Here is a 56,467-nt window from a genome sequence, read left to right on the forward strand (position 1 = left end):
CGCGGCTGTCGGGTTGGATATTTGGGATGTCAGTCATGTTATTCTCGTCAAATGAAAGCGGGCGAAGTTTTAAGGTGCGTATAGGCAGCAATCACGTCTTGCAAAGCCTTTTCATAAGAGCGGTTGCCGCCATTTTTGTCCGGATGATAAGCGCGCACCTTCGCCGAATAGGCGCTGCGCAAGGCGCGGCGGTCGGCATCCTCTCCAAGCCCTAGCGTCCGCAAGGCTTTACGGTCCTCTGGCGACAGAAAATGGCCATCGGCCCGCTCTTTGGGTAGGCGCGACCGGAACCGTGTGGAGATAGCATCCAGCGGGTCTGTAAAATCCGCCCATTTCGGTGGCGAATCGACATTGCCATTGGCGCGAAAAGCGCGCGCTTCGCTGGGCCAGAATTGTGTCGGACTTTGCGCCATGGAAATTTCATCTGCAGTCATGCCCGCAAACCAGTTATAGCCCGCGTTAAACTGCCGCACATGGTCAAGGCAGAGATATTGATAGTCACCCGGGCCGTTGGCCGATGCGGCCTGTCCCCGCGGATCAGGCGCGCGAAATTCCCCCGCTTCGCCGCAGCGCGGATAGACGCATTGCCGCCCCGCGCCGTGAATGCGGCCGTGAAATCGGTCAGTGGAACGCTCGGAGGCCATGATTTTCCTTGGCGAAAAACCTGCCATATGGGAAGAGCAGGTGATGAAAAAAGGTCGTGCACAACTTGAAATGGAAATGCTGCTTGAAACAGCATTTGCGCCAACCCGCCTTGCCGTCATTAACGACAGCGCCAAACATCACGGCCATAGCGGCGATGATGGGTCGGGCGAATCCCACTTCACCATCGAAATTGAAAGCGCGGCCTTTACCGGCGTTGCCCGCCTGATGCGGCAGCGGATGGTGAACAAGGCGCTGGGCGATATTCCCGGAACGCGCGTCCATGCGCTGGCGATCAAGGCTAGTGCACCCGGCGAGATTTAGCTATTCTACGACAGCAAAACATCGGCCCAGATAGGAGACGAATATATGCCTAAATTGACTCAAGCTGTTCTTTTGGTTGCTTTATGCGCTTCGCCTGCTTTTGCCGCCGACACAAAGACAAACCGACCGAAGGTGTACACCGACATCGTTGCGTGTCGCGCCGTGGCAGATGCCACCGCGCGTCTTGCGTGCTTCGATGCGGCGACTAAGGCATTGGAAGATGCCACCGACAACCGGCAGATTGTCATGCTGGACCAAGATGATGTCCGCAAAACCAAAAAGTCTTTATTCGGTTTTTCCTTACCCAAAATTCCGTTTTTTGGGGAAAGCGATGCAGAGCAGGAAGCCGAATTTAAACAGATAGAAGGCGATCTGGCGGGCGTACAATCCATTGGTGCCGGCAAATACCAATTCACCGTCAAAGATGCAGGGGTCTGGCAGACAATGGAAGCGACACCCTTGCTTTTGAAAGATGGCAAAGCCTTTATCATTAAACGCGGCGCGCTTGGCAGCTTCTTACTGGTGATGAACGGGCGGGGCATCCGCGTGAAGCGGGTTAGCTAAGCAACAGGGCCAAAAGACATGATCGCACTTTCCCCGCATCGCCTGTCGCTGTCGACGGGCATAGACATGGATGTATTTACGGCCGGTGATCCCAAGAATCCGACGATTATTTTCCTGCACGGGTTTCCCGAATCGTATCGCACATGGCGGCACCAGATCGCGCATTTTGCCGACCGTTTTTACTGCATCGCGCCCGATCAGCGCGGTTATCGCGGGACGTCAAAGCCCAAAGAGGTGGATGCCTACACCGCGGACAAGCTGACCGCTGATATCTTTGCACTGGCCGATGCCTTGCATGTGCAGGAATTCATCATCGCTGGCCATGATTGGGGCGGGGCGATTGCGTGGAGTGTTGCGTTAAATGGGCAAGCTGGCGCGTTCAATCCCGCGTGGGCAGGGCGGGTGCCGCGCGCGATTATCGCCAATGCCCCGCATCCCTATATTTTCCAGCGGCTGTTGATCACCGACATGAATCAGCGCGAATCCAGCCAATATATTCGCGCCTTTCGCGATCCGGCCAATGATGCGTTGGTGCAGGAACAGGGCCTGACCGGCTTGATGTTGAAAACGATTAAATGGGACAAGCCCAACGCGATGGAGCCCGAGGAGCGCGCCGCTTTATTGGCCGATTGGACCGACCGTGACACCTGTTTCGGGATGCTCAATTGGTATCGTGCGTCTGCATTATATGTGCCAGCGATGGACGAGGATGTCCAAATCCCCGCCTTTGCTGCGGGCGCGTTTCCGCAGTTGATGATTCCGACCTTATTAATTTGGGCGATGGATGACCTGGCTTTGCCGTCCAGCAACATTGATGGCATACAAGAGCTTGTGCCCGACGTAACGATCGTACCGGTCGAAAATTGCGGGCATTTCGTGATTTGGGAACAGCCCGATGCGGTCAACGCGGCGATGGACGCATTTTTGGGTTAAACGTTCCCCGCGCAGAATAAACCCGACCCTAAATCATAGGCGCCTATATTTTCTGCCATATTGCCCTTTCCGCTCGCGACCCGTAAAGCGCGGTCATTGTGACTGAACCAATCATCTTTGCAATCCCCAAGGGACGGATTCTCGACGAGGCTTTGCCGTTGATGCACGCGGCGGGTATAGAGCCTGAAGCGGCCTTCTTTGACGACGCCAGCCGCGCGCTTTTGTTCGCGACCAATGATCCGGCGATCAGCATCATTCGCGTCCGCGCGTTCGATGTGGCGACCTTTGTGGCCCACGGCGCGGCGCAAATTGGCATTGTCGGTTCGGACGTCATCGATGAATTTGATTATTCGGAGCTGTATGCGCCGGTGGACTTGGGCATTGGCCGTTGCCGCATATCGGTGGCGATGCCGCAGGGCGTGCCTGACGATGTCAATGGCGGGCATATCCGCGTGGCCACCAAATATCCCGGCACGACCAGCCGTTATTATCACGCGCGCGGTATTCAGGCCGAATGTGTGAAGTTGAATGGTGCGATGGAACTTGCCCCTTCGCTTGGGCTTTCGGGGCGGATTGTGGATCTGGTGTCGTCGGGCAAGACGCTCGCCGAAAATGGCCTCGTCGAAACGGCGGTTATTAGCCAAGTATCGGCGCGGCTGATTGTCAACCGCGCGGCGTATAAGATGATGAGCGGGACTATTCCGGCTATGGTGCAACGTTTCCGGGAATTGACGGGCGCACGTGCAGCGGCTTGATTCCTCTGACATTGGTTTTGCGGATGCATTTGACGCGTTGGTAAATGGCCGGCGTGAGGCGGACGCCGATGTGTCGAGCGCCGTGACGCAAACGATCCGCGATGTGCGCGCACATGGTGATGTGACGCTGGCGGAAATGACGCAGCGTTTTGACGGTTTTGACCTGAACAAAGCAGGGTGGCAGATTGACGCGGCGCAGTGCAAGGCGGCCTATGACGCGCTCGAGCCTGCATTGCGCGACGCGCTGACGCTCGCGGCAAAGCGGATTGAGGCCTATCATGCCGCGCAATTGCCAGAGGGCCGCGATTATCGTGACAGTGACAATGTGCGTTTAGGCGCGCGCTGGTCAGCGGTTGATGCGGCGGGGGTCTATGTCCCCGGTGGCCGTGCGTCTTATCCATCCTCCGTTTTGATGAATATCATTCCGGCCAAGGTGGCTGGCGTTGAACGCATCGTCATGGTCACGCCAACACCCGGCGGTGAAAGCAACCAGACCGTTATGGCAGCGGCTTATGTGGCGGGTGTCGACGAAATCTGGCGCGTCGGCGGGGCGCAGGCAATCGCGGCTTTGGCTTATGGAACCGAACGTATCCGTCCCGTCGATGTCATCACTGGCCCCGGTAATGCTTGGGTGGCTGAGGCCAAGCGGCAGCTTTATGGTGTGGTTGGCATCGACATGGTGGCTGGGCCGTCGGAAATTGTCGTGGTGGCCGATGCGCAAAATGACCCCGAATGGATTGCAGCGGACCTATTAAGTCAGGCCGAACATGACCCGACGAGCCAGTCGATATTGTTCACCGACAATGCCGAATTTGCCACCCAAGTCGCGGCGGCAGTCGATGCGCAAATCGCGACGCTGTCCACGGGGGCGGTTGCGCGGGCCAGTTGGACGGACTTTGGCGCGATTATCGTGGTCGCTGATCTGGAAGGCGCAATGCCTTTGGTCAACCGGCTGGCGGCGGAGCATTTGGAGCTTGCGGTCGATGATGACCGCGCAGAACGGCTGTTTGACCTTGTTCGCCACGCTGGATCGGTCTTTTTGGGCCGTATGACGCCCGAGGCGATTGGCGATTATGTCGCTGGACCAAATCATGTATTGCCCACCGGACGGCGCGCGCGCTTTGCGTCTGGCCTGTCTGTGCTCGATTTCATGAAGCGGACCAGCTTCATTGCGCTCGATCAACGCGCTATCCATAAAATTGGTCCGGCGGCAGCAACGCTTGCCGATGCCGAAGGTTTACCCGCCCATGCGGCGAGTGTCAGGAAAAGATTATGAGTGCGCATAACGCCAGTGCCAAATCCAAATCCCGTTCGGCGGCGCGTCTGGCGTCGGTGCAGGCGCTATATCAAATGGATATGGAAGACATCGGTATCGCCCGCCTGTTAAATGAATTTCATTCGCACCGGCTGGGGCAGGAAATTGAAGACGCGCAATATGCCGATGCCGACCCCGATTTTTTCGATGATGTTGTCTCGGGCGTTGATGCGCGGCGTGTGGAAATTGACGGACTGGTCGATGGCAAGCTGGGTGAGAAATGGAAGATGGACCGTCTGGACAAGACGATGCTCCAAATCTTGCGGTGCGGTACCTATGAGTTAATCGCGCGGCCAGATGTGCCAACCGCGACGGTCATCGACGAATATCTCGACGTCGCCCATGCGTTTTTTGACAAGAAGGACGCGAAGTTCGTCAATGGCTTGTTGGACGCCGTTGCAAAGGACGTGCGCGTTCGCTGAACGGCGCTGACTTGAATATGGTTCTGCATGTCCTCGCAATGCGGTAACGATTCCCCATGACCACCGAATCCAGCTTCATCAACCTTTTGCGTGGCTTTGCCACTGACCCTGCGGCGCGTGGGTTAATGGATGACGCTGCGGTGATCGACATCGGCGACGCGTCGTTGATTATTACGCATGACATGATGGCGGAGGGCGTGCATTTCCGGTCGAACGCCAATCCAGCCGATGTGGCGTGGAAGTTATTGGCATCCAACCTGTCCGATTTGGCCGCAAAGGGGGCAGCGCCCATCGGCGTGCTGCTTGGCTTCATGCTGGGCGATGATGCGTGGGACAGGGCATTTGCCGCTGGCTTGGAAAAGGCACTTAAGCATTATAACGTCGCCTTGCTTGGCGGAGATACCGTTGCCAATCGCGGGGATAAACGTGCGCTTGGGCTGACCGCTTTGGGCAGGGCAACGCATCGTCCGGTCCCTTCACGGTCGGGTGCGCAAATTGGCGACATAATATATGTAACGGGGACGCTCGGCGATGCTTTGGCGGGATTTGAGCTGATTGACGCTGGTTTTGACGAAGTTGGACCGCTGGCGGATGCGTTCAACCGGCCAGTCGCCCTGGTGGCCGACGGCCAAAAGCTTGCGCCGATTGTCACCGCGATGATGGATGTGTCAGATGGTTTGCTGCTCGATGCCGAACGATTGGCGACCGCCAGCCAGATTGGCATAGAAATTGACCTTGCGTGCGTGCCCTTGTCGCCGCTCTATATCAGCTATCGTAGCGACAGCCTTGAAAGCCGGATGCAGGCGGCAAGCTGGGGCGATGATTATCAATTGCTGTTCACCGCATCGCCCGAAGTCGCGATACCATTGCGCGCAACGGCCGTTGGCCATGTGGTTGCCGGCGGCGGCCTGATTTTAAACCAAGGCGGGAATCCGGTAAAACTGCCGTCCACCCTTGGTTATCAACATCAATAAGCCAAACCGGCTCACAAGGCCGTTTTATGGGTTGCGTCAGACTGCAAAGCCACCCTATACCGCAGCCGCTTGGGTGCCTTTTCGGGTACGCTGGGGAAAGTTTCTAGTTAAGAAAAACGGGGAAGGGACAGTTTATGTCTTTGTCAATTATGGCTATACTGTGCGGGCTTGTTGCCGTGCTCTATGGAATTATAACAAGCCGCTCGGTGCTTGCTGCATCGGCCGGTACACCGCGGATGCAAGAAATTGCAGCTGCTATCCAAGAAGGCGCCGGCGCATATCTGGCGCGCCAATATCGCACTATTGCTATTGTTGGCGTGATCGTTGCGGTTCTGGTCGGTGTTTTCCTTGGCCCGCTGTCTGCGGTCGGCTTCGTGCTTGGCGCTGTGTTGTCTGGCGCGACAGGCTTTATCGGGATGAACATCTCGGTTCGCGCCAACGTCCGTACGGCGCAGGCTGCTAGCGAGAGCCTTCAAAAAGGCCTGACGATGGCGTTCAATGCTGGTGCGATCACGGGTATGCTCGTGGCTGGCCTTGCTTTGCTGGCGATTGCTGGTTTCTTCTATTATCTCACTGAAGTCACGATGAACCTTCCGAACAGCCGCCCCGTTATCGACGGTTTGCTGGCATTGGCGTTCGGTGCATCGCTGATTTCGATTTTCGCGCGTCTGGGTGGCGGTATCTTTACCAAGGCTGCGGATGTCGGCGCTGACCTCGTCGGTAAGGTCGAAGCAAATATTCCGGAAGATGACCCTCGCAACCCTGCGACGATTGCCGATAATGTCGGCGATAACGTTGGCGATTGTGCCGGTATGGCGGCTGACTTGTTCGAAACCTATGTTGTGACCATTGGCGCAACTATGGTTTTGCTTGCCTTGTTGATGCCAGCCACGATGCCAGCGGCCGAACTGTTGAACCTGATGTCTTTGCCATTGGTTGTTGGCGGTATCTGCATTCTGACGTCGATTTTGGGAACCTTTTTCGTTCGTTTGGGCGGCGGTACCAACATCATGGGCGCCATGTATAAGGGCTTTTTGGTCACCGCAGTCACTTCGATTCCGGCGATTGGCTATGTCACATACCAGACGCTCGGCGGCGATATGAATGCCGTAGTGACTTACAGCACCGGCGGTTTCACGGGTTGGGCATTATTCTATTCGATGATGGTTGGCTTGGCCGTCACCGGGCTTTTGGTCTGGATCACCGAATATTATACCAGCACCAACTATCGTCCGGTCCGTTCGATTGCCAAGGCATCGGAAACCGGTCACGGCACCAACGTCATTCAGGGTCTCGCGATCAGTCTTGAATCAACCGCACTGCCAACTTTGGTCATCTGTGTCGGTATCATCGTTTCGTTCCAGTTGGCGGGCATTATCGGTATTGCGTTCGCTGCAACCTCGATGCTGGCTTTGGCCGGTATGGTCGTGGCGCTTGATGCTTATGGTCCAGTTACCGACAACGCAGGCGGTATCGCTGAAATGTCTGAAATGGACAAATCGGTTCGTGAAAAGACCGATGCGCTCGACGCTGTGGGTAACACTACCAAGGCTGTGACCAAGGGCTATGCCATCGGTTCAGCGGCTCTGGCGGCGCTCGTTTTGTTTGGTGCTTATACCGCTGACTTGGCGTTCTACTCCGAGAAACTCGGCCTTGCAGAAGGTGGCGTCGATTTCACGCTGATGAACCCTTATGTCATCGTCGGTCTGTTGCTGGGTGCGTTGTTGCCATATCTCTTCGGAGCAATGGGTATGACTGCAGTTGGCAAGGCTGCTGGTGAAGTGGTGAAGGACGTTCGTGACCAATTCGCCAACAATCCCGGGATCATGGATGGCACTTCAAAGCCCGATTATGCCCGCACCGTTGATTTGGTGACTAAGGCAGCGATCCGCGAAATGATCATTCCTTCGTTGCTGCCGGTACTGGCACCAATCATTGTGTATTTCGTGATCAGCTGGGTGGCTGGTCCGGCACAGGGCTTCGCTGCTCTCGGCGCGCTTTTGCTCGGTGTGATTGTCGGCGGTCTGTTCGTTGCGATCTCGATGACTTCGGGTGGCGGCGCATGGGATAATGCCAAGAAATATATCGAAGATGGCCACCATGGCGGTAAAGGTTCGGAGGCCCATAAGGCAGCTGTAACCGGCGACACTGTGGGTGACCCATATAAGGACACTGCTGGCCCAGCCGTGAACCCAATGATCAAGATCACGAACATCGTGGCCTTGCTCCTCTTGGCGGCACTGGCCCATGGCGGCATGTAACGCCTAAAGAAAATTAAGCTTTAAGGCCCCGCTGGAAGCAATTCCGGCGGGGTTTTTTATACGCTGGCCCGATAGTCTAGAACCGCTTTCTGAAACTCAATTCAAATACCCGGCCGCGCGGGTCTGTGTAGCCCGGCTGATACCCCAAAGGTACGTTGCCATTCTGGTCGCGGACATCGACAATGTCGTTCAGAATATTTTCGACCCGGAACGAAATGCGGCTACCTTTCAGCATCGGCAAGGCCTTTATGACGCGCGCTTGCTGATCCATGTTGATGAACAGAAATCCGCTAATGGCGGCAATGTCGCTAAACCGCAGGTCATTGCTGCCGACAAGGCCGGTGCCGTTGGCAGTTGTGGCGCTTTTGTAGGTCCCTTGCAGTCGGAAACCAAAGCCCTTGTGGAACAGGCCGCCTGAAAGCTCGACCTCATGCCGTGACGCGCCGCCATTGCTGCTGGTGGCTGAACCATTGAGCAGGTCGAGCACAGGCACGCCCGGACGGATACGGATTTCGTCTTCTATGCGGTAGCTGTGGTATAAGGCGATGTTCCAGCGGCTGGGTTGGCCGCCGCTGGGTGCGCCAAAACGGCTACCGCCGCTGGACGCGCCAAAACGTCCACCGCCACCAAAGCCGCCGCCTGCAGCACGAGGCGCGCCGGGCGCACCTGACGCGGCAGCAGGAGGAGGGCCACTTGCTGGTCCACGTGGGGGCGTGACCGCGCCGATATTGCCTGACACGTTAAAGCCCCAGCGGATCCGCTGTGACGTTTCACGGTCGAAATTCACCGGACGTTGGTCGATGCTGACTAAGCGGCCATTGATATCACGCACGACGCGGCTGGCAAAGGCGGCTTCAATCTCTGGCGTCAGCAAGGGGAATGCGGCCGTTGTGTTGCGGCTGTTGTTCTTGAAATAGCTGAATTGCAGTGCGAAATCCTTGATGAATTCGGGATTCCAATTCGCGTTCAATATGACATCGCGGCGTTTTTCGCCGACCAAGGTTGAGTTTCCGCCCGTAATGACGTTGATGAACAGGCTTTCGCCGCGCGTAAAATCATAGGTTGCTACATTGGGCGTCACCAAAGTCGGGTTGCCCAACTGACCAATGGCTGGCGCATTTTCGTCACCTGTGATTGATGCCTGAAATGTCAGGTTGCGCGCAGGGGCCCAGCGCAGACCAGCGCCATATTCCAACAGCTTTCCGAAATCGGATAGGTCGCTATAGCCGATATTGCCATTGACCGACCATTCGCCAATCGCGGAGCCAAGGCCGAAATCGCGGCTCGTCAGCGGAAGTTCGGCGTTGACCGAATGGTTCATGATGTTCCGGCGCAAGGAGATGTCAGTCGTGACCCCCGAACGCCATGTTTCGCTGTCCAGAGTTTGCCGGGTAAGCCCCGACGCCAATGTGATTTGCACATCGCCTGCGGGCAATTTGAGCACTGTTCCAGCAAAGGTGCTGCGCAGGTCCATATTCTGGTTCAGGCTGTTGGCGAGATCAGGCGCCAAGAATAGCAAATTCGCACCGAAATCCCCAGCAAACGGGTTGATGGTTCCTGCAAGCACAGCAGCGCGCAATGCGGTAAAATCCGCGTTGCGCGTGGTGCGTGTGTCATTTGCGGTGCGGGCATAATTGCCCGTCAATGTCCAGCGCCACCCGCCGAACGCGTGGTTGAACGTGCTGCCCGTCTGGAACACATGTGTTTCGCTTTCGCGTTCAAGGGGGCGTGGCGTGTCGAAATAGCGGCTGAGTGTGACATCCTGGCCAAAGGGTGAAAACGGGCTGCTGCCGGGCAGGATGAAGCTTGCGCCGGGCAAACCCAACAAAGATTCGCTACCCCTGAGCGCATAATTGGCGTTCAACGACAATATTGTTTGCGGACCAAGTGACCGGCTCCATGTGCCGTTCATTTCAAGCCGTTCGGTGCGGGGCAGCAATGTCCGGACATCGCCGATATTCCCGTCATTCAGGCGATTTGCCGTGCCGACAAATTGTGCCAAATTTGGGTTGGATAGGCCCAATGGGACGCCAGCCTTGGTCACATTGCCTCCGGCAAGCCTGCTTAAGGCGGGCGATATCTCTCCATTGAGTCCAAGGCCGCTGATATTGCCGCCACGCGCCAATACCGAACTATCCGAAGAAATCAGGTCGCGTTCGCTCTCGGTCAATGCCGTCGAGCGTTCCAGCTCAACATCCAAGTTAAACCTTGTGGTTTTGCCAATACGCGTCAGCGTCGTTTCAAATTCATTATTGGCAAAGCCACCATCTTGCGGCTGGGCATGTTCAAATTCCGTGGCGAAGGAGGCAAAATTGTCCTTCAAGATGAAGTTGATCACCCGTTGATCGGGACGGAAACCATATTTTAGCGCGACTTCTTCTGGGAAAATCTGAACCTGACGAATGGCTTCGGGCGGCAAGTCACGTAGCTCACGGAAACCGGATACGCGCTGGCCATTCAGCAAGATGATCGGCATGCCACCTCCGCGTCCACGCCCCGAATTGGCCTGCGGTGCAACCGCGGCGACAAGGTCCGTCAGCGATGACGCGCCCAAGGCCGTGATGTCTGCTTCGTTCAACTCCTCGACGGGCGGGACGTCGGTGTCCACAGACCCCCTAATGCGTTCCGCCGTAACGACGATTTCGCGCGAAGGCGGGGCTTTTAAAGCTTCTTCGACATCATCATCGGCAATGGCGACGGTGCTGCCCGTGTTTTGGACGTCATCCAACGCCACAACGGGAACAGCGGTTGACGCGAGCAAGATTGCACTCAAACGGGAAATTGGCATGGGGAGAAGCTCAGTTTATATCGATGCTAAGTTGTAAGCATAACGCGAAATTCAAGGCCGGGCGTCTAAACTGCTTCGCTTTTTCTCGCAATGAAGCGATTATACTGTAGCGCTTCCCTTTTTCCAACATTAGGTTTACAGGCGCTGCAACGTTGAATTTTTAAAGATTTAAGGGGCCGAATGGCAAAAGAAGAATTACTCGAAATGCGTGGGACAGTGCGTGAATTGCTGCCCAATGCTATGTTCCGTGTCGAACTTGAAAATGGCCATGAAGTTTTGGGCCATACCGCCGGAAAGATGCGCAAGAATCGTATCCGCGTTCTCGTGGGTGACGAAGTGCTGTGCGAACTGACCCCTTATGATCTGACCAAAGGCCGGATCACGTACCGCTTTAAATAAGGGCGGCAGACCTTGGGTCTGAACCCCATGCTCATATTGGCCTCATCAAGCCCGCGTCGCCGAGATCTTCTCGGGCGGTTGGGTATCACGCCTGCGCGCATCGCGTCCCCCGATATCGACGAGACACCCCGCAAGGGCGAGGTCCCGCGTGTCTATGCGCTGCGCATGGCACAGGAGAAGGCGGTTGCCGTGCTCCGCGACGCTGGCGAGATTGTGGTCGCAGGCGACACTACGGTCGCCGTTGGCCGCCGGATATTGCCGCAAGCTGCCGATGCCGACATGCAACGCGGTTTTCTGAACCTGCTCAGCGGCCGCCGCCATCATGTTCTCAGCGCCGTCGCCGTCATTGACGGAAATGGTCGGATGCGTAGCCGGATTTGCGACAGCATCGTGCGTTTCAAACGCCTGTCGGCAGACGAAATCGAAAGCTATATCGATAGCGGCGAAGGGTTGGGCAAGGCTGGCGGCTATGCCATTCAGGGCAGGGCGGAGGCGTTAATCGATTGGATGGCGGGCAGCCATTCCGGCGTGATTGGTCTGCCCTTATATGAGACACGCGCGTTATTGCGCGCTTCGGGCTATCCGCTTGACTGATATATATCGCGATGATGCGCCGGGCGAGCGCCGCGCGGCGGTTGTCGAAAACGGAAATATCGTTGAAATCCATATTCAGCGCGACGCTTTATGGGCTTTGGGTGAATGTGGCATTGGCCGTATTGACCGCAAAACGCCGTCGGGCGCTTATGTGGTTGCCGACGATGGAAGCACGCTTTTGTTACGCAGCAAGATCAACCAGCCGGACGGCGCGCGCATATCTTTTGAAGTGACGCGCGAAGCCATAGCGGAGCCGGGGCGTATTAAGCCACCAGAGATATTATTGCGGGATAGCGCGCATGATGAACCCCTGATCGGCAAAGAGGCCCTGTGGGACGCGCGTGTGGCGTCTCTTGGTCAATCTGCAATCAACGCGTCAATCGCCGATGGCTTTGACGTCGCCATTGCTGGCCAATCACAACTCGGCGACGTTAGCACAAGCTTTCAGCGCACTAAGGCTGGGTTGGTGTTCGACATTGACGGTATCGGTGATGCGTTCGCCATCAATCTGGTCGCTGCGACCGAAGTTGCGCGCCTGCTGCGTCTTTTCCAAGTGGGCGCGATGGTCCTGATCGATTTTGTGTCGATGGAGTCCAAGGCCCAACGCACGCAAATTGCCGAAGCCTTTGATGCCGCGTCCTTGGCGGACCCGCGTCCGTTCGAGCGCACGGCCATTAATGGCTATGGCATGATGCAAGTCGTGCGGGCGCGGCCAAGGCCATCGATACTCGACCAACTGTTTGGCACGCGTATCGCTGCGCTGTCGGACGAGACACAAGCCTATTGGCTGTTGCGCGCAGTGGCCCAGTCAAAGGGCTTTGGCACGCGGACGGTGACAGCGCAGCCTGAGGTTGCGACGTTACTGCAGTCCAAACAATGGGCGGGATGGCGCGCGGCAGCTGTCCGTCTTGCGGGCGCGGATATGGTCGTGGTTGCAGATGAAAAGGCCGCAGGCTATGGCCATGTCCATGTCGCGCAAAGCTAATGTATGTCCACTCTGTGGAAAGCCCGTAGTGGCGGTATCCAAGCCTTTTTGTAGTCAGGGATGCAAGGACCGCGACCTGTTGAAATGGTTGGACGAAGGCTATCGCGTGCCGGGGCCGCTGGCCGATTATGAAGATAGTATCGGTTCCGACGGCGGCGACTGATTTTGCGCTTGCCAAGAGGCGCATCGCCTCTCTATAGGCTGCGCTCCCACGCGGTTTTCGCCGCGTAGCCCGAGTAGCTCAGGGGTAGAGCAGCGGATTGAAAATCCGCGTGTCGGTGGTTCAAATCCGCCCTCGGGCACCATTTTTCCGGTAAAGATATCAGGCGACAGTATTGCGTTATCCCGAAACGAGTTCGGGATGACGAGGGGATAGTTTAATAGCGGTCATTCTTATGATCACCGCAATCGTGGGCCTCATAAACAACCCGTTCGTCATCCTGAATTTATTTCAGGATAACAAGTGACGGCATTGCATCATTCCCGAGCCAAAGGCGTGCAGGGCACAAACAACTTCAAGATAATACGCGCGCTTATGCCGCCGCTAAAGAAAAAGCCGGAGCAGCGATGGCTGCCCCGGCTCCTTTTTACCTGAAGAATTCAGGATATTAGAACTTGTACTTCACCGATGCACCATAAAAGCTTGGTGGCGAAGGATAGCCCGACACGCTGCCAGCTTGAGCAACTGAAGGGAAAACCGCTGTATTATATTTGGGCTCGGTCAAGTTGCGGCCCCATATGCTTAATTCCAAGCCATTTTCGAGTGCGAAGGCAACGGAAGCATTTAGGGACTCTGGCGCTGCCTCGTTTGCTAGGCCGTTAGCGATCTGATAGGAACTGTTCCAAAGATAATCGGAATGCAGGATAATTGCATTACCGTTACCAGCATCAATTTTGTACGTTCCACCGACGGAAACGCTGTGCTTTGAAATGCCGCTTGGCACTAGGCCAGTTAGATTAGTCGTAATGGTAGTTTTATTAGGACCAAATGCAGACCCACCGGTAAATTTATCGTATAGGGGGTCGAGATATGTATAAGCCACCGTGAAATCTAGCCCTTGTGCGGGCGAGATTGTCGCATCAATTTCAGCGCCCTTCGTGGACTGCTTTTCGGCATTCCCCAGAACAAAGCCTGTCCCGCGGAAAACATTGCTTTGGAACCCTTCCAATGCTTGTTTAAAGATTGCGAGGTTGAAGCCGAAGCCGTCGAATTTGCCCTTTAAGCCAAATTCATACACGGTTGCATCTTCTGGCCCGGCAAGCCGCGAACCGTAGCTTTGATTGACGCGCAGCAGGCCGGCAGATGTCAGAGCAGCTTGATCTGCTGAACTTGGGCGGCTGTCTCGCGAGGTGTTTATCGAACTTGCTTTAAAGCCTGTCGCATAGCTTAAATAAGCATTGAGATTGTCACTGATCTCATACGCCAGACGGACGCTGTATGACAGGTCACCGTCATCCGTCTTACCATTTTCGACCGCATTCGGAAAATTCAAGAATGGCGGAAGAAATTGTAACGGCTTTAAGCCATTGAGCGGATTTGCCGCGGGAACGTTGGCGTTGGTCGCTGCAAATGACGTCGCCCCTGCATTTATGGCGTTATATGTTGGGTTAGTGGTCGGGTTTGTTGCAAATGCCGTTATCTGAGCAGCGCTAGCGTTGCCAGGTAACCCGAGAGCTGTTCCAACCCCCTTTGCCAAAGCACCCTGATATAAGAGTGTCTGCCGGAAACCTGCATAAGCTGGCGCATCGAAGTTGATGCCGGAAAAAACATCAGTCGAAACGACATTGCCGCTGAAGCGTTTCTTGTCCTTGGTGTAGTTAAAGCCACCAGTCAGTGTCAATCGGTCAGTAACCTCGAAATCGACTGTGCCAAAAATCGAATATGCTGTATCTTTCAAGGTGAAAGCCTCGTCCAAGCCTTGTCCAGCAGCTCCGAATTGACCTGCATATTTGGCAGCGTTTCCTTCAAACGTGCCAAACGCTCCTTCTAAAGTCGCATAGCTCAGTGCGCCAGAAGAAGCGCCTTGAATGAGCGCATTGCCATAAGCGCGGAATTGAGCGCCATATTCAATATCGTTAGCGATGTCGATTTTCTCGTCGAAATAATACCCGCCCAGCAAGAAGTTAATAGGGCCATCAAAATTTGATGCCAATCGAAGTTCTTGAGTAAATGTCTTTATTCCAGTGTCCGAGGTATTTTTTCTTAATAGGTCGGCACTGGTGAAATCAGAATCCTGATTGGTAAGACTGTCAACACCCCTATATGCAGTGATGCTCGTCAGTGACAACGTATCACTTAATTCCAGATCGGCTTGACCGGAAAAGCCATAATTTTTAATTTTATTCGTTGAGTCGAGATTCTGGAAGGTATCGTATGAAAAAGGCTGGTCGCCATTTATATTGCCACCGATGGCTTTGATAATGCCACCCGTGGCACCATTGATAACATTGACTACGCCACAGCATTCCTCATCAAGCTTGTCGTAATCTGCAATTACGCGGAACTTCAGCGCATCGTTTGGTTCTATGAGCAATTGGCCTCGAACGCCCCAGCGGTTGCGGTTGTTGGGGTTTGTTCCGAGATTGACGGCGTTCATGTACCCATCGCGTTTGTTGTAATTTCCTTCCACCGCAAAGGCAACGTTTTCGGCGATCGGCCCAGTTAAATTGGCACGAGCCACAATCGCGTTATAATTGCCGTAAGATACTTCGGCTCCACCGCCGAATTCATACTGGGGCGCTTTAGTTACAATGTTGATGATACCAGCGGATGCGTTTTTGCCAAATAGCGTTGATTGCGGACCGCGCAGCACTTCAACCCGGCTAATATTGGCCAAATCACCAATTTGTGCTGCCGACCGCGAACGATACACGCCGTCAATGAAAACACCCACCGATGGTTCGATACCTGCGTTGTTAGCCCCGTTGCCGAAGCCGCGAATGATGAAATTGGTGTTTGCCGAAGTTTGAAGCTGTGAAACCCTGAGCGATGGCACAAGTGTTTGCAAGTCGATTAGGTCGCGAACTTGCGAACGCGCAATTGCTTCTCCGCTTGTGACCGAAACCGAAATTGGCACTTCTTGAAGTGTCTGCTCGCGCTTCGTTGCAGTCACGATGATGACCTCTTCATCAACGTCGTCGCTGGCTTGTGGCGCGTTGTCTTGTGCAAAGGCAGCTGAACCAGCGCTCAGCGAAGCGATGCTGATCGTCGACAGCATGGCCGCCTTCAGCAGATGATTTCCCAGTTTCATATTCACTCTCCTGTTGTTCATTCTATCCTGTTTTACCAGGGTTCTTATCGGGGATGAGATTTCAAATTGCCTCCAGCACCCCCCCGAGCCGCCGTTAAGCATTTAGAGGTATTAACGAGACAAATGCTGCGCAGCAATTGCTTAGTGTCATTCGCAAAAATATAGTCGCATATGCGATAAAAATGTAACGAACTTTTTTACCGCCCCTTAGCGATCTGGATAGCAAATGCCCAAAATGGTCAAAAAATCTGACCTTCCATCAAAAATATGTGCGGCCTGTGCAAAGCCGTTCGCCTGGCGTAAGAAATGGGCGAAGGATTGGGATAATGTTCTTTACTGTTCCGACCGGTGCCGCAAGGCGCGATAGACGCACACCGGCAGAAAACCACTGACTGGCCCAAAAATGATGCGCGGTCTGAAAGTGGCGCAAGCCACATCGAACAGCAAGAACATCGCACCGCGCGTTGCGGCTTTGTTGGATGTCATGCAAATCTCGGACATCCTCAGCGTTGAAAGCGCGGACACGTTCACGCGCCCCATCTATGCCGGTAACGCAATTGCCACGGTTCAACCGTCCGATGCCAAGAAGGTCATCACCGTGCGCGGTACGGCCTTTGCCAAGGCAGAAGAAAGCGGCGGTTCAGCCACCATCGAAGCTGTCTCGGGCAGCGGCGATGCAGGAACGTCGACATTCATCTCGGCGGAAATCGCCAAGCAGGAACGCCCTGAACTGACATCGGCCAAGATCATCGTATCCGGCGGCCGCGCGCTCAAGGACTCGGCGACGTTCAGCGACGTCATCCTGCCCCTCGCTGACAAGCTTGGTGCAGGCGTTGGCGCAAGCCGCGCTGCTGTCGATGCGGGCTATGTCCCCAATGACTATCAGGTCGGCCAGACCGGCAAGATCGTTGCCCCTGAAGTCTATATCGCAGTAGGCATCTCCGGCGCGATCCAGCATCTTGCGGGCATGAAGGACTCCAAGGTCATCATCGCCATCAACAAGGACGAAGACGCACAGATCTTCCAAGTCGCAGACATTGGCCTCGTTGGTGACCTGTTTACGGTCGTTCCTGAGTTGGTCGGCAAGTTGTAAGGCACCATTCCGTCAAAATCTAAGCTCCTCCCAAACCGGCGGGGCTTTTTGAGCTTAATGTTGAACTACGCCGTGGGAAGTTTCGCTATTAACGCTTTTTCAAAAATAGTGCGCTTGCATTTCAATTTGACGATTGCCAGGCTGCCTTCGATAATTATCAAATGATTTGAATTTAGGTTGAGAACTCTGATGGAATTGACCGGCCCGCAATCAGGAGGGCGCCGCGATTGTTATTGCATAATCGCCTCCTTGGCCAGTGCTGGGCGAAGGTGGAGCGCAGTAGAACCGGAGGACGGAGATGGACGGAACCACTTTGCTGTCAGTATAAACGATCCAATTGTCGTCAACTGGCTCCGTGGCACCAGTGCACGGGCAGGGACCATTTTCTTGTCTCAGTAGCAGTTAACCCCAGGTGTCGTTGGTTCCACCGCGGCCACATCTGAATTAGTCATTTTTGTGAAGATCGCAGCGGAACTGCCAAACAACTGTTTGTACATCGTGCCCGCGGAGAGTGTGGTTCAGTAGGATAAATGTGACGCAGGCTATGTTAACCCGATAAAGTTATGCGATGCAGAGCGGCCCTATACATCCCAAAGCACATGCAAGGCATCCGGTCCGCGCATATTTAGACCCCTGATCTCGGGATGTGCAAAAGCAGGATCAAAGCGGAGATTAGGTAGGTCGAGGATAGCATCAAGCGCAACCTCCATCTCCGCCAGCGCCATATGCATTCCCATGCACATATGAGGGCCAAAGCCAAAGCTAAGGAGCGGCCGCATTGGTCGTTTTAGCCAAAGCCGGTCGGGGTCTTCATAGCTTTCAGGGTCGCGGTTGGCCGCTGCAATCGAAAGGACCACTGCCGTTCCCTTGGAGACCGGCGTTCCATTGATTTCCATGTCTCTAGCCGCAATCCGCGCGACTGCACCTGCAGTCGGATCGCGCCGCATGGTTTCCATTACGGCTTTGGGAACCAACGTACGATCATTACGTACCTCTTCAAGTACATCGGGATTTTCGAGCAATTGCACGACCATATTGGCAATACTACGCGTTGTCGTCTCCCCGGCGGCGAGCAGCAGCATCCGAATGAAGGCTGCAATCTCTTCATCGGTGAAGCATTGACCCTCATGTTCGACTTGCATCATATGACCGAGAATATCTACCCGCATCTCGCCGCGTGCGCGGTAGGCTTGCACTACGGGCAACAACGTATCGTACATTGATTGCCCGGCCACCATCGATTGCGGGACAGTGATTTTGGCTACCTCTGGATCGGCCTGCGGTGCAGCGACGACCTGAATAGCCCAGCTTGCGAGGTTCGAGAGCAGTTCTTCCTCATGTGGGAAGCCGAAATAGGCGTATATCGCGCGGATCGGGAAGGGCAATGCAAATTCCCGCAGAAGATCTGCTTTACCGTTGGGCCGCAACCGGTCGACAAATTCATCTACCGCTACAGGACGGATCATCGTCTCTACCAGCTTGCGGATTTCGGACCGCATGAAGGGTTTTTGTAGCGTAGCGCGGAATTTGTCATGCTCTTCGCCATCCATTGCAGTGAGCAGCATGTTATCCACAGCCGCACCAAAGCCGTCGCCGACGATATAGCTCAACCAGTCTTTCGGATTCACAAGGACGGCATGAATATCCTTATAGCGAAACAAGCTTATCGTCGGCCGGCCGGTCATCATATAATCGGCCATGCTGGGGATCATATTTTCCAGTAGAATATCTCCGTGCATCACCGGACATTTGAGGCGTTTTTCGGCGAGCATGGGGTAAGGGTTGTTTGGCGCTTTGCCTGAATATCCGTTAGTGACCAGTGAATAATCGGCGACCATCTGGTCAAGCGGATCGAGTTTCACGTTGCTCATGATCTGGCTTTCATATCCTGCTCTATTTCTGTTGTTAAAGCTGAGTCTAGCGCGCTCATGCACCTGTCATAAGGTATGTTCGTTTGACGGCCGTAAAGTCCAATTTTGCTTGGATCGCTGGCTGTGTACATCGGCATTATGCAACGGTCGGAAATATAGGTTGCGGGTAGGTACGGAGTCGATTGTTATGAGTTATATGCGTGAATTCAAGGGGTTCGCAGGTATTCGTATCGAAGCTGATGATATTGGGTCGGCAGATGATCCTTCGATCTTATTGCTTCATGGTGGGGGGCAGACGCGAAAAGTTTGGGCGGATGTTGCCGACGCGCTGCACCAAGCCGGTCGCCATGTCATCAATCTCGATTTGCGTGGGCATGGCGGCAGCGAATGGCCAGAAGATGGACGTTATGACTTTGACGCCTACGTCGAAGATTTGCGCGCAGTTCTGTCGCAGATGCGCACAAGGCCGGTTGTCGTTGCCGCCATGCTGGGCGGATGGATCGCAACAATCGCGTTGGCAGACGAGGCTGCAACGCTGGCCGCTGGGCTCGTGCTTGTTGATCTGCCAGCGACAGATGATGTTGCGATGGCCAAAGCAGCGTCGGAAAAGCTTCGTGAGTCAGTGACGTCAAGTCTTGGCAACCCAGAATTTGATGTGCGGATTTTTGACCAGTTCGAGATGACTGGGGTGACCGATCGGATCGCGCTGGCGGCTCCGCAAATCAACATCCCGGTTTTGTTCGTGCGTGGCGCGCTCAGTGAACTTGCAAATAGCGAGCAGGCAGCGGCCTTCGTTAGCCAGTTGTCCGATGCCGAATCTGTCGAGGTCGAAGATAGCGGTCTTCTTGTTACCGCCGAGCGTGTGGATAGCTTTAATGGTTTGCTGCTAGATTTTCTTGAACGCAAACAGCCGCGCTTTGTACCAGAATTTCGTAAAGGTTCAGACGCACGAACGTTTCGCGACGCTTTGGGTTGTTTTGCCACCGGGATTACTGTCATCACTGCGATGGATCCGATGGGTAAACCCATTGGATTGACCGCTAACAGTTTCACCAGCGTATCACTCGATCCGCCATTGTTGCTTGTTTGCATCGCAAACGCCGCTGGCAGCGCCCCAATCATGCGGAACGCAGACCACTTTGCTGTCAATGTGTTGCAGATTGGTCAGCAACCAACGTCGAACCGTTTTGCCGGCAAAGGTGAAGACCGGTTCGCCAACACACCATGGGAAGTCGGCGAGTTCGGTACGCCGGTCCTCACAGGGTCTCTGAGCAGCTTTGAATGTGAACGCGATGCTTTGCACGACGGTGGCGACCACTTTATCCTTGTCGGTCGCGTGCTTAAGGCTATGTTTGAGCCCCGGCGTGATCCTTTGCTATATTTCCGCGGTAAATACCGTAGATTGCATTTTGCCTGAGGGTAAGCGAGCTAAAATCCTGTCCCTTGGTAGGTAGCGATGCCGTTGGTATTGCATAAGTGTCCTCCATTGTATTGGGAGAAAATGGCCATGCTTGGCGTTCAGGTTACCGAAGCTCCAGCCCACGTACCCAACGATCTGGTTCGCGACTATCCGATCAAAATGGGCGGCACTATAGATGAAAATCCGTTTGACCGGATCATTCCCGATATTCACCGCACGATGCCACCGATCTTCTATTCTCTTGATGCGTATCCAGGTGGGACGCCCGCTTGGATTGTCCGGCGAGTTGAGGATTTGCAGACAATTTATTACGATACTGACAGTTTTTCCAACAAGGATTTTGCGCCCTTTGCGTTGCTGGTGGGTGAGACGTGGAGCTCGCTTCCTGCCGAAACTGACCCGCCGATGCATGCACTGTACCGTAAGTTCGTTAACCCCATTTTTACGCCCAAAAAAATCAACGTGCTGGACGAGAAAATCCGGCAATATGCCCGTGAATATTGCGCCGCGATTAAGGCGAAGGGCAGTTGCGAATTCATGGCTGACTTTGCTTTTGAATTCCCGATCAAAGTGTTCCTTGAACTGATGGGGCTTCCGCTTGAAATGACGGCTGAATTTCTCGAATGGGAAATGGGGCTGCTGCACACCAACGACCTGGGCGTCATCGCCGCGAGCACGCGCAAGGTCGTAGATTATCTACGTGGCGAGATTGCCGACCGCAAGGCCAATCCACGCGACGACCTTATCAGCTACGGCGTCACCGCCGAAATCGACGGTCGTGCGCTGACCAATGATGAATTGGTTGGCTTCACTTTCAACCTGTTTATCGGCGGTATGGATACCGTATCAACCAACATCGCGTGGCAGTTCCGTCATCTTGCCGAACATCCCAATCATCAAAATACACTACGCAACAACCCATCGATGATCCCCGATGCGATAGAAGAGTTGATGCGCGCTTATCCCGCCGTGACGACATTCCGGACGTGTGCAAAGCCGGTGACGGTCGCCGGCGTTACTTTCCAACCGGGTGACAAAATCGCGATGCCCACCAGCCTCGCCGGGCGCGATCCGGAAGCTTATGACAATGCCGATCAGGTGATATTGGACCGCAAATCGCGTTATATGAGCTTTGGCTATGGCCCGCATCTGTGCGTGGGCATGCACTTGGCGCGCCGTGAAATGCGGATCGCGCTTGAAGAATTTCTTGCTACGATACCCGAGTTCCGCATCGCCGACGACGCGGTTGTTCAAACTCACACTGGCGGCATATTGCAGCCGGTAACGCTTCCCCTAGTTTGGTAAACCATTGGAGCTTTCCGGCCTGTTCAAAGATGCACGGACTTTCGGTGATTTTGAAGATCGAGCGGTTTCCCCCGAGCTGTTGCGGATCCTATATGATAGTCTAAAATGGGGACCAACCTCCGCCAATAGCTGTCCAGCGCGGTTTGTGTTTGTGACTTCGCCATTAGCAAAAGCCCGGCTGTTACCGTGCGTGAACGCGGGCAATATCGAAAAGGTGAAGTCGGCTCCAGTGACGGCAATTATCGCGGGCGACACGCGCTTTTACGAATTTATGCCGCAATTATACCCAGCGCGCGATTTCAAAGCTTTGTTTCAAAATAACGAAGCATCAGCGAAAGATCTGATCGCGCGGAATGTACCAATGCAAGGCGCCTATATGATTATCGCCGCCCGCGCGCTCGGGCTGGATTGCGGACCAATGTCTGGTTTTGAATCCGAGAAAATTAATGCAGAATTTTTCCCTGATGGCCGCTGGAAGGTAAATTTTATCTGCAACCTTGGTTATGGTGCAAAAGCCGGGCAACATTCGCGTAATCCACGCCTTACTTTCGACGAGGCATGTGTGATTGATTGATCGGATGGCCGATTCACACAATAGCGTTTTGGTATCACCTAGGTCACTCTGTGACATTCATGCCCCCTTGCAAATGCCTTTGATGGAAGGCATTCTTATTGAAATTTCGGTGAGAGGATAACGCTATGATTACGACGTTGCTTATTGCGGCGGCAGCAGCCACGAATCCGATTCCGAATGACTATAGTCTTGCGCAAAACTGGCTATGCCGACCCGGTCGCCGGGATGCGTGCACGGTCAATACCGACATCACCGCGATCGCAGCGGACGGAACCATCGCCGTCCGCAAATCGACAAAGGCTAGAAATCCCAAAGCTGACTGCTTCTTTGTCTATCCCACCTTATCTTCCGATGAGGGGGGTAATAGCGACATGGTTGCCAATGATGAGGAACGCAGGGTCATCGAGACGCAATTTGCCCGATTCGGTGAAACATGCCGGACCTTTGCGCCGATCTATCGCTCGGTGACGATCTCGGCACTACGCGCATTACTGATGGGAAAGCCAATTTCGACCGACCGCGAACTTAATTATAACGATGTTCGGGATGCTTGGCGGCATTATCTTGCGACCGATAACCAGGGGCGGCCGTTTGTGCTCCTCGGTCATAGTCAGGGCGCGGGATTGCTAAAACGGCTCGTTGCGGAAGAAATCGATGGCAAGCCAACTCAGAAATTAATGCTCTCGGCGATGCTGGCAGGAACGAATGTGCTGGTTGCGAAGGGTAAAGAGCTGGGTGGTGACTTTAAATCTACACCGCTGTGCCGCAAGTCGGATCAAACTGGCTGTGTTCTGGCGTGGGTAACATTTAGGGAGGCTGCTGTTCCGCCTATAAACGCAAGATTTGGACGTACTGACATTGCGGACCGCGAAGTCGCTTGCACCAATCCGGCTAAACTGAGTGGCGGCAATGCTCCTTTGCAAGCTGTGCTTCCAAGGGAGAGTGTCGGCGCTGACATGGCAGTGTCTCCGACATCGTGGACGAGTGACCAGAAGCTGATCACAACCGGCCACGTAAGCGTGCCCGGACTGTATTCAGGGCAGTGCGTTTCCGCAAATGGCGCAAATTATCTCGCCGTAAGGCTTAGCCTGGGGCTTCCAAATGGACGGGTCCTTGACCCGGGCGGCGACCTAAAATTTGGTCCCATGATCGCCAAAGACTGGGGTTTGCATCTGCTTGATATCAACATCGTACAGCAGGATATGGTCGATTTAATCGGGATTCAACTATCCGCCTGGGAAAAGAGCAGGCCGTGAATTAGTTGTTCCCGGGACGTACCAAATGCCGTTGCAGGGCAGGCTATGGGCCCAGCACCCCCTTGGGGCGCCGGGCCGATATTCAAAATCAGTAAGCGCCAGGTGGCGAAATCTTGTCGCCCCCTGCGATATCGCGGCCATAGATCTCATAACCAATCGTTGGGATATTCTGGATGTGGCGCAGGGCCATTGAGACATCCCTCCAATAGCGGCTGATGGGCTTATCAAGCATGAAGCCTGACGACCCTGTCTGAAACATCAGCGATTCCGATGCGCTGTGGATCATCTTGATCATCTGGGCACATTGTGCACGATGTCGGGCTTTGTCTGCGATTGTCAGCTCGGCACCGGTCAGCGCGACTTTGTCCAATTCGCCCACAAGATGGAACAGGACCAGCTTGGCGGTATCGAGCATGGCGGCTGCCTCACCCAGATCACGCATATATGCTCCCGAGCCGGTGCGCGGGCCAATGAGAGTAGTGAGAACAGGCTTGCCAGATTCTGCAGTTACGATTTCCAGCATGGCTTCAACCGCGCCGATCAACTGCGCGATGCCGGTGGTCCGCACAACCGGAACCACGGGCAGAACGTCCGACGGGGCACCAAAATGTCGCTTGGTTCGGTCAATCTGGCCCGCGCGCTCGTTCATTAACACCATCTGACCTTCGGGGATGAACACGTCGGTCGCGACGCTGATATCCGATCCCGTGCCCTGCATTCCGGTGACATACCAAGCGTCCTTGATTGTGAGATCCTTGAAAGGAATATAGCACATGCTGATACCGGGAACGACCGGGCCGTCATAACCTTCCAGCACAACGCCCTGCTGAGCCCAAGTGGACTGGCGAGAGCCAGAGGTGTAGGGCCAGGAACCGTTGATGATCCAGCCGCCGTCAACTTTACGGGCCTTACCGGGTGGGTTATAAGCACCGCAAACGGTTGCCGGGCCATTTGCAAAGACGACATCCTGGACGCTGTCTGGCGCGAGGCTCGCGACCCAGCTGGTTCCATTAATGATTTGCGCCACCCAGCTTATAGACGGATCGCCTTTGGCGATTTCGATCTGCATTCTACAAAAATCGGTCAAAGAAAGACCGACGCCACCGAGGCGCCTCGGTAACAAAGCGGATAGGATATTGTTGTCGAACAATGCTTTCTCCGCCGTCTTAGTCGGCGCGCGAAGTTTCTCGCCAGCGGCGGCTTCGGCCTGAAATAGCGGGCGGAGTTCTTTCGCCTTGGCAATCATCGCGTCGGCTGTGGCGCGATCGGCAAAGGTTGTAAGGTCTTCTGTTCTCAAGTTTGCAACGGTAGCCATATTCAGTCCTTTCCTATGTCTTTCTGTTCTTGCGCGATTTTTAGCGCCCATTTCTGCACATTTTCGGCGGTATCGTTCCACACTTGCAGCCACTCATCGCTGGCGGGCACGAGCAAGGTGCTGAGCTGCATCCTGACCAGGGTTTCGACAAAGGCATCACGGTTGAATGCTCCGCCGACCAATTTTTCAAGATAATCGAACACCGGATCGAGCGCATCGCGCACTGCGATTTTGTAGCGCCCGAACCGACTGCGGAAAAAGGCTAAGTGAAAGCCGGGCTCTACTTCAAAAACCCGATCTGGCGAGTTTTCGCTAGTGTAGCGTGCGTAGAATTGCATTACTGCTTTGAAGCGCTCGATAGGGTCGGCGATGCCTTGCCCTGCGTCACGGATACCGTTCTCAAAACCAGTGCACACAAACTCGCTGACCGCCGCTAGCACTTCGTCTTTATTTGAGAAATATCTGTACAGCGTGCCACGTGAAACGCCGCTTGTGTCGATGATATCGCTCATCGATAGCCGTCGCGCCCCCCGGTTGGCGATCACATCGATCGCGCCGCTAAGGATCTTAATGACGCTGGGAGAAAGATCGACATCATGCGCTATTGTGGGCCAGGGTTCAGGATATGCTTCGGCGGCGACCAGTCTCATGTGCCACCCTTTTCCAGTTCTTCGAGATTATGTGGAATACTCACATAACCGGGCAGATTTTGTCCGCCATCGACGTTGATCATTTCGCCGGTAACAAACCGAGACATTTCTGATGCGAGGAAGACGACTACTGGACCGATGTCCTTTTCGGGGTCGCCTGCGCGTTTAAGAGGATTGGAAGCCACAACAGTTTCCATAAACCCGGGAACATCTCTCACAAGCTGGGCAAACACCTGTCCAAGTCCGGTCGGGGCAATCGCGTTAACACGGATGTTGAAACGCCCCCACTCAACCGCTGCACTGCGGGTCAGTCCCTCAATACCAAGCTTGTTAATATTGTAGTCACTATGCAGCCATGCGCCGGTCTGGGCATCAATCGAGCTGAAATTTATGACTGATCCCCCGCCGCGCTTTTTCATATGTGGGAACGCCGCCTGCATCGCCCACCAATTGCCCCAAACGCCGATCTCCAGAGTCCGGCGTAACATCTCATCGGTCTTGTCCTCAAGAAGAACACCAGCGGAGAGCAGCGAAGCGTTATTGACGAGGATATCGAGGCCGCCAAAACTGTCGACCGCCGCCTGAACCATTGACAGAACGTCGTCCTTGACGCCCATGTCACCTGCGAGGCCTATGGCTTTAGAACCAAAGTCACGCTCTATTTCGGCGGCAACGGCTTCCGCAGTTGCTCCGTCGCGTCCGCTGATCAGCACTGAAGCGCCTTCAGATGCAAGCGCGCGCGAAATACCATAACCTAGACCTTTTGCGCCACCTGTGACTATTGCGACTTTTCCTTCGAGCAATTTGTTCATGCCAGTTCCCCCACTTTTGTATCCATTTCCACACGCTGTTCGGTTTTTTGGCGGGTCAGAACATAGCCGCGAACAAAACCTCGATCGTCGATGAATAGATGTTTGTCGCCGTCTACATCACTTTCCACACTGTGCCATTCGCCGACACAATTGCGCGCGGGGGGCAGCAAGTTGACCGGCAGCAAAGTTGTTTTTACTTGAACGGCCAAAGGCGGAAAGCGAATTTCAGTCGGTGTGCCGAGCGCACTTTGCGCAATCCCGCGTGCCGCCGCCATGATCGGAGTGACATAAGCGGAAATGCCGTGCTGATATTCTGCACAATCGCCGATTGCGTAAACATCGGGGTCGCTTGTCTGGCCATATTGGTTGACCTTGATACCAATGCCGATGTCAATTCCGGCCTCTTGCGCCAGCGCAACATTGGGACGAAGGCCAACCGCCGAAAGTACGAGATCGGCTTCGATGTTGCTGCCATCATCCAGCGTTGCGACATAGCCTGCCCTATCGCCGACATAATTGATCGCTACTACTTTGCGGTCCAGATGCCATTCGACGCCTTCGCTTGCCAGCGCGTCGCGAACGCTTTCCCCTACAGCGGGCGGAACTAACTGCGCGAGGGGCAAGGTTAAGATATCAACAACTACGACCTGATAATGGTTCGTAATCAGGTCATTTGCGAACTCTGTTCCAACAAGGCCCGAACCCATTATCAATACGCGAGCTTGATCAGGAAGCTGCTCACGGAAATACGCGTAATGATCCAGCTGGTTCACCGAAATAGCCCGGTGCGCGGCGTCGCCTTCGATTGCGGGTCGGTAAGCAGCCGCGCCCATCGCAAGAATCAGCCTGTCATAGGGGATCGGGCCGCCTGTCGTACAGAGTGCCTTACCCGCCCGGTCAATCGATTCCGCCTCCCGACCGATACGCGCGTCGAGCTTCAACTGGGCGATCATCTTTTCGGCGCTTGAAGTCACTAAAGTTTCCGAGGTGTTGCCCTTGGCCAAAGCAGTCGACAGTGCTGGCTTTGAATAGAAATGGCCGTTCTCAAGCGTTACCATCGTCAGCTTGGCGTCGGGCGATAGTCTGCGCAATTCGCGCAGCACACCGAACCCGGCTAATCCGCTGCCGACAACCACAATCGAGGGTGGGGCGGTTTTTCCCATAAAGCTTAAAGAAAGACCGCGAGGTTAGACATACCCAGAACAGACTGATCGACAATGACTTCACGCTTTACCAATTTGTAGGCTCCATCTACGTCGCGCCAAACGTCACGACGCTCAGCAGTCAGCCGTTCATTTTCCGGATTGTCTCCGCGGCTACGTTCTAAGAAGAGATAGCTGACGACTTCATATTCCCCTGCGGTTTCAAGTTCACCAATTCGGACATTGCTAACGAAACGGCGGCAGCGGGAAGGCGGATCTTCCGCCCATGCACTCTTTTGCAAACGCCCCGTCCGCATCATGATCGACCCGTAATCTTCGTCGAAATGAAACATCGTACGCATAACATCGCGGTCACGATTTGGGCCGGTGCGGGTTAGGCGGATGGGCGCGGTGTAGATAAGCTCAGCGTCAAGCATCGCAGTCCAATCATCGAAACGCCGTTCATCAAGAGCTGCAGCCTCATCATATAATGTCTCAAGCAGCGCATTATAAACCGACGAGCCCAAAAGCACACGCGAGCGTGACGCAAGGCCACGAAGGATCGTGGTGGAATCTGGCGATGCCGTTGATTTTGTTTTCCAGGTCATTACTTCGATCCTCCCTTCACGCTTCGCTCATCAGCTTGTGATATGCGAGCCACCAGTTCCACTGCGTATCGTCTTTGGTAAAACCGGGGTACAGCAAGCCTCCACCCTTCCAGCCTTCGGGCCGTTCATGCCCATGCAGCGCCTTGTATTTCAGCGTCATATGCTTACTAACACCGCCGCGTGCATTGCGCATGATAACAGGCCAGACGTCGGCATCATCCTGTTCAATAGTACCCGATGTACCGGTCGATTGAATCGAATTTTGTAGCATGTCTCGCTTCATCTGCTCGGGCGCATCTTTTTCGGCAAAGATGAAGTTTACAAACTCGACTTTGTCCGGGCCCTTCGGCACATAAGTGTGTAGCGCAAGTGCACCTGACGATCCGCCGTCCATGCGTGGCGCAAAGATAAAGGCAATCAAAATATTGGGGAACATACCACCCACTTGCGGCGGAATGGTTGCGAGCTGTTCAACTTGATCTTCGGAAAGATTATTGAACAGCTGCGGGATCATTTCCTTGGTAATCCCAGGAGGTGTCAGCAAATTGAGCCGTTCGACAGTTGACTTGCCTTCAAACGAAATGTCGGCGAACATTTTGAAGGTTTTCTCTGCCTCTAGGCAGCGCAGCGAGTGGCCCTGTTCGCAAGACACATCAACACCGTACATGCCGGGAGCCTGATCATAGATCGACTCCGCCGTGCCGCCCATGATACCGCCCTCCATTAGCGAGCGGTGAAGAGTCAGTGTGTGAAAGCCATCCGAACCGGATTGTTCGCCAGGCACTTTCCAATTGCAAGGAATGACGAAACGTTGCGGTGGGCCGAGCAGTTCGAGGCCGTTATCGGTGCGACAAAATAGCTGATCGAGATAATATTTCATGTCGCCCAGATATTCGTCAAACGACGGGCCATCCAAATTCCAAGTCGCAAAAATCATCCCGCCATATAGCGCAACGCGGGCTTTCTTGAGTCCGAGTGTCGCCTTATCAACGTCATTGCCGTGCATTTTTTCGCGCTCGACCGGCGCACCTATAAAATCACCATTCGGCTTGAACGCCCATCCGTGATAGATGCATTGGTGGATAGGCTTATTGCCTGCTTCGCCCAAACAAACGCGCATTCCGCGGTGCGGGCAGACGTTGAGCGAGACGTTGACACCACCTTCCCGGTCGCGTGCAATGATGACATTGTCTTCGGCCATGTCGCGAACAATGAAATCGCCGGAATTGGGAATTTCACTTTCGTGGCCGAGCAGCAGCCACGTTTTTGCAAAAATTCGCTCCATCTCGATGTCGTAAAGCTCTTTATCCGTCATCACGCGTAACGACACCTCGTTCGAGTCACGCATTATAAGATCGTCGAGGGTAGTTCCGTCGCTAAGCGTAAGGCTAGATTTCTGAAGCATGGCGTCATCTCCTAATCGCACATATTATTTGGCGTTGAGCGGAGTTATACATATTGAATGAAATCTGTTCAAGATGTAATATATAAAAAACAGAATCGTAGGAGATAGGAATGTCGAACCAGGGCAAATTCAAAGTGGTGATCAACAAGCCGGCATGTTGCGGTTATGGCGTTTGCGCAGAAATCTGCCCCGACGTCTTCAAGCTCGATGAAAACGGCATGGTCTATGTCGATGACGAGATCGTCCCCGGTGGCATGGAAGAGCTCGCAAAAGAAGGTGCCGACGCCTGCCCACAATCAGCATTGAAGCTGGTTGCGGTTTGATGCGGGAGGACCTTGCGCCGCTTTTCAAGGATTTTTCCTGTGGGCAGCTAACGCTCTCGAACCGGTTTGTAATGTCGCCGATGACGCGTCAATTTTCCCCAGATGGCGTTCCGGGTGATGATGTCGCGGCTTATTACGCCCGGCGGGCTACAGCCAAGGTTGGACTGATTATTACCGAGGGCGTTGGGGTAGATCATCCTTCCGCGATCGGCCATGGGTCGATGGGCGAAGAAAATATCCCAATTCTGCACGGCGATGCGGCCTTGGTAGGCTGGCGCAGGGTGGTGGACAGCGTTCACCGCGCAGGCGGCAAAATCATCCCGCAACTCTGGCATATGGGCGAATTGCGGACTGAAGGCACACCGCCGTTCCCTGATGCCAAATCCATGCGCCCTAATGACATGAGCGAATTCGAGATCGCCGACATCATCGCGGCGTTCGTACGCAGCGCCGTCAATGCGAAGGCTGCGGGCTTCGATGGCATCGCGCTACATGGCGGGCATGGCTATCTTATCGACAGTTTTTTGTGGGCAGGAACCAATACGCGCGCAGATGCGTATGGTGGGGACATATTGCGCCGCACGCGTTTTGCGACCGAGCTTGTCAAAGCAATCCGCGCCGAAGTCGGCCCCGATTTCCCGATCCTGTTCCGCATTTCGCAATGGAAGTTGCAGGATTATGATGCGATGCTGGCAAAGACATCTGAAGAGCTGGGCTTGATAGTCGAAGCACTTGCAGCAGCAGGCGTGGACATATTCGACGTCAGCACCCGCGTGTTTTCGTTACCCGCCTTTCCTGGTTCCGAAATGGGGCTGGCCGGATGGGTGCGCAAACTGTCCGGTAAACCAACGATAACCGTGGGCGGGATTGGCTTCGACAAAGAGCTTGCGGCAAGCTTTGTTCAGCCGACACAGGCGATCGATAATCTCGGTGATGTCGTGCGGCGGTTTGCAGCTGAGGAATTTGACCTCGTCGCTCTGGGCCGTGCGTTGTTAATGGATCCTGCATGGGTGCTGAAGGCGCAGGCAGGAATGCCATTCGAGCCGTTTGATATCTCGTCCTACAGTCGGCTTGACTGAACCCCTAAAACCCCTCGGACGTCGCGTAGATATGCATCCGGGCCGCATTGGCGTTGCCAGTTTGCTCGCACATGAACAGGATAGCACGGGCTATGTCATCGCCGACCATCGGCGGGATATATTCGTCCCAGCCAGCTTGACCATGCGCTTTCATATCATCGAAAATTTCGGTCGTGGTGGTCCCCGGTGCTACCAGTCCGACGCGCACACCGCTGCCGGCTAGTTCGATCCGCAATACCTCGGTGAAAGCATCCAGCGCGCGTTTTAGTCCTCCGTAGACCCCAGTTCCGGCGGAGGTGATGCTTGCACCGATGCTCGATAGGTTGACGATTTGACCGCTGCCGTTGGCCTTCATATGCCGCGCAAACAGGATGCTGTTGCGCACCACGGCGGAGTAGTTGATCGCTATCAACGGTTCCAATTCTTCCAGATCGAATGTGTCGACAGGACTGGTGCGCAATATGCCCGCATTGTTGACCAATATGTCGATAGCGCCGAGTTGCGCCACTGATTTATCGAGCAAAGCCTGCGCCGCGTCGGGGTGTGCCAGATCAAGCATTACAAAGCACGCGCCGTTACCCAACTCATTCGCCAGCGCTTCCAACCGCTCTGAACGCCGCGCCACCAGCATCACTCTGGCCCCCGCACCCGCAAGCCTTCGCGCAGTTGCCTCGCCAATGCCAGAAGATGCGCCAGTAATAACCGCTGTTTTTCGGCTAAGCGTTCCCATGTACCCGTTCCTAACCAAGAAAAACCGGAACGAACTGCCGACGCGCAATTCGCCAGCCTGCGCCGGTGCGGATCAGTTGATCATCATAATAACCGATGCCGTGATGCACCGGGCCGCCGTCATTGATCGGCATCAGCAGCGCGTCGACATAGGACCGCGCATGCGCCTGTCCGCCTACCATTTCGGTCTCGATATTGGTTATCCGGTGCAGCGTCGGCCCGACGTCGGCGTGCACTTGCTTCATATATTGCACAATTGCGGCAGGACCGGTCCATTTGCCAAAACTGCCATAATCGCATTCGCAATCATCTGAAAAACACGCGCGCAATTTCTCCCAATCGCGCCGGTCAATCGCGCATCCGTAAGAGACAAGCAGCGCGCTGATCGCCCGTTCGTCTTGCGCGCTAAGGGCGTGGCCGCCGCTCTTCATGACATTCATCCCGCTCTCCGCCACATTTTGGCCCACGCCTATTTTTGGTGCTGTCAGTAACTTAGGGCGTGCGCGCCAGGGCTGGCCCTTCTTTGGATAGGCGTTTTGCCGCTAGCGAAGACGATTGTTGCGACTTGTTCTTTCGAGGGGATTTCGCGTGCTGATTTCAAGCCTGTGTATGGTCGGTTATGACGGGGTTGCCCCGGGGCTTGAGATTTGGCCAGCCGAGCCGTCGTACTGCCACCGCGACGTCGCGCAGGCGTCGTTCAACCACAGCCTGAAAATGGCTACAAAGGCCGATGCGCTCGGGTTTGACTGGGTCAGCGTCTCTGAACATCATTACGCGCCCTATATCATGACGCCCAACCCGTGCGTGATGGCGGGCGCGCTGGCGCAGGTGACAAGCCGCGCCAAGATCGCTTTGCTCGGGCCGCTGGTGCCGTTGTCCAACCCCGTCCGCCTTGCCGAGGAACTGGCGATGGTCGACATGCTGAGCGGCGGGCGCTTGATCGTATTGTTCCTGCGCGGCACGCCCAATGAACACCAAACCTATGATACCGATGCCGCCGCAACCCGCGCGATGACGCAAGAGGGCATTGACCTGATAGTCAAGGCATGGACATCGGATCAGCCCTTTGCTTGGGACGGCGAACAATATCATTTCGGCACCGTCTCGGTCTGGCCAAAGACGGTACAGATCCCGCACCCGCCGATTTTTGGATCGGGCAATAGCGATGAATCCGTCTGCTTTGCCGCCGCGCGCCGCATGGGCATCGCCTTCTCCTTCGCCCCACCCGAGGTCGTGCGAAACTGGGTGAAGCTGTACCACGCCGAAGCCACCAAGGCCGGATGGCAGCCGGGGCCGGAACATGTTATCTATCGCGGCATCGCTTATGCGGCGGAAAGCGATGCCAAGGCGCTTGACGATATGGGCGCATTCTTTGGTGCAAAAATGGCCGAGCAAGCGCACGTCCAGCAAAAGACCTTGGGCGGGCCGCCGGTGGTGCCATTGGTACTGGAACCCTATTTCGTCGGCGGGCCAGAGACACTGAAAGGCAAAATGGAAGCCATCCGCGATTGCGGTGTCGGCGTGGTCGATCTAGCCTGGGGGATCGGCGGGCCAGATCAGCGCGAGGCAGCGATGGAGTGCTTTGCGAAGGGAGTGCTTGGGGTGGCGAAGGGCTTGTAGGGGATCAAGCCGTGCGCTGCCGTTCCGCCAACGCCATGCCCGAAATATAACCGGCCCGGCTTTCCCGGACGCGCGTGCCAAGTCATCAAGACGCTTGAGCACTCGGCGAGGCAGAGCGCATCTGGGGGTGTTAGGGACTATCCCTAAAAGCCAGTGCGCTAATTCCAGAGGACAGTCCACGGTCCGCGGAACAACTCCGGGTTTGGGACAGTCACTAGCATCGCCCTCACCCAATCGGGTAAAACACCGATTTCTCATGCTGATATTCGCGCAGCCAGTTGGGGCCATACTCGCGGCCGATGCCTGAGCGTTTATAGCCGCCAATCGGTGCGAAGCTCATTGTGCCGGTTCCGCCGTTGAGTGCGACGCTGCCGGTGCGGATTTTCAGGGCCATTGCATAACCAGTCGCGGCGTCGGCGGTTTCGATGCAGCCGGCCAACCCGTAGCGCGAGTCATTGGCGATTTGCACGGCTTCCTTGTCGGTATCGAACCCGATGATGCAGCCGACAGGGCCGAAGATTTCATCCTGCGCGATGGCCATGTCGTTGGTGACATTGTCGAACAATGTCAGGTCGGCGAAGAAGCCCCTGTCCAGCCCCGCAGGCCGTCCGCCGCCGCAGATCAATGTTGCGCCCGCCGCCTTGCCGAGGGCAATATAATGCTCGACCTTAGCGCGCTGGCTTTCGCGGATTAGCGGCCCCATCGTCACGCTCGGGTCAGCCGCATTGCCAACCTTGATATGCGCGGCCATTGCTGCGGCCATTTGGACGAACGCAGGCCGGATACTGTTATGCACCAGCAACCGCGTGGTAATCGCACAGCCCTGGCCTGCATTGACCGAAAGTATGCCCACCGCCATCGCGGCGGCGCGCTGTACATCGGCGTCATGACGCACAATCATCGCTGATTTGCCGCCGAGTTCGAGATGCACCTTTTTTAGCGTCGGCGCGGCCTGCGCCATGATGCTTGCGCCCACGCCTTCGGAACCGGTGAAGGTGACCATATCGACGCGCTCGTCGGTGCAGAGCAGTTGCCCCTCTGGGATGCCGCCCGTGACGATATTCAGCACGCCCTTCGGTAGCCCAATTTCCTCGCAAATCTCGCCGAACAGCAACGCCGAATAGGGCGTGAATTGCGAAGGTTTCAGGATCATCGTGCAACCTGCCATCAACGCGGGGCCGATCTTGGCAAGGTTGAGCAGAAACGGGAAATTATAACCGGTAATCGCGCTAACCACGCCGAAGGGTTCGCGCACAACCGTCGTTCCTCCGATATTCTGCGGACCGTCTGGCGCAAACATATTGGGGTTGATGTCGATGGGCAGGCGTTCAGGTTCATCGCGGCGCGCATATTTGATTGTGGAGATCAGGTGGTTGATCGGGTTGGCGACCTGCATCATGTAGGTGATGCCCTGCGCGCAGCCGACTTCGGCGACGATCAACGCGGCGATATCGGCCTGACGCGCTTGCAGGGCTGCGACCATCTTGTCCATATATCCGGCGCGTTCGTCCATCGTCATTGTCGGCCATGGTCCGTTGTCAAATGCCTCTCGTGCGGCGGCAATGCCGGCATCGACTTGCGGCATGCTTGCGATTGGGGCGTGGCCGATGACTTCCTCGGTCGCCGGATTGATGACGGCCTCGGTGCCGCCTTCGGGAGAAACCCAAGCGCCGTTCACATAAATTTGGTCGATGCTAGTGTAAGGAATATTCATGCGTTTGCCTTCGCTGAAAGAATGATGTCGGCGGCGTTCATGGCGATTGCCATAGCCGGCGCGTTGGTATTGCCAGAGACTAGTGTGGGCATGATCGAAGTGTCGCAGACGCGAAGGCCATCCACCCCGCGCACGCGCAATTGCGGATCTAGCACACTGCCTTCGTCCGCGCCCATCGCCGCCGTTCCAGCGATGTGAAAACTGGTGCCTCCAAGTTGGAGTAAGTTCGCAGCAATTTCTTCGTCCGATTGGAAGGCCGCGCCTTTCCCGGTTTCTTCGACAATCCAATGTGACAGCGCGGGTTGCCGGCCAAGGCGGCGTAACCATTTGAATAGGTCAACTGCCGTTCGCCGGTCAATTTCCTCGGCAAAATGATTGGCGTTGATTGCGGGGGATTCCGCCGGATCTTTCGAAGTGATGTGCGTCCAGCCCCGGCTTTCGGGCCGCGTAAAATAGCCGAGCACGCGCATTCCGGGGAATTTGTCGAGCACCGGCGCACCGTCCGCACCGATGGACATCGTGACCAGCATCGAACCGATCTGCGCATCGGGGCGGGTGATTTCTGCCCGCGTTTTGATAAACCCGCCCACTTCATGCGCCGCATCAGTCATCGGGCCGGAACTGAGCAGGAAATAGCGCAACACCGCTGCAAGCAAGCTAAGCCCTTGCAAGTTACGGTTCGAGCTACCGCTTTTTACCTTCCAATCGACAGCAACATAGCGATGTTCCCGCAGATTTTCGCCCACCAGAGGGCTGTCCACTAGCGGCTCGATGCCAAGTGCCTGCAATCGCGCTTTATCGCCGATGCCTGATAGTTCGAGCAGCTTGGGGCTTTCCAAAGCGCCGGCGCTCAGGATGATTTCGCCATGGCAGGCAATGTTGCGATCAGCCAACTGGATGCCAGAGGCGCGCTTGCCTTCAAAGAGGACGCGCTCGACGCGAACGCCGGTCAGGACGTCGAGATTGGCGCGGGCGCGCACTGGATCAAGGAACGCCTTCGCGGCGGAAAAACGTTTGCCCTTGTGCGTGGTCAGCACCTGATAGCCCATGCCCTGATCGGCGACTACATCGACGTGGTTGACGTCTTCGACTGTCGGCACCCCCATCTCACCGGCGGCATCCAGAATGGCATCGCACAACGGATTGTCCGATGGATGCTGCGATATTTTTAGTGGTCCGCCGGTGCCGCGCCATTCGTCAGCGCCAAGCACATGATCTTCAAGCGCGACATATTGCTTGCCGATCCGGTCCCAACCCCAATCGGTGCAACCTGCTTTTTCCCAATCGTCATAATCTTGCGGACTGCCGCGCATATATACCATGCCGTTGATCGAACTGGAGCCGCCGACTGTGCGACCTTTCAGCCAGATTTCCTCCGGCTGGTTGCCCGCTGGTGTTACCGGATAGGCATAAACATGCTCGTTACCCGGCGCGAGCAGCTTGCCGATACCGCGCGGCATATGGATGAACGGGCTTTTGTCGTCCGGCCCGCTTTCAATCAGCAGGACGCGGGTTTTCGGGTCCGCCGATAGCCGGTTTGCAAGCACACAGCCCGAAGAACCGGCGCCAACGATGATATAGTCATAACTCTCCATCATCGCAGATTGCTTCGGTCTTCCATGTTGAGACCTTTCCACAGATAGGGCCGCACATCGATATTTAAGAGCAGCACTGCTCGGAATAGGAGAGTGCCAAAATGACTGAACATGATTCTGTCGACGCGATGATGGCTGCTGCTGGTCTGACTGGCGAGTTCGCAGCGGGAACGAGACCCGGCCTGGCCGCAGCACTTGACGCGCTTGAGGTCGAAAGCGGCTTGAGTAATGAGGGTAGGGACCGCGCGCTGGCTCAATTTCAGGATAATCTTGGACGGCTGGCTGCGATTGCAACGGACCGGGCGGCGCATCCTGAGATTGCCGATGTGGTGATTGATCGGCCCGTCTTCATTCTCGGCCTTCCGCGCTGCGGCACAAGCATCCTTCATGCCCTGATTGGCGCTGATCCAGATGTGCGTACGCCGTTGCAATGGGAAGTCGCAGCGCCGTCGCCTCCGCCCGATGCAGCGACGTTCGATAGCGATTCGCGTGCTGAAGGTTTTGATGCCTATGTCGCCGCGAACTTTACCGGCGCTTGGGCCGACGTGCTGAAAGCGCATCCCATCGGTGCACGCATCCCTCAAGAATGCGGCATGATTTTGGAAACAGCGTTTCAAGGGATCAACCCCACCATGCTGTTCAGCCTTCCGGGGTATTATGAATGGTACAAAGATGCCGATACGGCATTCGGCTATCAGGTGCATAAGATGTGGCTGCAACATCTGTCATGGAAAAACCCGCGCAAACGTTGGGTGCTTAAAGTGCAGGAGCATGCCTATCATTTACCCGCTTTGATGGCGGTGTACCCCGATGCTGTTTTGGTGCAACCGCACCGTGATCCGGTGATAGTGATGGCGTCGATTTCGCGGCTAATTGAGGTTATTCGTTCGGTGAGTTTCGACAAGATTGATCGCGCGGCATTGGGGCAGGAGTTGCTGCATTTATGGCATGATGGTCAGGTTCGTTCGATGACATTCCGCACAGGAAACCCGCATGTGAAGGTGCACGACCTGCGCTTCAAGGATATTGTCGCCGACCCCATAGAGGCAGTGCGCGGCGTTTATGCGCATGCCGATATGGAGTTTTCAGCCAAAACCGAGCGCGCGGTGAGTGCGTGGTGGGCAGACAATCCGGCGGACAAGCACGGCCAGCACAAATATGAGCTTTCCGATTATGGGTTGACCCGCGAACAGGTCGAAAACGTCTATGCTGATTATATCGCGACTTATCGGGATTATTTGTGAGCAATTGGGATGGTGACTTAGCCACATTCGGGCAGACCGGCGAATTGCTGGCGCTGCTCGAACGGACAGATGATCCGCAATTGACCGCAGAGGCGCACAAGTTATTCTATATGGCGCTAGCATCGGGCTGGTTCACCGCGTTTGCGGACCCAGATTTCCCCGATTTTGTGCCTGCGGTAAATACGCATCTCAACGCGGTCGGTACCAATCCTGATTTCATTTATGGCGCAGCCTCCATCGACGGTAACGGCACATATTTAATCAGCGGCGAACGCGGTGACGGGTTGTTCCTGATGCTCGATATCGTCGCGGGCGGACTAGGCGTGATGGAGCAATTGGGGCCGTCGCTTGGCACGCTCGATTTTGATATGCTGGCGATTGACGATAATCTAAGGTTCGAAGTTATGCTCAGCACGCACCGGCCAGCTTGCTGGGACGGAAATTGGCATCCACTCGACCCATCAGCCCGCTCGCTGTCGCTGCGGCAGGCCAGTTATGATTGGGGCCGGGGTCGCGAGGCGCGTCTTGCAATCGAACGTTTGGACAAGGCACACGCACCTCGCCGCTGGTCTCCCGACGAGATCGCAGTGCGCCTCACCGCGCTTGCACGATATCCCAAGCGCCTTGCGGGAATGTCGCTTGGCTTTATCAAATCGCAGCGCGACAAGGGGCTGTGGAACGCGCTGGAGCCTGATGACTGGGCCGGACGCGGTGGGGTGCAAGGGCAGCATTATTACCAAGGGCTGTTTCGGCTGGAACCCGGGCAGGCTCTGTTGTTGGAAACCGACCTGCCGGAGACCGTGCGTTACTGGAATGTCCAATTGTCGGACATGATGTGGAACAGCATCGACTGGATGAACCGGCAATCGAGCTTGAACGGAGGGCAAGCGCGGATTGATCATGACGGCAAATTTCGTGCGGTAATCGCCGCTAACGATCCCGGTGTTCCCAACTGGCTCGATACCGGCGCAAATAATGAAGGCGCAATCATGCTGCGCTGGACCGGTGCGAGTAGCGGGCCTGCGCCGATTTTAACTGTGGTCGATGCCGCCGAACTCAAAAGCCGCTTGCCAGCGGATACTCCTTCCGTTTCCAAAACAGAGCGCGAAGAAGCCTTGCGTGCGCGAAGACGAGCGGTTCAATGGCGGCGGCGCTGGTAAGCTATTTCTTTTTAGGGAGCGCGAACGCGACGAGTTGGTCGCTATAACCGGATAATATACCGCCGTGTCCGCCTGCCGCGATAACTACAAACTGACGTCCGCTTTTTGCCGACCAATAGGTCATCGGCGTCGCGTTACCACCTGCGGGCAGACGGCCTTTCCACAATTCTTTGCCAGTTTTTATATCATAAGCGCGGATCATATGTTCCTGCGTCGCCCCTATGAAGGCAATGCCAGATGAGGTGATAATCGATCCCCCAATATTGGGCGTACCCATCGGTATCGGCAGCCCAGTCTTTAGCAACAACGGCCCGCTATCGCGCGCTGTTCCAAACGGCTTTTGCCAAATTATCTTGCGTGTGTTGAGGTCAACCGCGCTAATCATGCCATAAGGCGGCTGAGTGCAGGGTGCGAGCAACGGTGACAGAAACGGTTTGATTGAAGCAGCATAAGGCGCGCCTTCTTGCGCAACGGGGCCGGCGATGTTCTCAAAACTCGGCTTTGGTATCGCTTTAAGGCCGATGGCATCCGCCTGCACACGCGTTAGCAATTGGTTGTAATTGATGACATGCGACGAATTCACGATCATGATCCGGCTGACAGGGTCAACGGAAACACTGCCCCAATTTATCCCCCCCAGTGAACCGGGCCAGGTGATCGTGGGCTGATCGACGCCGATGGGCGTGAGTGAGCCATCAAACCGCGCACGGCGAAATTGTAAGCGGCACCAAGCCTGATCAATCGGCGTAACGCCCCACATCGTTTTTTCACTAGGGCGGCTTCCGGCAAAGGAGGGCATCCCCGTTGAAAACGGCTGCGTGGGCGAAGATCGCTCTCCGTCCAGGCTGCTAACTGGCACGCGCTGTTCGGTGACTTCTGCGATTGGCTCACCAGTGCGGCGGTCGAGCATGAAAATCTCGCCGCGCTTGGTCGGCTGGAGCAGAGCAGGGCGGCCATCAGCAAGATCAATCAACACCGGCTGTGAGCCGACATCATAGTCCCAAAGGTCATGGTGTGTTGTCTGAAAGTGCCAGCGCGGCTTGCCTGTGTTTGCATCGAGCGCCACGACCGCGCTTGAATATTTATCCATTTCGGGAGTGCGATGGCCTCCGTGGTAATCGGGCGTAGCGTTCCCCATTGGTGCAAAGACCAAGCCCAGTTTTTCGTCCGCACTCATCGGGGCCCAACTGTTTGGCGTGCCAGGAGTATAGGTTTCGTCTTCTGTAGGCTCGGTTTGCTTGTCAGGTCTGCCCATATCCCAAGCCCATGCAAACGCTCCGCTGACGGCATCAAATGCGCGGATAACGCCCGATGGTTCGCCGGTTTTCTGCCCGTCAGTCACCCAACCGCCGATAACCAGCATTCCATTGACCAGAGTGGGCGGCGAGGTGACGTGATAATAACCAGCGGGAGCGACGCTCATGCCTTTCAAGAGATTGACCGCGCCGCCCTTGCCAAAGTTTGGGCAGACTTTGCCTGTTGCCACATCCACCGCAATTAGGCGGCTGTCTATGGTTGCTGTATAGAGCCGTTCGGCGCAGATTGCCCCGGTAGCCGACGCTGCCACTTTGTAATAGGCTAAGCCCCGGCAGGTTTGTCCGAAAATTCCTTCGGTGTTGGCATGTGCCGCAAACCGCCAAACCTGTTTCCCGGTTTCGGCATCAATCGCTATAATGTCATTATATCCCGAACAGACATACAGCCGCTCGCCGATTTTTAACGGAGTCGCTTCGAACGGCGCAGCCTCGCCGTTTGGTTCCTTTCCGAGAGAGAATTTCCAAGCGGGCGCCAACGCGCCCACATTATCAACGGTGATTTGCTTCAGCGGCGAATGGCGGTTGCCACCCAGCGTATTGCCGTAGTTGAGCCATTCTCCATCTGCCGTTCTTTCACCCGGCAGCGAGGCCACGTCTGTGCCGCCATTGATCCGATCATTCCAGAAGACCCAGCTGGTCCCTGCAACCAAGCAAAGCGCGACGATCAACAGCGCTGTTTTGGTCAGCAAAGTGGATACGCGAAGGCCAAGTGACCGTCGTACCCAGGGCATCAGCAGCCATACACCAATTCCGCTCAACAACCCAAGACGCGCGGCAAGAGCCCATCCATTCAAGCCCGATTCCCAAATGCTCCAAACCAGAGTCACAAACCAAAGCACCGCGAATACTGTCAGCGCTTTGGGCGATTGCTTCCAAAGCCACCAAGCCGTGACGATGAGCGCAATGCCTGCGGGTAGATAATAAGCCGAACCGCCGGCCATCAGCAATTGCGCGCCCAGCCAAACAAGCGAGCCGCCCATCAGCAGCAATAGGACAGCTAGAACACGGTTCAGAAATGTCATGGTACCAACAGGCTCGGCCCACCGAACAATGCACGGCCAAGCATTGCTGACCCGATGTTGAAGATGAAGAAACTAACCTGAAACAGGACTATCATGGCCCAGATACGAGCGAGTTCGCGTCGCCACCCGGCGGGCTTTGCCGCGATTCCCATTTTGACCTCATGCGGCCAAAATCCGTCGGTTTCGCGCTTGGCGAGCTTGGCCACGAAATACGCCGCCCATAAACCGAGCAACGCAGGGAAAATCAGCGGCAGTCGACCTTTTTCGGTTTGGAGCCCAGGGCCGATGACCACATCATAGGTCCACCAACCATTGGCAACCGAACTGCCCTCGACATAGATCTGATACGCAAGGAATAACGGAAAGGCGATCAGCAAAGATAACCAATTGATAGAGAGTTTTGGGAACTTTTGGCCGAGCCAACTCACCAAAGTGACGAGTAAAGGGATCGATACCGCGAACCACCAGCCCCAGCTAAAGGGGATGAACAATGGCTTCACTGGCGTTGTAAAAGGCATCTCACCCCAGAAGGGCAGTCTTGCGAACGCGGGGTTCCACGCAACATATGCACCCCAGTCGCCAAAAAATTCTTGCCAAAAACTAGACGTGGCTGCGATCAGGCAGAGGCCGACGAGTGGCAGTCTCTTATTCTTCCATGTCAGCAATATCGTGACGACGACTAGAATACACCACAAATAAATACTGCCGGTTTCCATCATCCATGGGTTGACCGGCGGTGCCATTTGTTGGGCCATTTGCGGAACGCTCATGCCGTCATCGCCTTGATATAGGCAGGTAGGTTATGGTCGTAACATTTCTTTTCTCGTAAGTGAGAAATGCGCCATCCATCGGCGGTCCGGCGGAATTCATGGATATACCAAAGGCCAAAGAATAATGTCTGCGGTTGCCCGTCATCGCCCGGCACCACCATCGGGTTGGAACAGACGGTGCGCGTTTCAGCAATGTCACCGTCGATCTTATATTGGGTTGTGCTGACCGCGTGCTGAAAGTTGGTGATCGGAGCCAGACTGGTGCGCAGAAACTCTTTGATTTCGGCCAGCGACCCTTTGACCGGAACCATTTCGGTGTAATCGATCACTGCGTCATCGGTGAAATATTGATCGAGCGCATCGAAATCGCGATCATCGACGGCATAGCAATAGCCGACCATCAGGTCCTGAATCTCGAACCGGTCGGACATTTCTTGTAAAGATAGCGTCATTGGCTAATTCCTCTCCTCATTTCAATCTAGCGGCTTATCGAATGCATCGCCCTTTCCGTTGGTAGGTTGCGCGAGCAGGCCGGTCGGGAAAAGAACAGCTAACCAAACAAGGAGACTATAAAATGGCCGGACGTATCCCGCCCTTCACACTTGAAGATTTCAAACTTTCGCCCGAAAAGCGAGCGGAGATCACCGATGGTTTGACCGAGCGTCAAGCTTTTATGACCAATCAGTGGATGAACCTGCATGATAAATTGAATGTGGGCGATTGGGGTGGATTCGAAGAGTTCATGGATGTCCCGAACATGACCTATGATAATCCTAACCGGCCGGACCTCGGAACATTTGAACAGTGGAACACCTCGCCGCGTGCACTGTTCGATACCTTCCCGCCAAGCGTATACCGCACGCTGAAAGCTTGGGGCAAAGGCGATGACGAAATCTGCGTGTTATGCCATCATCATGGCAAACACACCGGCGGCCCTTACATGGGTGTGCAGCCTACAGGCAATCAGTTGGACGTGCTTTGGTTTTCATGGATCAAGTTTAACGGCGACAAGATTGTGCACATTTATTCGATCTCAGACGTACTTTCGATGCTGATTGATCTGGAAGTAATCGAAGCGCCGCAGCCGGTCGATCCTTACAAATAAGGCTCTTTGGGGGGAGCGAAAAGGGGAGGCCATTGTGCCTCCCCTTTTTTGTTTAAGCCGGCGCAGCGAACTCGTAAGTTCCGCCACGTTCGATTGACCGGTGGAAAGCAGGGCGCGCATATAGACGTTTTTGCCATGCTGCGATCTTGGTGTGGCCTTTAAAAGCGCCGATTGCGTTCGCCAGTTCCGGAATGAAGCTCATCTGGATATCGGCTGCAGTGAACATATCTCCCATCAGCCACTCCCCATCGCCCAACATTTTTTCGATATATGATAACGCAGTTTCAAGCTCACCGGTTGCGGCGACATCCATCGGCGCGCCGGTCAAACCAAATGCACGGGCATATACCTTAATCATGATCGGGTTCATGCCAGCAGACACCGCGAAATACATGCATTCGACGAAACGCATATGATCCTGTCTTGTAGGATCAGGAGCTAGCCGGCCTCTGCCGTAGCGGGATAGAATATACTCGGTAATCGCACCCGATTCGCTTAGTAAATGGCCGTCTTCTTCAAGCACTGGCGATTTTCCCAGTGGGTGAAGCGCCTTAAGCGCGGGTGGTCCCATCAATGTTTGCGGGTCGCGCTCATAGTTGACGAGTTCATAAGAAAGTTTGAGTTCCTCGAGCAGCCAGAGGATTTTCTGCGAACGGGAATTGTTTAGATGGTGGAGCGTCAACATTGTTACATTGCCGCAGAAAGATCTTCGGCAGAGATGCCCATCTGCTGCATCACGTCGCCAGTGTCCCAATATTCGCGCCATCCGGCAATCAGCCCGTCGTCGTTCATTTCAAACACCGCGCAGACCCGCGATCCGACTTTTCGGTCGCCTGCATGCAGCGTGACATGATCGGTCCGTTCGGTGAAAACAAACCGGCCAGTCGCTGCAGACGCATGAATTTCGCAACGGCATTCATGATAAGTCTGATATTGCTTTTCGAGCGCCGCAGAAATAGCCGCACGGCCTGTCATGCGCGCGGTCGCGGGGACAAGCGGCTGATACCAACCGTCCTCAGCGAAATAGCTGGAAAGTTTTTGAAAATTGGGTGTGCCGCCAACGTGAAAGGCATCCAGAAATGCCATGACGTGGGCGTGATTACTGTTGCTCACAGGCTGAATCCTCCATCAACAATCAATGTTTGTCCGGTTATGTAACTCGCGCGGTCCGATGCAAGAAAAGCAATCGCGTTGGCAATTTCATCGCCGCTGCCAAAGCGGCGCAAGGCGACGCACTTCTTCTGGTTTTCCCAGATTTCAGGCGAATACAGCGTTTCAAGAAAATGGCTGCCGAGCCCTGCATCAATGATTCCAGGGGCGACCATGTTGGCGCGGATGCCGAACTTGCCTTCTTCCTTGGCAATTGCCCGACCCAACGCCTCCATTCCCGCTTTAGGGACAGAAGACAGCGCATCGCCGGGAGGAAAAGTATAATTGGCAACTGAAACAACAGTGACGAAATTGCCGAAGCCTTGCTCGCGGAACAATGGCAACGTGGCTGAAACCACGCGCATAAGGCCGATCAACTCGGTTTCGAGCACCTCGCGCCACTGGTCTTCGTTGATTTTGCTGACAAAGGGCTGCTCGATAGCTACGCCCGATGCAAATACCATCGTTCCTATCGACCCGAAATGGTCGCGTGCTGTGACCAATGCCGACTGGATTGAGGATGCGTCGGTCAGGTCGCAGCGGACGGGCAGGCCAGTGCAATCAGCTGGGAGTTCGTTAGCTATGCTTTGGGCTTTTTCCGCACTCGAGCGATAGCCGATTGCCACCCCGTCCCAGTCACGGGCAAGCGCATGGCAGGCCGAGCGACCCAGCCCGCCAGTTGCACCGACGACGAATGCAGCGTTGTGGCTCATATTGTCACCCGCGCAGGTATTCGCGCCAGACATTCGAGCAATTGCGCGGCAAAGGCGTCATTGCGGTCTGCGGTAAACATATGGCCAACCCCTTTTGCGGTAATGACTTCGAGTTGCGGCGCAAGCTGCTGAAACCTCTCAACGCTTTCGTTGGTCAACAAATGAGAGAGCTCGGCCCTAACCAAAATTATAGGAGACTTGACCCGCGCTGCCGCGGCGAGCAGAGCCTCACCTTCGCTTGGCGGATGTAGGAATTCGCGTTTGCCTGTCGCCGGGTCCCAGCGCCAATGCCAACGGCCCGCATCATCCTTTCGCATGGCACGGCCAAGGCGGCTGGCATCATCCATTCTGAGCTGATTTAAATGGCGGGAAAGCGAATCCGCCGCTTCGTCGAGTGTAGCAAATCCAGCCTCACCCTCAGCAAAGAAAGCTCTGATACCGTCAACGCCGTCGTCTCGCATCATCGGCGCTACATCGGCAAGCATGATCAGGCCAACGCGGTCCGGATGGCGTGACCCGCCGACCAACGCAGCTTGACCGCCGCGGGATGCACCAACTAGCGTCACTGGCTGATCGAAAGCTGAAATGAGGTTTTCGACATCACGGCCAAAGGCATCCAGCAGATAGTCGCCGTCCGCCGCCCAATCGCTGTCGCCGTGGCCTCGTAAGTCAAAAGTGATGCCGTAATAGCCTGCCTCGGATACCGTTCTGGCCGAACCCATCCAGGCATTGCGGCTCTGTCCGCCACCATGAAAAAAGAGGACGGGCGGAGCTGCCGGATCGCCATAAGCAGTTCCGGCAAGTTCCAGCCCATCCCCTTTAAAACGTATATTTTCCGGCGACAAATTACGCTGCCAAGATGGGCGCTACTTCCGCATGGCTTGGATGCTCACCGGGGCCTTTATAGGCAAACTTGCCGGGTGCGTGATGCCAATTGCCGTCGTTATGGCTCTCATAAGGCGAGGCGACTTCGATAAGACAGCCATGTGTGCTTTTGGCACCGACCCAGCTCCATTTTTGCCATGTCATATCTGGGTCGTTGTAGGTCTCGCCATCGCCCGGCAGGTCAAGACCTTCGGCTTTCAGCTTGGCCATCGCGCCGGGTACATCATCGGTCGAAAAACACAGATGATGGACATGCTCACCAACCTTATCCAGTCGGCGACCCATCGGCGTTCCAGGGGCCGGTTGGATAAATTGGATTTCGGTTGAGTATTCGTTGACGAATGTCGCCCATTTCATGCCGGCATCGGCTCCGCTGGAAAATTCGTCATATTTCACGATGCGTTTTTCAAGGCTTTGCGGATCAAGCACGCGCAGGATTTTGGTCCAATCCTCAATCGCTTTTTCCAAATCACTAACAACCATGCACACATGGGCAAAGGGACCACTTGGCATTTTACTTCTCCTTCAAAACTTAGACTAATAATGTCGCTGTGCCGCTGTTGACGGCGCCGCGCCCAGCAACGTCCAGCGTAAATTCGCACGAAATGCGGTTGCCTTCAACGGCCGTAATTGCGCCCTGTGCTGTCACTTTATCGCCGCCGTAAACATTGTCCAGAAAGCGCGAATCCATCGCCTCGATGGTGGCACCCGGGAACGCGGCCATCAGCATGTTCATCATGAAGGCGACGTTCATTGGCCCCTGATTGATAACGCGATCACCTAACCCTTTTGCCTTTACCACTTCTACATCAAGGTGGATCGGATTGGGATCGGCGAGAAACACCGCCCACGCCTTCATCGCTTCGGGACTTGCGCTTTCAACAACAAACGGGGGCAGGGCGTCACCTACAGCATAGCTCATGCCGCCAACTCCTTGCGGGGTAGGACCCAGACATTGTCGGTTTCGAGAATGCAGGTTCCATCTGCCTGTCTATGCAGGCGCAGACGGTACGTCAGCACATCCATCAGGCCCAGCTTGCGGCTTTGTTTGCGCACAAGGCTTAAAATTTCGCCGGTTACCTTATAGCTTTCACCGACCATCAGTTGCTCGGTAAATTTGACGCCCGACGATCCCATCATAGGGCCTTCTTCGACATCAAACTCGCAGGTCTCGCACACGCCCGCGACCGTTTTGCCCATCGCAACTTGCGTTGCGATATAATAATAGATCGGATGCGCGCTACCGTCGCTCGCAGGCTCTACTCCTGTCGAGCGACACAAAGCTGCGTTTTCTTCCAAGCTGATTGTAAAGATTTTCGTCCCGTCGAGCGATGTCCCCGCTACATTGGGGGCGGGAGGAAAGGCAAGTTCACTCATCAGAATGACCGCGGCAGACCAAGATTTTCGGCAATCGAGTTGCGCACCATCTCGTTGGAAATGGGGGTCATCCGCAAGATGCGGTGGTCGCGCCAATACCGCTGCATATCAGTTTCCGCCGAATAGCCCATACCGCCCAATATCTGAATGCCAAGGTCAGCGGCCTTCACGGCTGCTTCGGTCGCGACCATTTTCAGCATGTTCGCCTCATTGCCGCACGGCATCCCCTGTGCCTGCATCCAAGCGACATTATAGAGCAGCAATTCGGTCAATTTTTGCGACGTCGCAATGTCCGCGACATAGTGTTGTAGGATCTGGAAACGGCCAATAATCCCACCAAACGCCTTGCGCTGTTTCATATAATCCAGCGCATCTTCCAGCACGCCGTCGATTGCGCCCAGACATTGCGCACCGACCATGATCCGTTCATTGTTCAGCGTCGGCAGCATTGCATACCATGCCTTACCGGGCTCACCCAGCACATCGCAATCAGGTACGAACACATCGTCATAGGCTACCGAGCAGCTACCCATCGCGCGCATGCCGAGCTTGGGTAAAAGGCTGGCGGTAATGCCGGGTGATTTGCCATCGACGAAGAACATCGTCAGACCGTGATGGTTCTTTTCGACATTCTTGTCCGTGCGCGCGAGAACGAGCAGCCGGTCGGCAACCTTGGCCCCGGTCGTCCACATTTTGGCACCGTTCAATTTCCAACCGCCATCGACCTTTTCGGCGAAAGTCTTCATCGCGCCCAAGACATCGGTGCCTCCGTCTGGTTCAGTCATTGAAAGCGAAACGCGCAAATCGCCTGCCGCCATTGGCCGCAACCAGCGTTCTTTTTGCTCGTCCGATCCCACCGCGCCAATCGTCTTTGCGCCGCCAAATGAAGTCAGGCCCCATACCCAAAGCAAGCCGCCAGCAGTGCGCGCCATTTCGCGCGCAAAAATCATCTGGGTGACAACATCGCCGCCAAGTCCGCCCCATTCTTCGGGGATGCCAACACCAAAAAAGCCCTGCGCCTTTAGCTTGTCCCAGATTTCAAACGGGTAGTTTTCCTCATCCGCCTCAAGCTTGCGCATCAGGTCTTTGGGGAGTTCCTCATTCACCCAGCGACGCACGACGTCGCGAAAGGCAATTTGTTCTTCAGATAGATTAAAGTCCATGGCACACCCATGCTATTTAAAAAGCAATTGGCAACCTATCGAAGGTTAGGGAGCTAGATCGCCAAGCCGCCTTCAACCGGAATGACCGATCCGGTAACATAAGCTCCTGCGCGGCTGGCCAGATAAATTGCCGCTCCGGCCACATCTTCGGGCGCTCCGGTGCGTCCGCGCGGGACCATCGATTCGACCATTTTCCGCATCGCGTCGTCGGTTATGACGGTCATGTCGCTTTCGAAGAAGCCCGGCGCTATGGCGTTCACGGTGATGTTATCGCTGCCGAGCTTCTTGGCGAGTGACTTGGTTAGCCAATGGATCGCGCCTTTTGATGCTTGATAGCTATACACTTCACGCGGCCCGATTTTGAGAGCGCCGACCGAACCGATGTTGATCACATTGGAGGGGCGTTCTGCCGTTGCGCCAGCGCGCAGCAGCGGGAGCAGTTTTTGCATCAGGAAAAAGGGTGTTTTGAGGTTGAGACCGATGACATCATCCCATTGGTCTTCGCTAAATGTATCGATGGGCGCGTCAGTCAAAGTCCCGGCATTGTTGATCAGGATATGCAGTGCGCCTTCGCGTCCGCTGATTTCGGCGACAAGTGCTGCGATGCCATCAAGTGTCGATACGTCCGCTGATAAGCCGATCACGTCACCGTCCATTTCAGACGCTGCCTTAGCGACTTTATCTGCCCCGCGTGCGCAAATATAAACGCGCGCACCTGCTGCCGCCAATCCGGTTGCAATCATTCGGCCAATGCCAGCGCTGCCGCCGGTCACAAGCGCAACGCGGCCTTTCACCGAAAAAAGGTTGGGGATGTCCATTAGCTCACGATGCCTAAGATCATGTCGGCTACGCCCTCCGGATCGCCAACATTAAACGCATGATCGCCGGGATGGTCGTGAACCGGCCAGCCAAGCGAGCGCGCCCGGTCGTGCATCGCGTTCATGATCGTGTGCTTGGCAGCGATATAATCGACGGGCAACGTGATGCTCTCCGCACCCACCGCAATCGCGCAACAAGTCGCGCGCATGGGTTGGTCGGAAAGATGATCGAGCAGCCAGTCCTGCCGCTCAGCGCTCATCATGTGCGGATGCTCTTTGGCCATCGCGCGCTGTTGTTCGTGCACGCCCGATCCGATTGGACCTTCGCCCGCGTCGAGCATCGCGTCGAGCCCGATCATGTCGTCTTCGGACGCAAAGCCTAACAATGACCCGATCCGTTCGCCTTTGTACGGGATGATGGCATCGAGATAAATAACGCGCTTTATCCGATCGCCTGCCTGCGCAACCACGCCCGGGGCGACTGTTCCTGCGTAGCTATGCGCAACGAGGATAACGTCGCTTAAATCCTCATAATGCAACACGTTGACGATGTCCGTCACATGCGTCTCAATGCCGACATCACGACCAATCAAATGGCTACGCTCACCAAAGCCGGTAAAAGTCGGCGTAAAGACCTTATGCCCTTTGGCTTCGAGGATTTCGCGGACAAATTTCCACGTCCAGCCGCCCATGCCGCCGCCGTGCATCAATAGGAAAGTGGCCATTATACCGGTGTTCCAGGCTCAAGGTTTGCAACAAGTTCAGGCGGCACATCTGGCCCCCAAAGGTAAAAGCTGTCTTCGGGCGCGTGCTGTGCCGAGGGCCATTCGCAATCCGCCGGAATATAGTCGATGTCAGCCGAAAACTCGGCATAGCTGCCCCAGGGATCGCGGGCATAATAGAAATAATTGCCGCCCAGAACATGGCGGCCAACACCCCAGCCTTCTTTATATCCGGCCCGGAACATCTGTGCTGAACCGAGGCCTACGTCCTGAAACGAGCCGACGTCCCAACTGCTATGGTGCATCCCGCGATGGGTGGAGCCGACTAGCGCCAATAAATGATGGTCGCTGCCATGCGGCCCGTGCAAAAACGCAACGACCGGGCCGCTGCCATCCGAAAGCCGCAAGCCGAGATTCGCTTCATACCATGCGGTGGCTGCAAGCACATCGGTTGTATAGATCGCAAAGTGCGACAAGGCGCGGGGATGGACCTTTGGCGCAGCGGAATTGAATATCGCACCCGATTGCCCCGCCGCTGTCGAAACAGTCGCAAACCGGGTCTTTCCATCTGGCGAGCATTTGTCGGCAATGCGGATGTTGATCGGAAGGCCGTCGAAACCCTCAATCCACAACCCGTCGCCAGCACCATCCATCCGCTTTATGCCGTTGCTATCGAGGTGGGCGGTAAGCGCAGCCAAGTCCTCGGCATACACGCCGAAACACAGACAGCTTAGTTGCTTGACCGGACCTTGCGTAAAGCGCGCCCATTGATGCGCATTGCCACGCGCATAGAGCGCCAGGCCACCATCTTCCTCCTTCACGTCAAGCCCGAAGGCTTCGTAAAAGGCGCGCGCGACCGCAAGGTCTGGCACTTGCACAGTGAAATGATCAATCGAATGGACGCCAAGGGCGCCCGCGCGTTTTAGCGGCATCTCTCTCTCCAAAGATTATTCTGCGACGATCGGGTTTACGAGCAACCCAACGCCCTCGATTTCAACTTCGCATATTTGTCCGGCCTTCATCCACACTTGTGGATTGCGGGCAATGCCAACGCCGCCGGGGGTTCCCATCACCAGCAAGTCGCCTGCCTCAAGCGTCATGAAAGTGGAAAGCAAGTGGATAGTTGTTGCCACGTCAAAAATCAGGTTCGACGTATTCGAGCTCTGCATCACGACACCGTCCAAGCGGCATTCGATTTTCAGCCCGGCGGCCCCTGCTGGAAGTTCATCTGGTGTCACCAGCCACGGACCGATCGCGCCAGTATCATCGAAATTCTTGCCCGCCGTCCATTGCGGCGTTTTCATCTGATAGTCGCGGATTGAGGCATCGTTGAATACCGAATAGCCCGCCACGTGGTTCAGGGCATCGGCCTCGGCAATGTTTTTACCGCCTTTGCTTAATACGACCACCAGCTCTGCTTCCCAATCAAGCTGTTCGGAAACCTTTGGCAATATGATCGGCGCATTGTGGCCAATAAGGCTGGACGGGAAACGTGCAAAAAGCACTGGAAACTCGGGGATGCCAAGGCCTGCTTCTTCCGCATGGTCGCGGTAGTTGAGGCCGAGGCAAATTATTTTTGAAGGGCGCGTGGCAAGCGGGAAAAAGGTAAGATCTGTTTCAGCAACGGCTTCCCCTGCCAGCGCCTTCGCCCCTGCTGCAGCCAGCGTTCCCGCAGCAATATGGGCATCAAGGTCGGCAACTTCTGTGCCGTAAGCAATCGTGACGGCATCACCGTTTTTGGCGGCAAGGCCGATTTTTCCGTCTTTTGTTACTCGTGCGATACGCATGATAATCTCCGTATGATATGGTTCTATGTGCTGGCTTTTTGCCCGGTTCCACCACCGGTGGCAGGCATCAGATTGTTACTCATTCCGCCGTCAACGACGATGTCGATGCCGGTAATGTGGCCGGCCGCAGGGCTGATCAGAAACAGGATCGCATTGGCGACATCTTCGGCCATTCCGAGCTTGCCGAGCGGGATCATCGCTTCACGCTGGGCGCGGCGGTCGGCGTCGTCATATCCCGCTTTGGTCATCGGTGTATAGGTCGGCCCGGGCGAAACCGTGTTGCAGCGGATGCCGTCCTTTCCCCATTCGAGCGCGAGTTGGCGGATCAGCATAAGCAAAGCGGCCTTGCTTGACGAGTAGAAGCCAAGACCTGGCGTCGGCTGGGTGGCTGACATCGACGCGGTGGCAACGAACGCGCCTTTGCTTGCTGCAAGATGAGGATAAGCGGCTTTGGCCAAAGCCCAGTTTGCTTTTGTGTTCACGGCATAAATCCGGTCAAAATCTACTGGCGTAAGGTCAACTAATGCACCTGCAGCGATAATCCCAGCATTGCTCACCACAGCATCAATCCCGCCCATATGCGCAATCGCTGCTGCAACAATAACATCGCCGCAATCATTGTCGGAAAGATCAACAACGCAGATTGCCGCAGCCGCACCAATTTTGGCGACAGCTGCCGCAAGGCCATCTGCATCGCGGTCAGCCAGCAACAATTGATGCGCACCGCCGTCAGCCGCCAGCAATTCTGCCACGGATAATCCGATGCCGCTTGCTGCTCCGGTGATGACGACGCGCACAGCCTTCTCCTCAGTCAACCAAATCAAGTTCCTGCATCAGCTGCTGCCGAAGCTTGAACTTCTGGATCTTAGAGGCCGACATCGGCCATTCGTCAATGAACCGAATGTGGCGCGGGACTTTGAACGAAGCGATGCGTTCCTTTACGAAGCAGATGAGCTCTTCTTCGCTGACGTCCATGTTGCCACTGCGTTCGATGAACGCCGCTGGTATCTCGGCAAGCCGCGCATCGGGAAGGCCGACGACCTGCGCCAGTTGGACCCCGTCATGCGTTGCCAGAACGGCCTCAACCTCTGCCGCGGCGACATTCTCGCCGCCGACTTTGAGCATATCTTTGAAGCGGCCGTGAAAGCGCAAATGTCCATAGGCGTCCAGCGATCCTATATCGCCGCTATGGTACCATCCATCCGCATCTAGCGCTTCAGCGGTTTTTTCAGGGTCGCGGTAATAGCCGTCGAGCAGGTTATAGCCCTTGATCAAAACCTCACCGCGTTCGCCAACGGGTAAATCCTCACCAGTCTCAAGATCAAGGATTCGCACATTTATCCCGGCCAATGGATAGCCCAGTGTTTGGAAGCCCATCTCCGGGTCCATGTCGTAACCGCCAGTAGTCACGACCCCGCTTGCCTCGGTCATGCCGAATGTCCCGACCTGCAAAGCATCGGGCATTTTAACGCGGTAGGCGTCACCAACTGCTTGCGGCATCTGGCTAAAGCAGCTGTTCATCAGACGCACCGACCGCATATCGGTCTTGTCCCAATCGGGGTGGGCAATCATCGCCTGATGGAATGTGACGAAAGGCAGGAACAACATCGTTGCCCGTTCAAATTCGATTTGGCGCAGGCTTTCGCCCGCATCAAAATGCGGCTGTCCGATAAATGTGCCACCAACTTCTACCGCGCCAATCATCGCCAGCATCGCGGCGATATGAAACAGCGGCATTGGTGACCATACCCGTTCGGCTTCGGTGAATGCCCAGCGATTGCGTGCTATGTTTGACGCCTCGCGGCAGATGGCCTCATGACTGAGCAAGCATCCTTTGGGATTTGCCGATGTGCCAGAGGTATAAAGGATCATACACGTGTCGCGAAGGCGGACGCCAAGCCGCGCGCGGTGGACGGCGTCTTCGCTGACCGCATCTGTAGCTCGGTCAAATCCGTCTTGATCGACAAAACCTGCGGCTTTTTTCCCGCCAAACAAGATCAATTTTTTTAGCTTGGGGGCATCGGCGATATTAAGGGTCAGCGGATCGTCATATTCAGCGATCACCGGAAATGACTCATTCAATCGCGCAACAAAGTCGACGAAATCGTCGGCTTCGCTATTCGTGACGATTGCCACCAGATCAGCATTGTCAGTGACATAGGCGATTTCGGGTGCGCGGTACCGTGCGTTCATCAGCACCGAAATCCCGCCAACCATTGACACAGCAAATAAGGTTTCGACGAATTCGATACCCGATGGCAGCAATATGCCGACATGGTCGCCCGGCTTAATACCCAGTCCGATCAGGCCACGTGCACGTTGGAAAACCGATTGAACCACCGCGTCATAAGATTTGCGCCCGGTCGGGAAAACCAGCGCCTCTTTTTCGGGTACACGATCCCAAGTGCGCAGCAGCACATCCGCAAGCGGACTTACGTTGATACGCAGTTTTGCGAGATTTTCGCTATTGCCCAACACGTCCTCTGCCTCCCGCTTGCCTTGACATTAGGACTGGCAAAGGCACGACGGCGTGCCGCCTTCCGCACGGTAGGTCAGCTGCATCCGACGATCCCGCCGTCTACCGGAATTTCCGCTCCGGTGATGTAGGCACCGGCGCGCGAAGAGAGAAATACGATCGTGCCAGCGATTTCGTCGGCGCGGCCCATGCGGTGCATCGGGATTTTGTCGAGTAAGGCGCTATCCACCACTTCATCATCGCGCATATGCGCCGTCATGCTGGTTGGGAAAAAGCCCGGAAGCACGGCGTTTACGTTGATATTTCGGTCTGCCAAGTCACCAGCCAGATCCCGGCTAAGCATGTGCACGGCGGCTTTGCTCGCGGAATAGCTATAGGCGCTTAGTTTCGCAGTCGTCGCTCCGGCAATCGAGCCGATGTTGATCACGCGCGCCGGATCGTCAGGCGTGCCCGCAGCAGTCAGTTCAGGCAAAAGCTCACGCACGAGCGTGAACGGTGTTTGGACGTTCACCATCATCACGCCCGGCCATGCTTTGTCGGGGAAGGTGTCGACCGTTCCACCCCACGTCTTGCCTGCATTATTGACCAACACGTGCAACGTGCCGCCGACGGTCTCGCGGTAGCGCTGTGCAAGGTCGACCGCAGCTTCTGGCGTGGACAGGTCGGCGGGCAGGGCGATGCATTTGCCCAGCGCCGCCATTTCGGACGCTGCTGCCTCACAAATATCGGCTTTGCGCGAGGTAATGGCGACCGTCGCGCCCGCACGAAGCAGGCCTTCCGCGATCATCCGGCCAAGCCCCTGCGCACCGCCGGTGACGAGCGCATTTTTGCCCGTTAAGTCGAATAATCCAGTGTTCATATCGTAACCACGACTTTACCGAATTTGTGCGAGCTTTCGAGGTAGAGCAACGCTTCTTTGGCTTCTGCAAGCGGGAAGCTGCGTTCGATGACGGGCTTGATCTGGTGCTTTTCAACGAACGCCAGCATGTCGCGGAAATCTTGCGGGTCGCCGACTTGGCTGCCGACAATGCTAGCGCTTTTCAGGAATATGCCTGTCGCCGTGATTTCGAATTTGTCCCCTGCGGTTGATCCGTAAATCACAATCCGCGCGCCTGGGTTGATTGCGCGCACATAATTGGCAAAGCTTGGGGCAGGGGCCCCATCCAGAACGACATCAACGCCGCCCGTCAGCTTGCCGACTTGCTTGCGCCATTCGGGATCGGTGTAGAGCAAGCCACCCAGCGCGCCCATTTCTTTGGCACGAGCAAGGACATCTTCGCTTTCGCCGGTCACATAAACCTTGGCGCCAAGTGCCACCGCAAACGCCAAGCCAAAAGTCGCGACGCCGCCGCCAATGCCGCTGATTAAAAGCGTTTCGCCCTCTTTTAACTGTCCCTTGAACATCAATGCACGCCACGCGGTAAGGCCAGTCAGCACGGTCGCTGCGGCTTCTTCAAACGTCATGAAAGCGGGCTTTGGCGCGAGGCTTTCGGCCGGCACGCAAACATATTCGGCAATTGTGCCGCCGTGCGGCATTCCCAGCAGCCCGAATTCAGCTTGCGGCGCATGACGGTTGTTGCCCCAATCAAGACCTGGGTAAATCACCACCTCGTCGCCAACGCTTGGGCCAGATACGCCTTCTCCTAGCATATCTACTACACCTGCGCCATCGCAGCCCATCGTGGTCGGCAGGCTCATTCCAGGATAGAGGCCGCGTGCAATCCACATTTCGCGGTGATTGACCGACGCGGCTTTGATCGCGACGCGCACCTCACCCGCTTTGGGTGTGGGCGTTTCTACTTCTGCCACGCGAACTGCCTCCGGGCCTTCGGTCGTTTCTTGGTAAAGTGCTTTCATGTTCGGCCTTTCGGATGTGTTAAAAGGAGCGGGGCAGGCCGAGCGATTCGGCGATGCCATTGCGGATCATTTCGTTGGTCACAGGGCCGATGCGCCACAGCCGGGAATCGCGCCAATATCGCTGCATATCGGTTTCGGCCGAATAGCCCATGCCACCCATCATCTGGATACCGAGGTCGGCGGCT

At 55.4% G+C, this 56,467-nt stretch carries 57 protein-coding genes, 1 tRNA gene and 1 pseudogene (1 of these 59 cut by a window edge); 25 read left to right on the forward strand and 34 right to left on the reverse strand.

Going from position 1 to position 56,467, the window contains the following annotated elements; all coding sequences use genetic code 11:
* Positions 1-47 precede the first annotated feature (47 nt).
* The gene (locus Q0O07_RS03900; protein ID WP_295490607.1) at positions 48-644 is read right to left on the reverse strand and encodes a J domain-containing protein; all 597 of its coding nucleotides are present in this window, start codon (positions 642-644) and stop codon (positions 48-50) included.
* Positions 645-687: 43 nt separating this feature from the next.
* Here Q0O07_RS03900 and Q0O07_RS03905 point away from each other — a divergent pair, with 43 nt between their 5' ends.
* The 8 genes from Q0O07_RS03905 to Q0O07_RS03940 all read left to right on the forward strand — a co-directional run bounded on the left by Q0O07_RS03905 (position 688) and on the right by Q0O07_RS03940 (position 8,190).
* The gene (locus Q0O07_RS03905) at positions 688-966 is read left to right on the forward strand and encodes a BolA family transcriptional regulator (RefSeq protein ID WP_295490609.1); all 279 of its coding nucleotides are present in this window, start codon (positions 688-690) and stop codon (positions 964-966) included.
* Positions 967-1,011: 45 nt separating this feature from the next.
* Positions 1,012-1,530: a hypothetical protein gene (locus tag Q0O07_RS03910; RefSeq protein WP_295490611.1), complete on the forward strand. Its 519-nt coding sequence runs from the start codon at positions 1,012-1,014 to the stop codon at positions 1,528-1,530.
* An 18-nt stretch (positions 1,531-1,548) separates the two neighbouring features.
* Positions 1,549-2,463 (forward strand): alpha/beta hydrolase, encoded by a 915-nt coding sequence (locus Q0O07_RS03915; protein ID WP_295490612.1) that lies wholly within the window; start codon positions 1,549-1,551, stop codon positions 2,461-2,463.
* A 98-nt stretch (positions 2,464-2,561) separates the two neighbouring features.
* A complete protein-coding gene (hisG, locus tag Q0O07_RS03920) occupies positions 2,562-3,218 on the forward strand; it encodes an ATP phosphoribosyltransferase (RefSeq protein ID WP_295490614.1) in 657 nt (218 codons plus the stop codon).
* Positions 3,205-4,494, forward strand: coding sequence for a histidinol dehydrogenase (hisD, locus tag Q0O07_RS03925; RefSeq protein WP_295490616.1), 1,290 nt, complete (start codon positions 3,205-3,207; stop codon positions 4,492-4,494). Before hisG ends, hisD begins: the two co-directional genes overlap by 14 nt.
* Positions 4,491-4,955, forward strand: coding sequence for a transcription antitermination factor NusB (gene nusB / locus Q0O07_RS03930; RefSeq protein ID WP_295490619.1), 465 nt, complete (start codon positions 4,491-4,493; stop codon positions 4,953-4,955). Before hisD ends, nusB begins: the two co-directional genes overlap by 4 nt.
* Before the next feature lie 56 nt (positions 4,956-5,011).
* Positions 5,012-5,929, forward strand: a complete 918-nt coding sequence (gene thiL, locus Q0O07_RS03935) for a thiamine-phosphate kinase (RefSeq protein WP_295490621.1) — start codon at positions 5,012-5,014, stop codon at positions 5,927-5,929.
* Positions 5,930-6,063: 134 nt separating this feature from the next.
* Positions 6,064-8,190 carry a sodium-translocating pyrophosphatase gene (locus Q0O07_RS03940; protein ID WP_295490624.1) on the forward strand — a complete coding sequence of 709 codons (2,127 nt, stop codon included), beginning with the start codon at positions 6,064-6,066 and terminating at the stop codon, positions 8,188-8,190.
* A gap of 76 nt (positions 8,191-8,266) precedes the next feature.
* Here Q0O07_RS03940 and Q0O07_RS03945 read toward each other — a convergent pair whose 3' ends face one another.
* Positions 8,267-10,978 carry a hypothetical protein gene (locus Q0O07_RS03945; protein ID WP_295490626.1) on the reverse strand — a complete coding sequence of 904 codons (2,712 nt, stop codon included), beginning with the start codon at positions 10,976-10,978 and terminating at the stop codon, positions 8,267-8,269.
* Positions 10,979-11,158: 180 nt separating this feature from the next.
* Between Q0O07_RS03945 and infA the strand changes: the two genes are divergently transcribed.
* The 5 genes from infA to Q0O07_RS03970 all read left to right on the forward strand — a co-directional run bounded on the left by infA (position 11,159) and on the right by Q0O07_RS03970 (position 13,261).
* Positions 11,159-11,377 carry a translation initiation factor IF-1 gene (infA, locus tag Q0O07_RS03950; RefSeq protein ID WP_125230427.1) on the forward strand — a complete coding sequence of 73 codons (219 nt, stop codon included), beginning with the start codon at positions 11,159-11,161 and terminating at the stop codon, positions 11,375-11,377.
* Positions 11,378-11,404: 27 nt separating this feature from the next.
* Positions 11,405-11,971 carry a nucleoside triphosphate pyrophosphatase gene (locus tag Q0O07_RS03955; RefSeq protein ID WP_295490904.1) on the forward strand — a complete coding sequence of 189 codons (567 nt, stop codon included), beginning with the start codon at positions 11,405-11,407 and terminating at the stop codon, positions 11,969-11,971.
* On the forward strand, positions 11,964-12,956 hold the full coding sequence (locus Q0O07_RS03960) for a ribonuclease E/G (protein ID WP_295490629.1): 993 nt from the start codon (positions 11,964-11,966) through the stop codon (positions 12,954-12,956). Before Q0O07_RS03955 ends, Q0O07_RS03960 begins: the two co-directional genes overlap by 8 nt.
* On the forward strand, positions 12,940-13,119 hold the full coding sequence (locus Q0O07_RS03965) for a DNA gyrase inhibitor YacG (RefSeq protein WP_295490632.1): 180 nt from the start codon (positions 12,940-12,942) through the stop codon (positions 13,117-13,119). Before Q0O07_RS03960 ends, Q0O07_RS03965 begins: the two co-directional genes overlap by 17 nt.
* Before the next feature lie 67 nt (positions 13,120-13,186).
* Positions 13,187-13,261: transfer RNA gene (locus Q0O07_RS03970), tRNA-Phe, on the forward strand.
* A 303-nt stretch (positions 13,262-13,564) separates the two neighbouring features.
* On the opposite strand, the gene Q0O07_RS03975 is transcribed toward Q0O07_RS03970, so the two are convergent.
* Positions 13,565-16,207 carry a TonB-dependent receptor gene (locus tag Q0O07_RS03975; protein WP_295490635.1) on the reverse strand — a complete coding sequence of 881 codons (2,643 nt, stop codon included), beginning with the start codon at positions 16,205-16,207 and terminating at the stop codon, positions 13,565-13,567.
* A 226-nt stretch (positions 16,208-16,433) separates the two neighbouring features.
* Here Q0O07_RS03975 and Q0O07_RS03980 point away from each other — a divergent pair, with 226 nt between their 5' ends.
* Positions 16,434-16,574, forward strand: a complete 141-nt coding sequence (locus Q0O07_RS03980; protein ID WP_295490638.1) for a DUF2256 domain-containing protein — start codon at positions 16,434-16,436, stop codon at positions 16,572-16,574.
* Between the two features lie 54 nt (positions 16,575-16,628).
* Positions 16,629-17,300 (forward strand): annotated as a pseudogene (locus tag Q0O07_RS03985) (electron transfer flavoprotein subunit alpha/FixB family protein); the annotation flags it as partial.
* 581 nt (positions 17,301-17,881) lie between these two features.
* Here Q0O07_RS03985 and Q0O07_RS03990 read toward each other — a convergent pair.
* Positions 17,882-19,171 (reverse strand): cytochrome P450, encoded by a 1,290-nt coding sequence (locus Q0O07_RS03990; protein ID WP_295490640.1) that lies wholly within the window; start codon positions 19,169-19,171, stop codon positions 17,882-17,884.
* 187 nt (positions 19,172-19,358) lie between these two features.
* Between Q0O07_RS03990 and Q0O07_RS03995 the strand changes: the two genes are divergently transcribed.
* From Q0O07_RS03995 to Q0O07_RS04010, 4 genes are all read left to right on the forward strand, one after another.
* Positions 19,359-20,588 carry an alpha/beta fold hydrolase gene (locus Q0O07_RS03995; RefSeq protein ID WP_295490643.1) on the forward strand — a complete coding sequence of 410 codons (1,230 nt, stop codon included), beginning with the start codon at positions 19,359-19,361 and terminating at the stop codon, positions 20,586-20,588.
* An 84-nt stretch (positions 20,589-20,672) separates the two neighbouring features.
* On the forward strand, positions 20,673-21,896 hold the full coding sequence (locus Q0O07_RS04000; protein ID WP_295490645.1) for a cytochrome P450: 1,224 nt from the start codon (positions 20,673-20,675) through the stop codon (positions 21,894-21,896).
* 4 nt (positions 21,897-21,900) lie between these two features.
* Positions 21,901-22,470, forward strand: a complete 570-nt coding sequence (locus Q0O07_RS04005; protein WP_295490648.1) for a malonic semialdehyde reductase — start codon at positions 21,901-21,903, stop codon at positions 22,468-22,470.
* Between the two features lie 125 nt (positions 22,471-22,595).
* A complete protein-coding gene (locus Q0O07_RS04010; protein WP_295490651.1) occupies positions 22,596-23,726 on the forward strand; it encodes a DUF3089 domain-containing protein in 1,131 nt (376 codons plus the stop codon).
* 88 nt (positions 23,727-23,814) lie between these two features.
* On the opposite strand, the gene Q0O07_RS04015 is transcribed toward Q0O07_RS04010, so the two are convergent.
* Genes Q0O07_RS04015 through Q0O07_RS04040 form a run of 6 tightly spaced genes read right to left on the reverse strand, consistent with a single transcriptional unit; the run spans position 23,815 to position 29,658 of the window.
* Positions 23,815-25,041: an acyl-CoA dehydrogenase gene (locus Q0O07_RS04015; protein ID WP_295490654.1), complete on the reverse strand. Its 1,227-nt coding sequence runs from the start codon at positions 25,039-25,041 to the stop codon at positions 23,815-23,817.
* 2 nt (positions 25,042-25,043) lie between these two features.
* Entirely contained in the window at positions 25,044-25,691 is a 648-nt protein-coding gene (locus Q0O07_RS04020) for a TetR/AcrR family transcriptional regulator (protein ID WP_295490657.1), read from the reverse strand.
* On the reverse strand, positions 25,688-26,503 hold the full coding sequence (locus tag Q0O07_RS04025) for an SDR family oxidoreductase (RefSeq protein ID WP_295490660.1): 816 nt from the start codon (positions 26,501-26,503) through the stop codon (positions 25,688-25,690). The genes Q0O07_RS04020 and Q0O07_RS04025 overlap by 4 nt, the downstream gene beginning before the upstream one ends.
* Positions 26,500-27,666 (reverse strand): FAD-dependent oxidoreductase, encoded by a 1,167-nt coding sequence (locus tag Q0O07_RS04030; protein ID WP_295490662.1) that lies wholly within the window; start codon positions 27,664-27,666, stop codon positions 26,500-26,502. The genes Q0O07_RS04025 and Q0O07_RS04030 overlap by 4 nt, the downstream gene beginning before the upstream one ends.
* A gap of 5 nt (positions 27,667-27,671) precedes the next feature.
* On the reverse strand, positions 27,672-28,253 hold the full coding sequence (locus Q0O07_RS04035; RefSeq protein WP_295490665.1) for a 3-phenylpropionate/cinnamic acid dioxygenase subunit beta: 582 nt from the start codon (positions 28,251-28,253) through the stop codon (positions 27,672-27,674).
* Between the two features lie 16 nt (positions 28,254-28,269).
* The gene (locus tag Q0O07_RS04040) at positions 28,270-29,658 is read right to left on the reverse strand and encodes an aromatic ring-hydroxylating dioxygenase subunit alpha (protein ID WP_295490667.1); all 1,389 of its coding nucleotides are present in this window, start codon (positions 29,656-29,658) and stop codon (positions 28,270-28,272) included.
* A 110-nt stretch (positions 29,659-29,768) separates the two neighbouring features.
* Between Q0O07_RS04040 and Q0O07_RS04045 the strand changes: the two genes are divergently transcribed.
* Together Q0O07_RS04045 and Q0O07_RS04050 are read left to right on the forward strand one after the other, a co-directional pair.
* The gene (locus Q0O07_RS04045) at positions 29,769-29,981 is read left to right on the forward strand and encodes a ferredoxin (RefSeq protein WP_295490670.1); all 213 of its coding nucleotides are present in this window, start codon (positions 29,769-29,771) and stop codon (positions 29,979-29,981) included.
* Positions 29,981-31,060, forward strand: coding sequence for a 12-oxophytodienoate reductase (locus Q0O07_RS04050; protein ID WP_295490907.1), 1,080 nt, complete (start codon positions 29,981-29,983; stop codon positions 31,058-31,060). The genes Q0O07_RS04045 and Q0O07_RS04050 overlap by 1 nt, the downstream gene beginning before the upstream one ends.
* Positions 31,061-31,064: 4 nt before the next feature.
* Here Q0O07_RS04050 and Q0O07_RS04055 read toward each other — a convergent pair whose 3' ends face one another.
* Together Q0O07_RS04055 and Q0O07_RS04060 are read right to left on the reverse strand one after the other, a co-directional pair.
* Positions 31,065-31,790: an SDR family oxidoreductase gene (locus Q0O07_RS04055; protein ID WP_295490672.1), complete on the reverse strand. Its 726-nt coding sequence runs from the start codon at positions 31,788-31,790 to the stop codon at positions 31,065-31,067.
* 10 nt (positions 31,791-31,800) lie between these two features.
* On the reverse strand, positions 31,801-32,229 hold the full coding sequence (locus Q0O07_RS04060) for a nuclear transport factor 2 family protein (protein WP_295490674.1): 429 nt from the start codon (positions 32,227-32,229) through the stop codon (positions 31,801-31,803).
* 148 nt (positions 32,230-32,377) lie between these two features.
* Here Q0O07_RS04060 and Q0O07_RS04065 point away from each other — a divergent pair, with 148 nt between their 5' ends.
* Entirely contained in the window at positions 32,378-33,409 is a 1,032-nt protein-coding gene (locus Q0O07_RS04065; protein WP_295490677.1) for an LLM class flavin-dependent oxidoreductase, read from the forward strand.
* A 226-nt stretch (positions 33,410-33,635) separates the two neighbouring features.
* Here the strand turns inward: Q0O07_RS04065 and Q0O07_RS04070 are convergent, their stop codons facing one another.
* Complete coding sequence (locus Q0O07_RS04070) at positions 33,636-35,123, reverse strand: aldehyde dehydrogenase family protein (protein ID WP_295490680.1); 1,488 nt, start codon at positions 35,121-35,123, stop codon at positions 33,636-33,638.
* Positions 35,120-36,721, reverse strand: a complete 1,602-nt coding sequence (locus tag Q0O07_RS04075) for a GMC family oxidoreductase (RefSeq protein WP_295490683.1) — start codon at positions 36,719-36,721, stop codon at positions 35,120-35,122. Before Q0O07_RS04075 ends, Q0O07_RS04070 begins: the two co-directional genes overlap by 4 nt.
* 98 nt (positions 36,722-36,819) lie before the next feature.
* On the opposite strand from Q0O07_RS04075, the gene Q0O07_RS04080 reads away from it, so the two are divergent.
* Both Q0O07_RS04080 and Q0O07_RS04085 read left to right on the forward strand, forming a co-directional pair.
* Entirely contained in the window at positions 36,820-37,962 is a 1,143-nt protein-coding gene (locus tag Q0O07_RS04080; protein WP_295490686.1) for a sulfotransferase, read from the forward strand.
* Positions 37,959-39,122, forward strand: coding sequence for a hypothetical protein (locus Q0O07_RS04085; protein WP_295490689.1), 1,164 nt, complete (start codon positions 37,959-37,961; stop codon positions 39,120-39,122). Before Q0O07_RS04080 ends, Q0O07_RS04085 begins: the two co-directional genes overlap by 4 nt.
* A 1-nt stretch (position 39,123) precedes the next feature.
* Here Q0O07_RS04085 and Q0O07_RS04090 read toward each other — a convergent pair whose 3' ends face one another.
* The 3 genes from Q0O07_RS04090 to Q0O07_RS04100 are packed head-to-tail and all read right to left on the reverse strand — an operon-like array spanning position 39,124 to position 42,682.
* The gene (locus Q0O07_RS04090; RefSeq protein ID WP_295490691.1) at positions 39,124-41,460 is read right to left on the reverse strand and encodes a membrane-bound PQQ-dependent dehydrogenase, glucose/quinate/shikimate family; all 2,337 of its coding nucleotides are present in this window, start codon (positions 41,458-41,460) and stop codon (positions 39,124-39,126) included.
* Positions 41,457-42,230: a hypothetical protein gene (locus tag Q0O07_RS04095; protein ID WP_295490693.1), complete on the reverse strand. Its 774-nt coding sequence runs from the start codon at positions 42,228-42,230 to the stop codon at positions 41,457-41,459. The genes Q0O07_RS04090 and Q0O07_RS04095 overlap by 4 nt, the downstream gene beginning before the upstream one ends.
* Complete coding sequence (locus Q0O07_RS04100) at positions 42,227-42,682, reverse strand: nuclear transport factor 2 family protein (protein WP_295490695.1); 456 nt, start codon at positions 42,680-42,682, stop codon at positions 42,227-42,229. The genes Q0O07_RS04095 and Q0O07_RS04100 overlap by 4 nt, the downstream gene beginning before the upstream one ends.
* A 122-nt stretch (positions 42,683-42,804) precedes the next feature.
* On the opposite strand from Q0O07_RS04100, the gene Q0O07_RS04105 reads away from it, so the two are divergent.
* Positions 42,805-43,335 (forward strand): ester cyclase, encoded by a 531-nt coding sequence (locus Q0O07_RS04105; RefSeq protein WP_295490697.1) that lies wholly within the window; start codon positions 42,805-42,807, stop codon positions 43,333-43,335.
* Between the two features lie 52 nt (positions 43,336-43,387).
* Here the strand turns inward: Q0O07_RS04105 and Q0O07_RS04110 are convergent, their stop codons facing one another.
* The 17 genes from Q0O07_RS04110 to Q0O07_RS04190 form a co-directional block, all read right to left on the reverse strand.
* The gene (locus Q0O07_RS04110; RefSeq protein ID WP_295490700.1) at positions 43,388-44,101 is read right to left on the reverse strand and encodes a glutathione S-transferase family protein; all 714 of its coding nucleotides are present in this window, start codon (positions 44,099-44,101) and stop codon (positions 43,388-43,390) included.
* Positions 44,023-44,448 (reverse strand): limonene-1,2-epoxide hydrolase family protein, encoded by a 426-nt coding sequence (locus Q0O07_RS04115; RefSeq protein WP_295490702.1) that lies wholly within the window; start codon positions 44,446-44,448, stop codon positions 44,023-44,025. Before Q0O07_RS04115 ends, Q0O07_RS04110 begins: the two co-directional genes overlap by 79 nt.
* Entirely contained in the window at positions 44,445-45,197 is a 753-nt protein-coding gene (locus Q0O07_RS04120; protein WP_295490705.1) for an SDR family oxidoreductase, read from the reverse strand. The genes Q0O07_RS04115 and Q0O07_RS04120 overlap by 4 nt, the downstream gene beginning before the upstream one ends.
* The gene (locus Q0O07_RS04125; protein WP_295490708.1) at positions 45,194-46,042 is read right to left on the reverse strand and encodes an alpha/beta fold hydrolase; all 849 of its coding nucleotides are present in this window, start codon (positions 46,040-46,042) and stop codon (positions 45,194-45,196) included. Before Q0O07_RS04125 ends, Q0O07_RS04120 begins: the two co-directional genes overlap by 4 nt.
* A gap of 1 nt (position 46,043) precedes the next feature.
* The gene (locus Q0O07_RS04130) at positions 46,044-46,595 is read right to left on the reverse strand and encodes a VOC family protein (RefSeq protein WP_295490710.1); all 552 of its coding nucleotides are present in this window, start codon (positions 46,593-46,595) and stop codon (positions 46,044-46,046) included.
* Between the two features lie 19 nt (positions 46,596-46,614).
* The gene (locus Q0O07_RS04135) at positions 46,615-47,004 is read right to left on the reverse strand and encodes a MaoC family dehydratase (RefSeq protein ID WP_295490712.1); all 390 of its coding nucleotides are present in this window, start codon (positions 47,002-47,004) and stop codon (positions 46,615-46,617) included.
* Positions 47,001-47,459, reverse strand: coding sequence for a hypothetical protein (locus tag Q0O07_RS04140; protein ID WP_295490713.1), 459 nt, complete (start codon positions 47,457-47,459; stop codon positions 47,001-47,003). The genes Q0O07_RS04135 and Q0O07_RS04140 overlap by 4 nt, the downstream gene beginning before the upstream one ends.
* Entirely contained in the window at positions 47,459-48,622 is a 1,164-nt protein-coding gene (locus Q0O07_RS04145; protein WP_295490716.1) for an acyl-CoA dehydrogenase family protein, read from the reverse strand. Before Q0O07_RS04145 ends, Q0O07_RS04140 begins: the two co-directional genes overlap by 1 nt.
* Positions 48,623-48,675: 53 nt before the next feature.
* Positions 48,676-49,440: an SDR family oxidoreductase gene (locus tag Q0O07_RS04150; RefSeq protein WP_295490720.1), complete on the reverse strand. Its 765-nt coding sequence runs from the start codon at positions 49,438-49,440 to the stop codon at positions 48,676-48,678.
* The gene (locus Q0O07_RS04155) at positions 49,440-50,165 is read right to left on the reverse strand and encodes an alpha/beta hydrolase (protein WP_295490723.1); all 726 of its coding nucleotides are present in this window, start codon (positions 50,163-50,165) and stop codon (positions 49,440-49,442) included. Before Q0O07_RS04155 ends, Q0O07_RS04150 begins: the two co-directional genes overlap by 1 nt.
* Positions 50,165-51,094, reverse strand: coding sequence for a VOC family protein (locus Q0O07_RS04160; protein ID WP_295490725.1), 930 nt, complete (start codon positions 51,092-51,094; stop codon positions 50,165-50,167). Before Q0O07_RS04160 ends, Q0O07_RS04155 begins: the two co-directional genes overlap by 1 nt.
* Positions 51,095-51,109: 15 nt before the next feature.
* Entirely contained in the window at positions 51,110-51,949 is an 840-nt protein-coding gene (locus tag Q0O07_RS04165) for a fumarylacetoacetate hydrolase family protein (RefSeq protein WP_295490728.1), read from the reverse strand.
* Between the two features lie 23 nt (positions 51,950-51,972).
* A complete protein-coding gene (locus Q0O07_RS04170; RefSeq protein WP_295490731.1) occupies positions 51,973-52,764 on the reverse strand; it encodes an SDR family NAD(P)-dependent oxidoreductase in 792 nt (263 codons plus the stop codon).
* Entirely contained in the window at positions 52,757-54,427 is a 1,671-nt protein-coding gene (locus Q0O07_RS04175; protein WP_295490733.1) for a class I adenylate-forming enzyme family protein, read from the reverse strand. Before Q0O07_RS04175 ends, Q0O07_RS04170 begins: the two co-directional genes overlap by 8 nt.
* A gap of 74 nt (positions 54,428-54,501) precedes the next feature.
* Entirely contained in the window at positions 54,502-55,284 is a 783-nt protein-coding gene (locus tag Q0O07_RS04180) for an SDR family oxidoreductase (protein ID WP_295490736.1), read from the reverse strand.
* On the reverse strand, positions 55,281-56,282 hold the full coding sequence (locus Q0O07_RS04185; protein ID WP_295490738.1) for a zinc-binding dehydrogenase: 1,002 nt from the start codon (positions 56,280-56,282) through the stop codon (positions 55,281-55,283). The genes Q0O07_RS04180 and Q0O07_RS04185 overlap by 4 nt, the downstream gene beginning before the upstream one ends.
* 19 nt (positions 56,283-56,301) lie before the next feature.
* Positions 56,302-56,467, reverse strand: the end of a protein-coding gene (locus tag Q0O07_RS04190) for an acyl-CoA dehydrogenase family protein (protein WP_295490740.1). Its footprint extends 998 nt past the window's final position; only the last 166 of its 1,164 coding nucleotides appear in the window; its start codon lies beyond the right edge, outside the window; it ends in the stop codon at positions 56,302-56,304.

Origin of the sequence: Sphingorhabdus sp. EL138 (assembly GCF_945890115.1) — a bacterium.
Taxonomy (GTDB): Bacteria; Pseudomonadota; Alphaproteobacteria; order Sphingomonadales; family Sphingomonadaceae; genus Sphingorhabdus_B.

Bases quoted from the DNA above. Each gene is read 5' to 3' on its own strand.
- Q0O07_RS03900 (WP_295490607.1), bottom strand. From the start codon at position 644: ATGGCCTCCGAGCGTTCCACTGACCGATTTCACGGCCGCATTCACGGC.
- Q0O07_RS03905 (WP_295490609.1), top strand. From the start codon at position 688: ATGAAAAAAGGTCGTGCACAACTTGAAATGGAAATGCTGCTTGAAACA.
- Q0O07_RS03910 (WP_295490611.1), top strand. From the start codon at position 1,012: ATGCCTAAATTGACTCAAGCTGTTCTTTTGGTTGCTTTATGCGCTTCG.
- Q0O07_RS03915 (WP_295490612.1), top strand. From the start codon at position 1,549: ATGATCGCACTTTCCCCGCATCGCCTGTCGCTGTCGACGGGCATAGAC.
- nusB (WP_295490619.1), top strand. From the start codon at position 4,491: ATGAGTGCGCATAACGCCAGTGCCAAATCCAAATCCCGTTCGGCGGCG.
- thiL (WP_295490621.1), top strand. From the start codon at position 5,012: ATGACCACCGAATCCAGCTTCATCAACCTTTTGCGTGGCTTTGCCACT.
- Q0O07_RS03940 (WP_295490624.1), top strand. From the start codon at position 6,064: ATGTCTTTGTCAATTATGGCTATACTGTGCGGGCTTGTTGCCGTGCTC.
- Q0O07_RS03945 (WP_295490626.1), bottom strand. From the start codon at position 10,978: ATGCCAATTTCCCGTTTGAGTGCAATCTTGCTCGCGTCAACCGCTGTT.
- infA (WP_125230427.1), top strand. From the start codon at position 11,159: ATGGCAAAAGAAGAATTACTCGAAATGCGTGGGACAGTGCGTGAATTG.
- Q0O07_RS03955 (WP_295490904.1), top strand. From the start codon at position 11,405: ATGCTCATATTGGCCTCATCAAGCCCGCGTCGCCGAGATCTTCTCGGG.
- Q0O07_RS03965 (WP_295490632.1), top strand. From the start codon at position 12,940: ATGTCGCGCAAAGCTAATGTATGTCCACTCTGTGGAAAGCCCGTAGTG.
- Q0O07_RS03975 (WP_295490635.1), bottom strand. From the start codon at position 16,207: ATGAAACTGGGAAATCATCTGCTGAAGGCGGCCATGCTGTCGACGATC.
- Q0O07_RS03980 (WP_295490638.1), top strand. From the start codon at position 16,434: ATGCCCAAAATGGTCAAAAAATCTGACCTTCCATCAAAAATATGTGCG.
- Q0O07_RS03990 (WP_295490640.1), bottom strand. From the start codon at position 19,171: ATGAGCAACGTGAAACTCGATCCGCTTGACCAGATGGTCGCCGATTAT.
- Q0O07_RS03995 (WP_295490643.1), top strand. From the start codon at position 19,359: ATGAGTTATATGCGTGAATTCAAGGGGTTCGCAGGTATTCGTATCGAA.
- Q0O07_RS04000 (WP_295490645.1), top strand. From the start codon at position 20,673: ATGGCCATGCTTGGCGTTCAGGTTACCGAAGCTCCAGCCCACGTACCC.
- Q0O07_RS04010 (WP_295490651.1), top strand. From the start codon at position 22,596: ATGATTACGACGTTGCTTATTGCGGCGGCAGCAGCCACGAATCCGATT.
- Q0O07_RS04015 (WP_295490654.1), bottom strand. From the start codon at position 25,041: ATGGCTACCGTTGCAAACTTGAGAACAGAAGACCTTACAACCTTTGCC.
- Q0O07_RS04020 (WP_295490657.1), bottom strand. From the start codon at position 25,691: ATGAGACTGGTCGCCGCCGAAGCATATCCTGAACCCTGGCCCACAATA.
- Q0O07_RS04025 (WP_295490660.1), bottom strand. From the start codon at position 26,503: ATGAACAAATTGCTCGAAGGAAAAGTCGCAATAGTCACAGGTGGCGCA.
- Q0O07_RS04030 (WP_295490662.1), bottom strand. From the start codon at position 27,666: ATGGGAAAAACCGCCCCACCCTCGATTGTGGTTGTCGGCAGCGGATTA.
- Q0O07_RS04035 (WP_295490665.1), bottom strand. From the start codon at position 28,253: ATGACCTGGAAAACAAAATCAACGGCATCGCCAGATTCCACCACGATC.
- Q0O07_RS04040 (WP_295490667.1), bottom strand. From the start codon at position 29,658: ATGCTTCAGAAATCTAGCCTTACGCTTAGCGACGGAACTACCCTCGAC.
- Q0O07_RS04045 (WP_295490670.1), top strand. From the start codon at position 29,769: ATGTCGAACCAGGGCAAATTCAAAGTGGTGATCAACAAGCCGGCATGT.
- Q0O07_RS04050 (WP_295490907.1), top strand. From the start codon at position 29,981: ATGCGGGAGGACCTTGCGCCGCTTTTCAAGGATTTTTCCTGTGGGCAG.
- Q0O07_RS04055 (WP_295490672.1), bottom strand. From the start codon at position 31,790: ATGGGAACGCTTAGCCGAAAAACAGCGGTTATTACTGGCGCATCTTCT.
- Q0O07_RS04060 (WP_295490674.1), bottom strand. From the start codon at position 32,229: ATGAATGTCATGAAGAGCGGCGGCCACGCCCTTAGCGCGCAAGACGAA.
- Q0O07_RS04070 (WP_295490680.1), bottom strand. From the start codon at position 35,123: ATGAATATTCCTTACACTAGCATCGACCAAATTTATGTGAACGGCGCT.
- Q0O07_RS04075 (WP_295490683.1), bottom strand. From the start codon at position 36,721: ATGATGGAGAGTTATGACTATATCATCGTTGGCGCCGGTTCTTCGGGC.
- Q0O07_RS04080 (WP_295490686.1), top strand. From the start codon at position 36,820: ATGACTGAACATGATTCTGTCGACGCGATGATGGCTGCTGCTGGTCTG.
- Q0O07_RS04090 (WP_295490691.1), bottom strand. From the start codon at position 41,460: ATGACATTTCTGAACCGTGTTCTAGCTGTCCTATTGCTGCTGATGGGC.
- Q0O07_RS04095 (WP_295490693.1), bottom strand. From the start codon at position 42,230: ATGAGCGTTCCGCAAATGGCCCAACAAATGGCACCGCCGGTCAACCCA.
- Q0O07_RS04100 (WP_295490695.1), bottom strand. From the start codon at position 42,682: ATGACGCTATCTTTACAAGAAATGTCCGACCGGTTCGAGATTCAGGAC.
- Q0O07_RS04105 (WP_295490697.1), top strand. From the start codon at position 42,805: ATGGCCGGACGTATCCCGCCCTTCACACTTGAAGATTTCAAACTTTCG.
- Q0O07_RS04110 (WP_295490700.1), bottom strand. From the start codon at position 44,101: ATGGCGCGAATATTGGGACACTGGCGACGTGATGCAGCAGATGGGCAT.
- Q0O07_RS04120 (WP_295490705.1), bottom strand. From the start codon at position 45,197: ATGAGCCACAACGCTGCATTCGTCGTCGGTGCAACTGGCGGGCTGGGT.
- Q0O07_RS04130 (WP_295490710.1), bottom strand. From the start codon at position 46,595: ATGCCAAGTGGTCCCTTTGCCCATGTGTGCATGGTTGTTAGTGATTTG.
- Q0O07_RS04135 (WP_295490712.1), bottom strand. From the start codon at position 47,004: ATGAGCTATGCTGTAGGTGACGCCCTGCCCCCGTTTGTTGTTGAAAGC.
- Q0O07_RS04140 (WP_295490713.1), bottom strand. From the start codon at position 47,459: ATGAGTGAACTTGCCTTTCCTCCCGCCCCCAATGTAGCGGGGACATCG.
- Q0O07_RS04145 (WP_295490716.1), bottom strand. From the start codon at position 48,622: ATGGACTTTAATCTATCTGAAGAACAAATTGCCTTTCGCGACGTCGTG.
- Q0O07_RS04150 (WP_295490720.1), bottom strand. From the start codon at position 49,440: ATGGACATCCCCAACCTTTTTTCGGTGAAAGGCCGCGTTGCGCTTGTG.
- Q0O07_RS04155 (WP_295490723.1), bottom strand. From the start codon at position 50,165: ATGGCCACTTTCCTATTGATGCACGGCGGCGGCATGGGCGGCTGGACG.
- Q0O07_RS04160 (WP_295490725.1), bottom strand. From the start codon at position 51,094: ATGCCGCTAAAACGCGCGGGCGCCCTTGGCGTCCATTCGATTGATCAT.
- Q0O07_RS04165 (WP_295490728.1), bottom strand. From the start codon at position 51,949: ATGCGTATCGCACGAGTAACAAAAGACGGAAAAATCGGCCTTGCCGCC.
- Q0O07_RS04180 (WP_295490736.1), bottom strand. From the start codon at position 55,284: ATGAACACTGGATTATTCGACTTAACGGGCAAAAATGCGCTCGTCACC.
- Q0O07_RS04185 (WP_295490738.1), bottom strand. From the start codon at position 56,282: ATGAAAGCACTTTACCAAGAAACGACCGAAGGCCCGGAGGCAGTTCGC.